Origin of the sequence: Acidihalobacter sp. (assembly GCF_037381185.1) — a bacterium.
Classification (GTDB): Bacteria; Pseudomonadota; Gammaproteobacteria; order DSM-5130; family Acidihalobacteraceae; genus Acidihalobacter_A.
Map to the genome: position 1 here is coordinate 1 of NZ_JARRQY010000034.1, position 57,671 is coordinate 57,671.

Genomic DNA, 57,671 nt, shown 5'->3' on the forward strand with positions numbered 1-57,671 from the left:
TCCGTCGCCATGCGGTTTGTCGTGGTGATGCTGCGATAGGAGGGAATGCCGATCAACGTAAAGACGGCGACCAGCACGAGCACCACCATCAGCTCGATCAGCGTAAAGCCCCGGTTGACTGTTGTTCTTACCATGCGTCCATCTTTAGCGGAGCGGGCGGTGGGGGTAAAGCACTCATATATGGGAAGCAGACAGAAGTCGCGCCGAAACTGACGAACGGCAGTCGCCATGGAGCGCAGGACAATCCCCGCGGGAAGGTCAGCCGACCAGCGTGTTGCGTTCCTGATCCGCTTCATCCGACATCGCGCCGCCTTCGGAACTTGGCCGGCGGCGGCCATCCACACAGGGCAGAGACTGCAGGCGGTTGCTGCGCATGAACCAGGCTACATAATCGTGGATGGCAGGCGCCTTCTCCTTCAGCGCCGGGAAATCGACGAACAGGCAGCGGCCCAGGTCGCTGTGGAACACGGGCCGAAGATATGCGGAATACTCCAGCCTTTTGTCGCGAGGGTGGAATGCACCAAGCACCTCGGCTACGCGTTCGGTCCAATTTGAGGGGCGAAAGCGGTCGCCGTCTTCGGTCCGGGACAGGACCCAAACGGGACAGCCAAACCCTGCTTCAGCACGGTCCATCGTATTTCCCAACCTTCCCTGGGAGAAGCTGATTTCTTTTTAGATGATGAGTACGGTTACATCGAACGCGTCGGAGACGGCCTTGAACCGTTTCAAGACGAAATGACGGGCCCCGTCGGATCCGCGCCGCCAAACAGGTACCCGTGACGCGAATCTGGTGCCGGTGCGCAGACTCGAACTGCGGACCTACTGATTACGAATCAGTTGCTCTACCAACTGAGCTACACCGGCATATACGCTGCTTCAGAACCGATATCACGGGCGTGCTGGCGCACGGCTGCGAAGTCGGCGGCAAAGGATAAGCCAAAACCGCCGCAGTCTCAATGCGGGAGATGCATCAGGTGCCGGTGCGGCTGACGCGGATCACCACATCCACCCCTTCCATGCGCAGCCCTTCAGGCAGGTCAGGCAGGGCGGTCACGTGCACCTGGTCGACCGGCACATCCTCGAGGCGCCCACTGTCGGTGTGGAAAACATGGTGATGTGGGGAAACGTTGGTGTCGTAGAACAGCTTCGACGGATCAACGACCACTTCACGCAACAGCCCTTTTTCGGCAAACAGGCCGAGCGTGTTGTAGACGGTCGCCTTGGACACACCGCGGCGTGAAGTGCTCAGCTTCGCGAGCACCTGATCGGCCGACACATGCTGCGGACCGCAAAACAGGATCCGACCGATCTCGATGCGCGGTTGGGTCGGCGTAATGCCGTGCTCTCGCAGACGGGCGACAACCTCGTCAAGCGGCGCGGCGGAGCTTGGCACGAACGGATTCATGACCAAAATACTAATGTAATACTTAGACGAAGTCTAGTTATCAACTCGAGAGGGATAGCTGTAGTCACCGCACTCGAAGATGGTAGGCGCCGAGGTAACCAGATCGGCGCACAACCTGGCCGAAGCAAGCCCCATCACGACACCATTGCGGAAATGCCCGGCATTGACGTAGAGCCCCTTGATACGAGGATGCTCATCGATCACCGGCACGCCCTGAGGCGAACCGGGCCGCAGCCCCGCCCACTGACGCTCGACCGCCCAGCCCGCCAGCTCCGGCATGAGCCCGCAAGCCGCGGCCAGCAGCTCCTCCCTAGCCTCTTCGGTCGTACTCTTGTCGAAGCCGACGTCCTCCAAGGTACTGCCGACGACAATACGCCCATCGGCGCGCGGGATCAGGTAGCGGTCGTGATGCAATACGATACGGCGCAGCGCACCCGGCTCGCCGCGCAGAACGAGCATCTGCCCGCGAATCGGGCGCAGCTCCAGCCCGTCGAGCTGGTCGCCCAGCAATGCCGCGTTCCACGCGCCGCCGGCCAGCACGACACGTTCCGCCTGCCACTCGCCCCGCTCGGTATCCACGCCTCGAATCCGGCCGTTCGCGTGTCTCAGTCCCAACACGGGATTGTTCGCCTCGACGGTAATTCCACAGCCGCCCAGGCTCTCGCGCAGAGCGCGTACCAGGCGTGGATTGCGCATCTGCGCCACGCCCGGCAACCACGCGGCCCACTTCGTCACGCCGGCCGCCAGCGCCGGCTCGCAGCGCACGGCGCCTTCCGCGTCCAACATCTCCAGCTCGACGCCATGACACAGCGCCCAGTCGGGTGCTTGCGTCGTGTCATCCAGAATCAGCAAGCCGCTGGGCAGCCACTCGGGGTCGACGCCGGTTTCCTCGTGCAGGCGGCGGGCCAAATCCGGGTAATACGCCTGCCCGTACCGAGCCAGACGCGTAACGGGGTCCGGGAAGCGCCAGGGATAGAGAGGGGAGAGTATGCCGCCGCCGGCCCATGAAGCCTCGCGGCCGGGCTCGCCGCGCTCGATCAGGGTCACGTCCAGTCCACGCTCGGCAAGTGCCCGCGCGGTCAGCATGCCGACGAGCCCGCCCCCGACCACCAAACAATCAGACATTCCCGTTCACGCCTCCTCAGCCGTTTTTCCAGGCACGCAAAATCGATTCAGCACTGGCGACTGCGGAAGCGTTCGCGGTAGGCCGCACACGACCACGCGAAGCTGACGACCGAAGGGTGACACTGGTTGCATGCGCTCGGGGAAGTGCCCGGAGCCGCCACACAGAACGTCAGAAAGAAGCTGGAGCGGGTGATGGGAATCGAATCCGACTCCCAGACTGTTGAGTCTAAATCGATTTTCCAAAACCCACACCAGTCCAAGGACTGGTTGATGGACTAGTTTACACCAGCTGGCTGAGGAACGGAAAACGCGCTCGCTCCAAGGCAAGCCACCAACAACCACGGACAGCCACGACGCGGGGTTGCCTGCCTCCCTTCCATCAAATGGGCGTGCCATCCCTGAGCACGATACCGTTTCAGCCTATCGGCATACCGATCAGGTCTGACCCAAGGCGCTTCCGCCCGAATTTCGGCGACTTGTGGCATCGCGCCGCCGATTGTCTCAAGGTCGGAGACATTGGCGAGATCAGCCCATTCCCAGTCTTGCCAGCACGTCGCGCAGTCATAATCCTCGCATGCGCGGCAAAGGTGCAGGACATCCCCATTCAGGCTCCTCTCGATGAAGCTCAATTCTTCGGCAGGGCCGCGTAGCGCCAGCCTTCGATGCGGCGCAGGCAGGTGTCCTTGGTGGGGGCAACAGGGAGGCAACCACATGCAAGGGAGTTCGCTTTCGGAGGTGTACTACCGCCCCATCGACGCGGCCATCCGATGGGCCGGATTGTACCGATTCAGAGATGACATCCTCATGACCGTCAGACCCGGACGTCTGTCTGCAATACAGGATTGCCCGCGCTGCGGCGAGCTTCGTCTGCATACCGACCGCATCTACGATGCCATCTTCCACGGTGAGCTGCCCTACGGACTGAACGGTATCACGATGAACGACAAGTCCCTGTGGGACTCACCCGATCTGACCGTTCGCCACGTCGACCTCAAGCGGTGGATGCTCCGAACCTATCCGGAGCAGCGGCCGGCCTTTCTCTTCTCCCGCCACGAGAGGATCACCCACCCGGTGATCACCCTGGAGACCGGCCATGCACTTCTGGTGGAACGGGAGGCGTTGAAGTCCCAGCTGGAGCAGTGTCGCCACCAGTTGCATCAACTCCAGGAGCAGCAGAAGAAGCAAGGTTCACCGAATCTCACCGGCGTCCTGTGCCCACTGAGCGATCGTGCCGAGACCACCTATCTGAACATCATCGGCGCGATGTTGACATTGATGCTCGGCCGCACTCCGTCCGGGGTCCCCTATTCCAGCTTCAACAGCCAGGACTCGATAATCAGCGCCCTGATCGCCCACCACGACAAGCTCATGGGAATCACCGAGCGCACGCTGCAAGCCAAGTTCGCCCAGGCCCGCCGCAAGGTGCAGGCATCGAGCCCCTGAAGCGCGGCAAACCCGGCGTCAAGCTCCAATCTGCGGTCCCGGAAACCGCATTTGCGGTGTTCATTTCCCGGGAGTTCCTGTCAATTACGGGGTACGCATAACAAGCGCCAGTAAGCGCTAAGGAGTGCCCCTCATGTCGGACAAGCCACTTCCGCCGCCTGTTGGCGAACGCCGCATCCTGCGCCGCGATGAAGTCGAGGCCAAGACCGGCTTCAAGCGCGCCCACATCTACAACCTGATGAAGGCGGGCAAGTTCCCGAAAGCCATGCGCCTTGGAGTTCGGGCGGTCGGCTGGGACTCGCTTGAGGTCGAGCAGTGGATTGCCGAGCGCCGCAGTGAGCGCATCTGATCCTCGTTCCGTTCCCCATCAAACGCGACGAGGAGCCTGACGATGCTGGTCATCTCGATCATCTCGACCAAGGGCGGCGTGGGCAAGACGACGACTGCCGCCAACCTGGGCGGCTTCGCCGCCGACGCGGGGCTGCGCGTGCTGCTGCTCGATCTGGACGTGCAACCCACGCTGTCGAGCTACTTCGCCCTGGATGCGCGTGCGCCCGCCGGCATCTACGAATTGCTGGCATTCAACGAGCGCCACCTCGATCAACTGGTGTCGCACACCACCATCGCCGGGCTGGACCTGGTGCTGTCGAACGACGACCGTGGAGAACTGAACACACTGCTGCTGCATGCGCCGGACGGGCGCCTGCGGCTCCGACACCTGCTGCCGGCGCTGGCACCGTTCTACGACCTGTTGCTGATCGACACCCAGGGCGCTCGCAGCGTACTGCTGGAAATGGCGGTGCTGGCCTCGAACCTGGCGCTGTCGCCGGTGACGCCGGAGATTCTGGCGGCGCGCGAACTGCGACGTGGCACGCTGCAACTGATCGAGGACATCGGTCCGTACCGACATCTGGGCATTGAGCCGCCACCCCTGCACCTGCTCATCAACCGGGTGCATCCGGTATCGGCGAATGCGCGGCTGATTCAGCAGACGCTGCGGCAGATGTTCGAGGGACAGGCTGGCGTGCGAGTGCTGGACACCGACGTGCCGGCCATCGAAGCCCACCCGCGCGCCGCGACCCGAGGCTTGCCGGTGCATCGGGAGGAGTACCGGCAGCCGGCCGGCCGTGTCGCGCCTTCTGCGCTGGTGACGATGCGTACCCTCGCCGGCGAACTGTTTCCACAGTGGCGGGAACGGTTTGAGTGCGTGACTGGTCGGCATGACGCGAGAGGCATATCGGGGAGCGAGAAGCATGGCGGGCACACGTGACCTGGCGCGCGGCCACAAACGGCTGCGCGCGCTGATCGATTTTGCGCTGAGCGAAGGCTGGCGCGTCGTGCGCACGCCGGGCGGTCATCTGAAGTTCACCAAGCCAGGCTGCGCGTCGATCTACACCAGTTCGACGCCGGGCGACCGCCGCGCCGGGCTCAACGCCCGCGCGCAGCTTCGCCGTGCCGACCGACAGGCGGCCATCGACGGACCGGTGCCTCGGGAGAACGGTCATGGCTGAGCTGACCCTGCGGGACATGGCCGCCAAGCTGATGGAAACCGGCTTCGAGCGCTGCGGCCCGACGGCCGCAGCCTTGAGCGACCCCATCGCCGACACACCGATGGTGGTGACGTTGGACCAGTTGCGCCCCTACGACCACGACCCGCGCGTGACACGCAACCCGGCCTACGAGGAAATCAAGGCGTCGATCCGCGAACGTGGGCTGGACGCGCCGCCCGCGATCACGCGACGACCCGGAGAGGCCCACTACATCATCCGCAACGGCGGCAACACGCGCCTGGCGATCCTGCGTGAGCTTTGGAGCGAGACGAAGGAGGAACGCTTCTTCCGCATCGCCTGTCTGTTCCGACCTTGGCCGCAACGCGGCGAGATCGTGGCGCTCACCGGCCATCTGGCCGAGAACGAACTGCGCGGTGGGCTCACCTTCATCGAGCGGGCACTGGGCGTCGAGAAGGCACGCGCGCTGTACGAGCAGGAAAATGGCGGAGAGGTCCTGTCACAGTCCGAACTGGCGCGCCGCCTGACGGCCGACGGCTACCCGGTGCAGCAGTCGCACATCAGCCGCATGCAGGACGCGGTGCGCCACCTATTGCCGGCGATACCGACGGTGCTGTACGGCGGGCTGGGCCGGCATCAGGTGGAACGGCTCGCGGTGCTGCGCAGGGCGTGCGAGCGCATCTGGGAACGGAGAGCACCGGACCGCCGGCTCGCCGCGGACTTCGGCTCGCTGTTCCAGGATGTGCTGTCGCAGTTCGACACGCAGCCGGATGCCTTCTCGCTCCAGCGGGGGCAGGACGAACTGGTGGGCCAGATGGCCGAGTTGCTGGATACAGACTATGACACGCTGAGTCTGGAGATCGACGACAGCGAGAGCCGGCAGCGGGTGTTGACCAGCGAGCCGTCGCCGGTGATCCCGACCGCACCCACGGTGCCTGTGGCGCCACGGCCCGCGCCGCCACCCGCAGCGGCGACTACCGGACAGCGGGCCGGCGCACCGGCAGGACCCGCTGTCGAGATGCCCTCGACACAGACCGTCACGGCTCCCGCGGCTGGCGGCGGGAAGGTCGAGGAAGCAGGCGCTGCGCCGGTCGCGGCCGACAGCGACGCGGAGCGTCTGCAAGGGCACATCGTGTCTCCTGCATCGACCACCGAACGCCTGCAATCCATCCAGCGCCTGGTGGCTGACCAGTTGGGCGACAAGCTACCCGACTTCGAGGCCAATGCCCTGCGCGCGATTCCCGTACAGGTCGGTGGGCTCTACCCGATTTCGGATGTCTGGTACATCGAGCCCGGACTGGACGCGCCGGACCGGCTCCGGGTGCATATCGCGCAGTTCGCCCGTGAGATCGCCGAGGAGGCGGCCGTAGCGGGACACATCGAACCCAGTGAAGGGGGCATCGACTTCATCTGCGTGACCCCTACCTTTGTCCAGGCGAAGGTCTTGCCGGCCTTCGCTCGTGCCGTGCTGACGCTGCTGCATGCGCTGGGCGCGGCGTCGGCATCCGCGATAGCGCTGGATCGCGCGCGATTGGCCGACAACCTGGCGCCGCTGCTGCACGGCGGCTGCGGAGCATCCATCCGCCTTAGCGATGCTGGCCTGGTGAAGTTGTTCCGGTTGCTTCGCCTAGCGCGCCGGCTACTGGACTTGGAAAGCGGTGCGGCGTCAGCCGACCCGGACCACGATTCCTGAGCGCGGGAGAGCACCATGTCGTCACCCCATCCGCTCAACCAGGCCGCCATTGCCCAGGCGCTGCACGATCTGCGCAACGGCCAACTGCGCCGCTGCAAGGCGATGGGATTTGGCGAGGAGGAACTGGATGCACTCAAGCATCCAGCGCTGGTCAACGTGTTGGTCAATGCCACGGTGTCGTGGTGCTCCGTGTCGGTGAATCGCGAGGTGCTGAAGCGGTTGCTGAGTCAGGTGCATGACGTGGAGCGGGAAATCGCCACGGTGGACCACATGCTGCGTCTGGGGGCGAGCACGGAGATGGTGAGCCGTTTCTACGGACTCACCCATCAGGAAGTCGCACTGCGGCGCGACATCCTCGGGCTGCCCAAGCGCAAGGGGCGGCATCCCGTGCTGGACGAGGCCCAGGATGCCGCCCTGTGGGAGCACTGGAAAGCCGGGATCACCGAGCGCCACATCGCGCTGGACGACGAGCTGGCCATGCTGGACCTGACCATGGACCTCGCCGAAACCCTGACGCTGCCGATGTCGGTGGTTTGGGCGGCGATAAGGAACTGGATCGACCAGGGGCTGGTGTAGGCCATGGCGGCGGGCAGCGCACCACGGCGCGATGGTCCCATGGCGCTGTCGACGCTGTTCGACGACGCGCTGCAAGGCCTGAAGCAAGCGCAAGGCACGGCATCGGCCAGCGACGGATTTCTGTACAGCGGCAATCGCCATGAAAGCGTGCCGCGCGCGCTGTTCCTCGACCGGCGCCTGACGCCGCTGGAGCGCAATGCCTGGCAGATCTTCCGCCTGCAGCTCAACGACGATGGCGTGACGGCCTTTCCGACCTATGATCAGCTTCGGCCTTACCTGGCCTCGATGCCGTGCGGGGCGCAGGCATCGCACGAGACCGTCTCGCGTGCCTTGACGCTCCTGCGCCTGACGCGCTGGCTCAGCCTGGTGCGTCGCCGCCGCGACCCCAGGACCGACCGCATCCTGGGCAACCTCTATGTCCTGCATGACGAACCGCTGACGCCCTTCGAGGCGATGCAGCTCGATCCCGACTATCTGGGTCTGGTGAGCCAGGCCCTCACCCATGCCGCCAAGGCGGTGCAGATCGTCGGTATGCACACGCTGAAGGAGATCGCCGAAGATCCACTGCTCAGCGGCCGCACGCTGCCGACGCGCCTGCAGGTGCTGGCTCAGCACATGGCCCGACATGGCTGGACGACGGCGAGTTATCCACAGGAGGATGTCGGCCACGAATCCGAAGTGGGGCAGGAAGCCCCTCTTCGGAACGGCGAACGCCCCTCTTCGGAATCCGAAGGAGGACCGTACAGTACGTAAGGACCGTATTGATGAAGTACGTACAGTACCGCGCGCGAAGGCGCTGCAGAACCTGCGACTGCCCGATCGATTCCTGCGCTTGAAGGAGGAGCAGCAGGCGGGGGCGATGATCGCCTTGCAGCAGGTGGACGAGCCTCTACGGCAGTCAGTGCTTGACGAGTGGGCGGCGCGGTGCCGCGGCAGCACGGTGCGAAACCCGGCCGGCTACCTGTTCGGCATCATCCAGAAGGCGATCCGTGGGGAGTTCAAGGCGTGGGCAGGGCAGGCTGGCCACGAGAATGGCCCCACAACGACGCTATCCCCAGGGGATAGCCCTTCCGTGCCCTCCACCCGTGAAGTTGCCCAGCGGCACATCGCCCAACTAAAGGGAAAGCTGCGATTACGGTGATTCCGGACCTACCGTCCGGCCGGAACCGTACTTTCGCGGTGAACTGGACCTTGACGCCTCACCGACGGAGCAACTACCGCCGGTCATCCTCCGCATCGAAATAGAGAGCCTCCCGCAAACCCCGTTCGCCCCTGACTGAATGGCCCCTTCGTCCATGGACGGCTATCATGGCGTTCCAATGCTTCTCATAGACAAAATCGATCGTCATCAGGCCAGTGCCCGTACATCACCGAGGAGCATGCGCCAATTGGAACAGGTGAGGTCCAGACTTGAGCACCGCGAACGACGAATCTTTGCGCGTCCTGCGCTTCTGGCGCGACCTTGAGATTTTCAACATCCCGACAGCCCCTTCCAAGCGGGATAGCAGCGACCAGACAAAAGTCGACACTTTTCGTCGTGGCAAATCCTTGCCCTGGCAGTCAGGGAAATTCGCCCCCACGGACACGGTTGGCTACGTCCATGTCGTCTATCTGGGCGTGGCTGACACGGAAGACCTGTCTCGGCTGCTGCTCCGAGGCATTTTCCCAGATCGCGACCTGAGCGAACGCGAGCGCCAGCGTGTGACTGGCAATGGTTGGCTGGCGACCTTCGTAGTGGATGAACTGGGACGACCGAAACCCGACAGCTACCTTCCAGCCAGCTTTGCGCACGGTGTGGCGGCACTCCGGGAGACAAAGGCGCTGGACAACATCAACGCCCGCCTGGAACGCGCGAAAGAGGAATTCGCCCAACGTCGCCACCAGTTCCCAGAGAATCAGGAACAGGAAGGCGCCGCCGCCAATGCCGCGAACCGCGCTCCGACCGAGGCCATCCTGGATTGGGAGGATCTCGATGAGGAACTGAGCATCGCGCGCGGCCTGCTCGGCGAAGCGGCGAACGATCCGAATCTGGACTGGCGTGTGGTCGTGCGGACAAGCCGGATCAAGAGGCGCTACCTGGATGACAGCCTGCAGGCCGCGACCGATTTCCTGAACTCGTTCTACCTGGACGACCTGGATCGTCTGATCGCTCAGGCGGAAAAGAAACTGCCGTTCGGCAAAGCCTTGAGTGCCTACCTCGGGCCGGCGCTGCCAGAACGCCAGCGTGTCGACATCCTCACCGACAACACTGCCATGGCCGGGCTGGTCAGTGCGAAGCGCTTGCCCAGCGCGCGATGGCCGGCATCCTCCAAATACCCGCTCGTCCTTGCGCAGCAGGCCGCGGTCTCGCAGGTGATCGGCTCGCTTGGCAAGGCGGAAGGGCTGATCGGCGTCAATGGCCCTCCTGGGACTGGCAAGACTACGCTTCTATGCGATGTCATCGCCGAGATCGTCACCGAACGAGCCCGGCGAATCGCCGCACTGAATCGTCCGGTTGCCTTGTTCGAGGACAAGATGACAGTTGCGGGCAAGGGCTTCTTCCCGCTCAAGGCTGAAGTGGTTGCCGGCACCTCGATCGTGGTGACCAGCACGAACAACAACGCGGTCAAGAACATCACCCAGGAGTTGCCCGCGCGCAAGAAGGTCGCGGACGAGTTCGGTTCGGCGGATTACTTCGCGGATGTCATGCACGAGGTTTTCCGTGCGCAGAAGGTTCTGGACGAGGACAAGCAGCCCATAGAGACATGGGGTGTGATCGCCGCAGCCCTGGGCAATGCCGGCAACCGGCGTTCGTTCGCGCAAGGTTTCTTTCGCGATGAATACCTGCCTCAACGCCAAGCCGAGGAGGCGCAGGGAGACGAACAACTTGCCGGCGCCGACCTGGCAGACGAGGAAACTGAAGAGCCATCCCCTGCAGATGATCGGCCGGCCTCAATGAAGCAGCTTCTCGAGGTGGCCTCCGATGACTACCGGCGGTACCAGGACGAATGGCAGAAGGCCAGGCAGACCTTCCTGGCGCTGCAGGCGGAGTTCGAGCGCTGTCGCAAGGTGTTGGAGCGGGCCGAGAAGGCTGCCCTGCACATCGACGACGAGCGAAGCCGGCTGAACGGCCTTTTGTCCGAAGAGGAAGCACTTGGCCAGGATATTCAGGCCCGCGAGCTCGCCCTTGCACGACATCGTGAAGCCGTGGCCACCCAGCGCGCTGTCGTCGAAGGGAGTCGGATTGTGCTGGAGCAACTGTGTGCCGGAACGCCACCCAACCTGTGGGACCGCTTGATGCAGCTGTTTGGCCGCGAGACCCGCCGGATGGCGGTCTTGCGGCAATCGCTGGAGGCACCGACCCAGGCTTTGGCTGATGCTGCGGCCACCCTCGCGGAAATGTCGAAGGAAGTAGCGGTAGCCGAAGCCCAATTGAGACAGCAACGAGAGCGTCAGAAAGCCGCCTCCTCCGCGCGGGCTGCGCTGGAGCGGGAACTGGAGGCCCATCGGCGAGCGCTGCAAGCCGGCTACGCGATGGGTGCCAAGCACTTCCCCGACGCCCAGTTCTGGGCCTTGCCGGCCGACGCACGTCACCGCGCCAGCGTCGCTGTCGGCCCCAAGCTGGATGAACTGCGCGCCAAGCTGTTCCTTCAGGCGGTGGATCTGCACCGCCTTACCGTGCTAGCCAACGCCGGCAAGTTCATCGCTAACCTGCGGGCGGTGAACGGCATGCTCACCGGCGGCTCGCGCGACAAGCTGTCTCCCGAGCACCGTCCGCTGCTGTGGGACGCCTTCTTCTTCGTTATACCGGTCGTTTCCACGACCCTCGCTTCGTTTGATCGGCTGTTCGTCGGCATGGGTCAGAACAGCCTTGGCTGGCTGCTGATCGACGAGGCGGGTCAGGCCACGCCGCAGTCGGCGGCGGGTGCGATCTGGCGCAGCCGACGGGCGGTCATTGTCGGCGACCCCCTGCAGATCGAGCCGGTTTTCACCGTTCCGCGCAGCCTGACGGAGGAGCTGCGTCGCCGCCACGACGTGGCACCGCACTGGTCGCCCATCGACGAATCGGTGCAGACGTTGGCGGATCGCATCACACCCTTCGGCTCCTGGGTCGAGAAAACCAGCAGTTCGTCCCCGAACGACGCGCCCGAACGTCTGTGGACCGGCATGCCGTTACGCACCCACCGCCGCTGCGACGACCCGATGTTCTCGGTGGCCAACCGCATCGCCTATGCGGGTCAAATGGTACAGGGGCGTGTCGACGAAGCGGGCCAGCCGGCGCCCTGGGAGTTCTCCTGCGGCCTGGGCGAAAGCGCATGGTTCGACGTGCGCTCAAACCGGGTGGACCACCCTGTATCGGAGGACGAAATCGCCTGTCTGCTCGACTGCTTGGCGCGATTGCAGAGCGAAAGAAGTGGGAAAACCCAGGTCTACGTGATCTCGCCCTTCCGCAAGGTCGCCCAGGCGTGCGGCAAACGCATTCGCGCGCACGGTGGCATCGATTACGGCACCGTCCACACGTTTCAGGGCAAGGAAGCGCACATCGTCTTCTTGGTGCTGGGTACGGCCCCAGGCCAAGCCGGTTCGGGCGCCCGCGGCTGGGCGGCGAGCAAGCCGAACCTGCTCAACGTGGCGGTCACCCGGGCTCAATGTCGGTTGTACGTGATCGGCGATGCCAGCCAGTGGGGCGGTCTGGACTATTTCCGTGAGCTGCTGCGTGCATTGCCTGAGAGAAGTGTTCCTGTGGCGCTGGATAGACGCCCTATGCAGGATGCGGCCTTTGCGCTCTTGGACGACCAGGAGGGGATCCCAGAGATATAGCGAATCGCACCGGGTTTGCCGCCAGCCATGCCTCAGGCTGGCATCGCTCAGGCCATCTCCTGCCTTCAGCATTCTGGCGTCGGCCCGCATTTGCCTATCCCCAGGGGATAGGCGGCACACGTGGCCTTCCGCGTTGGGCAAACCGGGCGGCCGTTGAATGCGGTTTGTTGACTGACGGCCTTCCGGTTGATGCCGATGCTGGCGACTCGTTCATTCATCGCGAGTCGTCTCCATGGCCAACGAACCCCTGCAGCTGAATCTCGGATCGCTGCGCAGCGCGATGTCGCTGACGCTGCATACCCACCACGCTTCGCGCATCTGGCATGGCCGCGCACCTGCCGAGGGGCGCCCCGGCATTGTCGGCCTCAACGGCTTCATCAGCGTGATGAACAAGATGAAGCGCGGCGCCGAACAGGACGACCCCTACTCGGACTGGTGGATGCTGCGCATCGAGGACAAGCTGGCCGATACCAAGGCCAGCCTGCAAGCGCTGCGCGAACAGGTGGATGAGGCGCTGGATGACGTGCCACCCGCGCTGTCCCTGGGCGAGAACATGAACGTGCAGCCGGTGAAGCTGCCGCTGTTCGTCAACGCGCAGCTCGGTTTCATGGCGGTGTACCTGCTGGCCGACTACGACGACCTGGCGCGCAAGCTGATCCTGGCGCATCACACGGCGCTGATCGACCGCAGCACGCTGGAGCGCTGGCTCAACGATGGCGCGCATGCGCTGCGCAGCCTGTTCTCCCTGGCGCAGCAGTACCGCTATTCCGGCGCGACGCGCGGCGACTTCGCGGCGAAGAACGCTGTGGCGCGGACGGCGCTGGAGAAGTTCGGCGAGCTGCCGCAGGACGTGCTCGAAGGCACACTCCGTTCGCGCTTTGCGCCACCCATCGCGCGGCGGGGAACCCGGCCTGAAGCATCGGGTGCGGATGCCTCTGAATCAAGCTTGGCCGATGACGCAGGCGGCGCCGTTGGACGGGACGATGAGGGCGCCAACGCATGACGGTACCTTCTTCTTCCGGCCATCCAGCGCGCTTCATCCCGCTGGGACAGGCGGACTTCCAGCGACTGAAACACGCAGGCTACCTAAAGGGCCTTTTACAACCCTTTAAGGGTAAGGGGAGTCTGGAGGCCTGGGCCAGCCAGTGCATGGCGCTGCGCGACGAGCTGATCGTCCTGGCACAACGGCAGGTGCTACCGCAGGCGCGCGCCTACCCCTTCAATCTGCTCGATGTGCAACTGGCCCAGCAGACGACTGGCGCAGGGACGACCTTCCTGCGCTGGCGCAACCTCGACCGCTCGTCCATGGGCGTGGCCTTGTGGGAGTCGCTGCTCAATCGCTCCGCGACACCGGCCTCGCTGATCGACGACCTGTATGCGATGGAGCTGCAGCGCATCGCGCTGAACATGCAGATCAGCCTGACCCACAGCACCGCCCGCCTTGCGCTGGAATGCGCCAGCAGGATGACACAGGCCGAGGCGACCTATCTGCGACGTGTCCACAGGCATGCCGCGTCCATTTCCACCATCCCCAAGGAGTCACCATGAGCACGCACTTCGTCGGCGAAGGCAACATCGGTTCTGCGCCGGAGTACCGCGAATTCCCCAACGGCAACGATGAACCGCGCAGGCTGCTGCGCCTGAACGTCTATTTCGACAACCCCATCCCGAAGAAGGATGGCGAATACGAGGACCGCGGCGGCTTCTGGGCGCCGGTGGAGCTGTGGCATCGCGATGCCGAACACTGGCAATCGCTGTACCAGAAGGGCATGCGCGTTCTGGTCGAAGGCCGTACCGTGCGCGACGAATGGGAGGACGCCGATGAGAACGAGCGCGTCACCGTCAAGATCAAGGCCCGGCGCATCGGCATCCTGCCGTACCGCATCGAGACGGTGACGCTTGGCGCCAAACCCACCGGAGACCAGTGACCAAACATCGCGGGCGGCTGTAGCAACCGTCAGACGCCTGCCTTGCACCAGTGGGCCATCCCCTGGGGATGGTTCCACTGCGGTCCACCGAGTTCCAGGCCGCCCTCCCGACACGAATCTCCCGTCCCTCGTATTGCCGCGACCCGCATCTATCACTGCGGCAACCATTCCTCAGCCGATCACAATTCGGTGTCCATGCCGTCCGGCTTCCTTGCTGCCGGTCTCACCTGCCCCAGCCATGCTGTTGTCCATCCGATGAACCGCACATTCCCGAGGAGGCTTCAACATGCGCGTATTCCTGTGCGAGAAGCCTTCGCAAGGCAAGGACATCGCTCGTGTGCTGGGCGCCGGCCAGCGTGGTTCCGGCTGCTACAGCGGTGCGGGTATCGTCGTGACCTGGTGCATCGGTCATCTGGTCGAAGCAGTTCCGCCCGAGGGTTATGGCGAGCGCTACAAGCGCTGGACTCTTGAGCACCTGCCCATCATCCCCGAGCGCTGGCGTGTCGAGCCCAAGGCTGCGACCGCCGTGCAGTTCAAGATCGTCAGGCAGCTCGTAGGCCGGGCCAGCGAGCTGGTGATTGCCACCGACGCCGATCGCGAAGGCGAAGGCGAAGGCGAAGGCGAAGGCGAAGGCGAAGGCGAGATGATCGCCCGCGAGATCATCGACCTGTGCAGCTATCGCGGGCCGATCCAGCGCCTGTGGCTGTCGGCGCTCAACGATGCGTCGATCCGCAAGGCACTGGGCGCGCTGAAGCCGTCGGCCGAGACGCTGCCGCTGTACTACTCAGCCCTGGCCCGCAGTCGCGCCGACTGGCTGATCGGCATGAACCTGAGCCGGTTGTTCACGCTGCTCGGTCGTCAGGCCGGCTACACCGGCGTGCTGTCGGTGGGCCGGGTGCAGACGCCGACGCTGAAGCTGGTGGTGGATCGTGATCGCGAGATCGCGCGATTTGTCTCGGTGCCATTCTGGGCCGTCGAGGTCGAGCTGTCTCATGCCGGCCAATCCTTTATCGCAAGTTGGACGCCGCCGCAGGGTTGTACGGACGCCGCTGGCCGCTGCCTACAGCAGCCGGTCGCCCAGCAGGCCGCCGATCGCATGCGTGCCGCCGGCAGCGCCCAGGTGGTGTCGGTCGAGACGGAGCGCGTGCGCGAAGGTCCGCCGCTGCCGTTCGATCTGGGCACGCTGCAGGAGGTGTGTTCCAAGCAGTTGGGCCTGGACGTGCAGGAGACACTGGACATCGCGCAGGCGCTATACGAGACGCACAAGGCGACGACCTACCCGCGCTCCGACTCGGGCTACCTGCCCGAGAGCATGCTGGCCGAGGTACCGACCGTTCTCGACAGTCTGGTCAAGACCGATCCCGGACTGCGCCTGTTGATCGACCGCCTGGACCCGACCCAGCGCTCGCGTGCCTGGAACGACGGCAAGGTGACGGCGCACCACGGCATCATCCCGACGTTGGAACCGGCCAACCTATCGGCCATGAACGACAAGGAACTGGCCGTCTACCGACTGATCCGCGCGCATTACCTGGCGCAGTTCCTGCCCCACCACGAGTTCGACCGGACGGTGGCACAGCTCGCGTGCGGTGGGCAGTCGCTGCTGGCCATCGGCAAGCAGATCGCCGTGGCCGGCTGGCGCCAGGTGCTGACGGCGCCGGAGGAAAGCGACGCGGATGGCGACGATGCCCAGCGCAGCCAAGTGCTGCCGGCGCTGCGAGCCGGATTGTCCTGCCAGGTCGGCAATATCGATCTGAAGGCGCTGAAGACCCTGCCGCCCAAGCCCTACACACAGGGCGAACTGGTCAAGGCCATGAAAGGCGTCGCGAAGATGTCGAAGGTCCATATCTCCTCCTTCTCCATCAGGACTGGCGGTCCGCGGTCTCCTCCCTGCGCGCAAGGATCGCCGGGACACGCGACCGGCGCTTCTCAAGCCCCGTTTCATCGGCCATGAGCCGGATTGCCCGTGAGGCACGCAGCACCCGTCACGTCCCCGGCTCGATGACGAAGGCAAGCTTGAGAATCCCCGCGTGCTGCACGGCGGCCATTACCCTGACCACGTTCTCGTACGCCACCTCGCGGTCGCCGCGGATGAATACTTCCGGCTGGGGTTGTCGCCCCGCCGAGGCCAGCAGCCGGGATTCCAATGCCGCAGCGGAGATCGCCTCCTCGTTCCAATGGATCGCTCCATCGGCCGTTATCGACAGGGTCACGCTCTCGGGCCGAACGAGGTCTGGGGCGTTGTCGGCCCGGGGAAGGTCCAGCCTCACAGAGTGCGTGAGTACCGGCACGGTGATGATGAAGATGATGAGCAGGACCAGCATCACGTCCACCAGCGGCGTCATGTTGATCTCGCTGACCATGTCGTCGTCGGCATCGAGTCCGTTTCCAAAGGCCATGACGCCCCCCTCAAGCCTTGGCGGTTGTCCGCGCCGAACGAAGGGAGGCGGTTGCCGTCGCGTCCCGATCCCTGTCACCGGGGCGAGCGACGGGTGAACCCGTCAGGAAATAGGCGTGCAGTTGGCGCGCGAAGCGGTTGAGCTTGCCCAGAATGCCCTTGTTGGCGCGCGTCAGGGCGTTGTATCCCAGCACTGCCGGAATCGCCACGGCCAGTCCAAAGGCCGTCATGATGAGCGCCTCGCCCACCGGTCCGGCCACCTTGTCGATGCTGGCCTGCCCCGTCATGCCGATGCCCACCAGCGCGTGATAGATGCCCCAGACGGTGCCGAACAGGCCGATGAAGGGCGCGGTCGCCCCGACCGACGCCAGCACGGACAGTCCGCTTTGAAGGTGCGCAGCGCTTTCGTCGATCGCGCCGCGTAGGCTCTCGGTCAGCCAATCGGCCAGGCTGATCTGGCCGTGAAGGTCCTCCTTGTTCACGACATGGTGGTCGATCGCCGCCTTGCCTTCTTCCGCCAGATGGCGGAAAGGGTTGAAACCAGTCGGGCTGTCGAACACGCGCAGTCCTTCACCGAAGCTGTGCACATGCCAGAAATCCGCCGCCGTGCGCGCGGCGCGGCGCAGCCTGGCCACGCGCCATGCGCGGGTCACGATCACGTACCACGAGGCGATGGACATCATCAGCAACATGACGGCCACCGCCTTTATGACCGCGTCGCCTCCGTTCCAGAGCGATGCGAGACCATAGGGACTGTCGGGCATGGGAAGGACTCCTTGTAATGGTTGGAAAACGATTCGCGCGACGCTACGAATCCAGGCGGAAATCGACGGGCTGCACGTACCAGAAGGGGATCGGCTCGTCGCCTCGCCGCGCCGGCACATAGCGCCACCGGCGCACCGCATCGAGCGCCACCTCATCCAGACGGGGATGGCCGCTGGAGCGTCTGAGCCTGATCTCGCCCACGCGGCCATCGGCCAGGATGTATACGTCCAGCACCACTCGACCCTCCTCGCGCAGCCGCCTGGACAGTGACGGATACGGTGGTGGGGGATTGTTCAGGTGCGCGGCGTCCGAACGCGGCGGCGTGACGGCTTGTGGCACCTCCCTCGCTTCCGCCTGGGGCGCGGGAGAGGCCGCCGGTGGAGTGGAAGCGGTGGCGGTGGCGGGCTGCGCGGCCGTCTGCTGTACGACGGGCCGCTCCGGTGGCGGTGCCGTCACGGCGCGCGGGGATGGCGGCCCGCTTGGCGTCGGCGGCAACGGCTTGGGGACCTCCCTCGGCGCGGGAGTTGGCTTGGGCGGCGCGGGCCTGGGGGGCGGAGGTTCTGGCTTGACCGGCACCTCCGTGGGTGTCGGGGGCGCGGGCGCCGATACCAGCTTGCCCGCGATGGACGACGGGACGACCGGCTGGACCGGGCGATGCGCCGTCGAGCTCAGCCATGCCAGCGCGGCGAAGTGCGCCAGGCTGACGAGCAGCAGTGGGGCGGCCCATGCCACAACAGTCGTTCGCTCAGGCGCGGACGTCGGCATCGGCCGTTCCCGGGCGCCAAGCCTTGACCGCCAGCTGCGCGTCCCACGAGGCACGATAGCGCCCCGCCCGTGCAAGTAGCTCGTCGTGCCGCCCCTGTTCGACGAGGCGACCGTCCTCGATCACCAGGATGCGATCCGCGCCCGCGATGGTCGACAGGCGGTGAGCGATGACAATGACGGTCTTGTCCCGTACCAGTGCATCGATGGCCCGCTGCACGGCCACCTCGCTCTCGGTGTCCAGCGCGGCCGTGGGCTCGTCGAGAATGACGATGGGCGCATCCTTGAGCAGAGCCCGCGCGATGGAGACACGCTGGCGCTCGCCACCGGACAGACGGCTCCCGATGTCGCCCAGGCGGGTATGCCAGCCCATCGGCAGGCGCCCGATGAAGTCCAGGCAATGGGCGGCTCGGGCCGCGGCTTCCACTTCGGTGTCGGTCGCCTCGGGGCGGGCCATGCGAATGTTCGCCAGTACTGTGTCGTCGAACAGGTACACGTCCTGGAACACCACCGAGATCATGGCGTTGAGTTCGTCGGGGCGGATCGCGCGGACATCCACGCCACCGATGGCGACGTACCCTTCCTGAGGGTCAGCGTGCCGCATCAGCAAACGCGCCAGCGTCGTCTTGCCCGAGCCGGACGGACCGACCAGGGCAGTGAGGCCCCTGGCCGGGAGCGTGGCGCTGAAATCACGAAGCGATGGTGTATCGGCCTGGGCGTAGCGGAAGGTGACGTGCTCGAAGTGCACTTCATGATGATCCGGCCGGGCGCAGGGCTCGATCTGTGGCAGGGGCGGAATGGCAAGCAGCGCCTCGATGCGCTCCAGCGCGGCCTCGATCAACTCCAGCATGCTGGTGTACATCACGAACGTGGAAAGCGGCTCGGAAAAACGCGCCACGATGACGAACACCGCCGCCAATACCGCTACATTGAGCGTGCCCGAGACGACCCAGGCTACGCCGGACGCGAGAATCAGCAGCAGTCCGACTTCCACCACCCCGCTGACTACCCCATTGGGCCCGGCACTCTTGCGGTGGCTGACGGCCTGGATGCGCTCCAGCTCCTCGAAGCCGGTATGTAGGCGCTCGGCTTTCTCGCCCGCCGCACGGGATGCACGCAAGGCAGGTAGCCCCTGGGTGTATTCGAGGATGTCCGCGCTGGTGCCTGCATGAGCTTCGGCCAGCGACCGTTTGTCGCGGCTAAAGGCGGGGCGGCGCCAGCGATAGAGCGGAACGATGATCGGAAAGATCAGCAGCAGTGCCAGACCAAGACGCCAATCCACCGCCAGTAGCGCCAGGGCTGTTGCCAGAGGGGTAAGCACCGCGACCATGATGAGATCGATGATCATCAGGGAGTAATTCAGGTTTTCATCGACGTTGCCGAGCAGGAGCTCGGTCATCTCGCCTGTGCGTTTGTCCTGTAGTCGCTCCAGTGGCATGCGTCGCAATTGCTCGCCGAGCCGCGTACGCAGCGTGTGGTTCACCGCAGCGAGTTCGCCGTTGAACTCGAAATTCTGCGCACGCCAGCGCAGTAACGTGGCCAAGACCATCAGTAGGGTCATGATCACCAGCCAGGTCAGGATGTCCCCTGTATTCGTGGCGGTCTGGATGGAGGAGAACAACGGTACGATGCTTGCGAGCGCCAACCCCTGTACCACGGCTGCAAGAGCGAGGGCGATCAGGCTGGTACGCAAGGATGCTGCGTGCGCACCGGCGGCACGCAACAGTTGCCGGTAGGTCTCGCGCCAGGAAGTGATGCGCGGCGTGGATTCGAGGGCGGCGCTCATCGTGACTCCGGTTGCGGTTGTTCGCAGGTGGGATGGCGGCCACACAGCGCCCAATCCTGGGCCTGTTCGTATTTGCGCCAGAGTCGGGCATAGATGCCCGCGCGGGCGAGCAGCGTCTCGTGGCGGCCGGTTTCCACCAGCCGCCCATGCTCGAAGACCAGAATCTGATCGGCGTCGCGGATGGTGGCGAGGCGATGTGCCACCATGATCACCGTCTTGCTCCGCATCAGTTCGGATAGGGCAGTGACCAGGGCAGCCTCGTTCTCCGGGTCGGCGTAGGCGGTGGCCTCGTCCAGTACCAGGATGGGGCGATCCTGCAGGATGGCGCGGGCGATGGTAATGCGCTGGCGCTGGCCGCCAGAAAGGAACAAACCACGTTCCCCCACCTGGGTGTCGTAGCCCTGCGGCAGACTCATGATGAAGTCGTGGGCCTGGGCCGCGCCAGCCGCCGCAGACACTGCGTCCATACCGGCGTCTGGCAACCCCAGCCGGATGTTGTCGGCGATGCTTCCGGAAAACAGAAAAGTATCCTGGAACACGAAGGCCACCTGGCTCATCAGGGTTTCGGTGGACATCTCGCGCACGTCGACGCCGCCGACCAGGATGCGCCCGGTGCTGACGTCCCAGAAACGCGGGATCAACTTGGCTACCGTGCTCTTGCCGGCACCGGAAGGCCCGACCAGGGCGACGACGCTGCCTGGCGCCACCGCGAAACTGATATCGCTCAGGGCGTCGCCATCCATCTCTCCGTAGCGGAAGCCGACGCTCTCGAAACGGACGCTGGCGTCCGTCGGCATCCGCTCCCGATCGGGTTCCGGCAAAACCGGCGCGGACAGTACCTCCTGAATACGGGCGATGCTCAACTGGGTTTTGTCGACCAGATGCTTGAGCGCTATCAACGGCATCATGGCTTCGGCCATGCCCGTGCCGATCAGCAGCACCGCGAGCCATTGGGCGAACGGCAGGCTGTCACGCCAGGTCAGCCAGGCTCCAAGCCACAGCAACACCGCCAGGGTCGGCATTGGATTTAGCACGGCCATTGAGAAGCGCATCGGGAAGCCAGCCTCCCGATACCAGCGGGTCAACACTTCGAGATACTCCCGCAGGGCATTGCGATAACGTCCGAATGTCGCCGTGCCGCTGTCGAAGGTGCGCACCACCGGCATGGCCTGGACGAAGTCGACCACCGCCGTGCCGACCCGCTCACGGGCTTCGTTGTAGAGCTGGACCATCTCAGCTCGGTTGCGCATTGCCAGGATCATCACGCCAAAGCCGAGCGCCAACACCGCCGCCGCTGCCAGAGCCAGGCGCCAATCCAGAGTAAGGAGAACAAGAAAGGTGATCGCTGGCACGGCGTAGGCACGGGCATGGAGCGGCGTACTGTCGGCGACGAAGACATGCAGGGCCTTGACGTCGTCGTGCATGACCTTGGCCAGAGCCCCCGCGCCCACGGCTTGGATATAGCCCATGGGCACCTGCGCCAGATGCCGGCTGAGATCGGAGCGCAGCAGGGTCTCCAGCCGAAAGGCAGCGAAGTGAGACTCGTTGAAGGCAGCCAGACGAAGCAGGTAGGCGGACACGGTGCAGATCAGCGCACCCAGCATCGCCGACCAAGGCCAGGCGCCGGGTGATTCGAGCAGGTCGCGTACCGTCAGCGCCAGAAAACCCATGGTCGCCAGCCCGAGCACGGCGGAGGATACCGCCAGGGTCATGGCTATGCGGATTCTGCCGCGCACCGGATCCATGATCGTCCACGCATCGGCGTCGGCTGGCGCGGGGGCGATCTTAGCGGTGGATTTCTCGGTGAGGGTGAGATTGGACATTCAAGGCTCCTCAATCCACCTTGCCGGTGGAAAAACTGGGTGACATTTCGGACTCGGGGGCCACATTGGCGACATATAGGCTGTCGGGGACGTGGCGGTAGCTCGGGGCGAGCATCGCCATCAGGACTCCGCTGACAGCCGACGCGACCAATATCGGCAGATAGCCGATCTGGCCCGCCAGGGCCGTGCCCACGGTTATGGATAGGATGCAGAAGAATTGATACAGGCCGTATTGGGCCGCGTAGTCGGTGGCGGGACTTTCTGGCGAAGCGCGATCCATCATCAGAGTGGCCAGTACTACCATCGCCGGGTTGTAGAAGACAAAGAACAGGCTCATGGCGACCGCCACCGACAAATCGTCCACGTAACCCAGGACGGGCAGCGATATGGCGAGAATGGCGGGAACCTGCAAGACGGCAGCGACCGTCGTTGTCACACGCCTGCCCACGCGCCTGATAAACCAGCCGGTGCAGAGCGCGGCGGGCACCCCCAGCAGGGTTCCCACGACGTTGACCACCAGGCCGATATGTTCGAGTGTCCATCCCGCGTCCACCAGAATCGGCGTGATCAGGGCATAGGCCAGACTGACTCCGACCGCATAGAGAGCAACCATCGCCAGCAGGCGACCGCCACCGGGTTCGCGCCAAACCGACCAGACGCGCCGTGAGACCGATATGCCGGATGCGCGGGTGTGGGACGGTTCCCTGAAACCGATCAACTGTACGAGCGAGAGTCCTGTGCCGATGGCGAGGAGCGACGTCGCCCCTTGCCAGCCAATCAGGGGATAGGCCATCAGGACGCCGCCGGCTCCCAGGAGATTGCCAAGCAGGCTGCCGGCGATCTGGAACCCATTGCCCATGCCCCGGCTTTCCCTCGGCAACAGGCGGCACGCCAATCCATCGACCGCGATGTCCTGAGTTGCCGAAAGAAAGGCCAGCAACAGACAGAGCGCGTAGACCATGCTGAAATCCCGCATCGGATCGAAGGTGCCGATCAGCAGCAGGGTCATCACCATCCCGCTCTGTGTGATCAGGAGCCAGCCCTTGAAATGGCCCGTGCGGGCGAAGCCGATTCTGTCCACAAGCGGTGCCCAGAGGAACTTCGCCACCCACACCATGCCCAGCAGATAAAGCATGACAGTGATGGATTTCCACCGCGGGATGATGGATGCCGTCGAGTTTCGCCAGGGCAGCCTTATACATGTCGGGAGAGGCAGGCACTTGGCGCATCATCAAAACCATCGTCGTCTCTGATCTCTGCGTCGGTGGTGCAAAGTGTGACCGGCCTGGCCGTAATTGACATCGCCACAGTACCTTCCATCAGAAGTAACATGCAGCGCCCACGCCGAAGGTGCGACCGCGGGCCGGTGCGCCTGCGGTGACCGTCGGCGTGAAGTAATAGCCGTAAAGGTCGTATTGCTTATTCAGCAGATTGTTGCCATACACGTAGACCTCCGTATTGCCGGAGATTAAGCCGATGCGCATATCGACTTTGCGGTAACTGCCCAAGTCAAAGTGATTCTGTGCGTCGGCTGCTCGTGCCCCCACATGTTGGTAGCTCAATCGGGTATTGAGGACCGGTGTGGACAATCCCATGAATTCGGGTATGGCCTTGCGGTAGGTCACTGCAAGATTCCCGCTCCAATGCGGCACATTGGGGACCTGATTTCCCGATTGGACGTCGCCACCATTGACCCCGGTCGCATCACTGGTGATCGTGGCGTCGGTATAGCTCACGCCGCCGGAGAGCTCGAAACCACGGCCGACCTGCCACGTACCTTCAAGCTCAGCGCCTTTGCTCTCGGTATCCGCGTTGATCGTGCTGGTGGCCATGGTCGTATAGTCGTAACCAAGCAGATGTGCGTCCTTCACCTTGGTCAGGAACAAGGCACCGTTCAAGGCGAGGCGATGATCGGTGGATTCCGTCTTGAATCCGACTTCCAGAGCATTCGAGTGAGCGGGTTTGTAAGGCGTGCTGTCGGCGACCTGAGTGGTAAAGTCGCTGAACCCCCCCGACTGATAGCCGCGTGAGAATGCACCGTAGATATTGACACTAGGCGTGATGGCATAGGACAGCGCTACGCGGCCGGTGGTGTAGTTCTCATCCAGCTTTCGACTATCCAGGACAGTACTGGTGCCGATATAGGTGGCGTCGTAGCGTTTCTTGTCCCAGGAATGACGCAGGCCGCCTGTTACCTTCCATTTTTCGGTGAGTGGGTAGGTCACCTCGCCATAGGCCGCATAACTGTCTGTCTTGAAGTCGCGATTCTGACGGTTGTTGGCACTGTAATAGGAATCGAACGAGCGGTTGGTGCTCGACAGATAAGCACCTGCGACCCAGAAAACCGGCGCAGAGGGCAGGGATGACAAGCGTAGTTCCTGGCTGACCGTTCTTTCATTCGAGCTATCCGTGCCGATGTATTCGATCGGATAACCATACAATGCCTGCATGAGCTGCTTGTCATACCCTTTAACGCCCAGGAAATCCGTTCTGCTGTACGCGGTGATTGAGGTCAAACGGCTATGGCTCAGATCGTGATTGACCTCCAATGAGTAGATGTCTACCGTCTTGTGATTGTTCTCAAACAAACCCGGCGTGAAATCCAGCTTCGCGGGATCGCCATAAGGTCGGAGAATCGTCAGTGAAGGGCTGTGCTTGTTCTTCTCGTGTTCTGCTCTGAACAAAGCCGTGGTACCCGTCCCGTTGTCCCATAGCAGGCTGCCGCGAAATGCCTGATCGGTTGGTCGGGCCAATGGTTTGCCGGTTTCCGCGTTATCGACCCAGAGATCGGACCCGCTGTTGCGCAGGGCAAACCGGCCGCTCAGGTGTTCGGACAAGGGGCCACTGACGACCATCTCCTCCGTATGTTGGTTGTCCTTACCGTATTCACCACGGATATGGCCCTCGAAATAACGTGTCGGCTTGCGCGTCGTAATATTGATCGCCCCCGCCAGACTGTTACCACCGAACAGGGTACCCTGAGGGCCTTTCAGCACTTCGACTTGCTCGACGTCAAGCGTACCCAGGCTCACGTTGCGCATGGACATCGGCACGCCATCGACGTTCAGGGCTACTGAACCATCGTCCTGGCTGACCTGATAGAGCGATCCTACGCCACGGATGAGCACGTTGGCGGAATTGGGATCTCCCCATGAACTGACCTCTACGCCGGGCACGCTTCGCAGTGCTCCCTCGACAGTTTGAAGGTGACGAGACTCCAGTTGGTCGCCATCAATGACGCTGATCCCGAAGGGAACATCCACCGCTCGCTCCTCGCTTTGACGGGCTGTTACGGTCACGGTCTTCAGTTCGACTGCGTCGGCGCCTGCTGTCCCGTTATCGGATGTGGCACTGACAGCCCCCGTCGAGTCGCTGGATGATCCCTTGGCGGACTCCTGCGCGAGGGATGCACCAGGCAGGGCGGCCAGGGCCGTCAACAAGGCGACGGCCAGGGCACTTGGCGCATGAGATGGGATTCGGAGGCCTTGCGGCGTCCTCACGTAAATCGGTTGCGGCATTCATTGCACTCCTGAAGCAGGTTGACGAAACGCCGACAAACGTTGGCCATGGACACGCGTGGTCTGGCTTTCGACCGACCTGGAGCACGACAGACGCCTGGAAACCGCCGGCTGGAGTCCCCGCCACCATCGTTTCCGTCGGCTTATACAAATTGACTCGACGGGCGCGGCAGAAATTGGGAGAATGATTGTGAATGATTCTCAATTGTATTCCTGCCCGATTCGGCTCATCTTTGACCCGAATCGGTTCCAGCGAAGGGAGGTAAGTCACATGACGCCATCAGTACATACGTCATCGGCCCTGTCGTCCGAGGTCGCCGTTTCGAGCCTGCTCGCGGAAAAGCCGGTGCTCCATATGGAGCGGGACGCCAACTGTCGCCTGGTCAAACTGGCCCTGCGTGACGGGGTCGACACGCTGCTGTGGAGCGGGAACCTTGCCCGCCCCATGACCATGAACGTGCGTGACGACTGGGATCGGATCCACTTTTCATGCGCGCTGAAAGGACGCTGCGGCTTCTCCATGGACGGCGATGCCGCGGGAGGAAGCGAGTGCATCCTGCGCCAGGGAATGGGCTGCATCAGCTACACCCCGGGGTGCACGGGGCGATCGTCCTACGCGGACAGCTTCGAGTATGTAACCGTATCCGTGCGTCCCGACATCCTCTCCGACTGGGCACCGGATCTCGACGCATCCCTGGCGCGGATGCTGGATACTGCGCGGTGCTGCGCCATGCACCGTTGCAGCGCGGAAATGCGCGCAGCCGCCGGGGCCTTGAGCGGTGTGTTGCGGATGATACCGGCCGGCCCGGAGAAGGACGCGATACCCGCCCCCTCTGCGGCCTGGTTGCTTGGACAGTCGCTGGTGATGGTGGGTCTGGCGATCGAGGCGCAACGGGACGGGGATGTGCCGTCGCCCAGCGTTTCCCCGGCAGACAGGCGCAACCTGCTTCGCGTACGGGATATTTTGCTGGCCGACCTGACCCAGGCGCGGACCATCGACGCGCTCGCGCGGGAATGCGGCCTCAGCGCGGTAAAACTCAAACGCGGCTTCAGATTGCTGTTCAACGAGAGCGTCTACGGGTTATTCCAGCGGGAACGCATGCACGAAGCGCGTCGTCGCCTGAGCGAGGGTCACACCCCGGTGACCGTGGTGGCCACGGACCTCGGCTACGCGAATGCAAGCCACTTCGCGGCCGCGTTCCAGAAACAGTTCGGCGTTTCCCCCTCGGCCTTCAAACGCCGACGCTGATCACGCTTTCAAGCTTCCCGCCTACCGATCTGTCCCCCGTCCCGAGCAATCCAATCGGGTCCGTCGGCCGCAACTCATACGCACCCTGTCCGTGACGAACGGATACGGATACGGATCCGGGTCGAAACAAACCCGCTCGGGGTGGCGCCACATACGCGAGTCAATACCATTTGTGACTGATTCTCATTCGCGTATGTGTTGAGCATGCGCGTACCACCGACTTGCGCGCTCCCTCGATCGCGCGCCGGTTCGGCGGCCTGTCACAAGGAATGACGCGCATGAAGGAATTCATCGACATGCGGCACTGGCCATTGGTCGGTCTGCACATGCCGGAACAAGTGGCCGACGAACGGGCGGGCGACATGATCGCACAGCTCGAATCGCTGTACGCACGTGCGGAGCCTTTCGTTCTGCTGATGGAAGGAGTCGAGTTCCCTCGCCAGTCGAAGTGCTTCATGACCACCTACGCGCAATGGAGTCGGGATCGATTCGCCGATCAACAACGCCACTGCCTTGGCGCGCTTCGTATCGAGGCGGATGAAACATTGCGGCGTGAGTACCTGCGCAAAGCCGAGGCGTGGAACGATTCCGGCCGCGCTCCGTATCCCTATCGGGTTGTCGCCACACATGCGGAGGCCGAGATGCAGGCGAGCGCCTGGTTGGCTGAACACGGCGTTAGCACGGCGAAACTGGTGCCAGCCGTGACGGGATTGCGGCAATGAAAACGCGATTGGATATTCCTGCAGGACATACTTCCTCGACATCAGATGTCACCGCGCACGCCAATTTGACACGAGATAATCCATACGAGCTGCCATGTCATGTCCGACACTCATCTTGAAACCGGTCGTAAGGAAGTCGATCAACCCGATGCTTCCCATGGGGCTTCTGACATCGACGAGGCGCTGCGCGCCGAGATCGCTGCCGACCTCGGTGTTTCCCCCACGCGGTTGAAAGGGCACACCAGCCTGATCCAACTGGGGATGGATTCGATGCGCCTGATGGCATGGCTGAACCGGCTGCGTAAGCGCGGTCACAGTGTGACACTCAAGGAATTGTATGACGCTCCAAGCCTGGTTGGATGGACCGGGATACTCCAGCGCAAGCAGGCGATCGACCGCGAACGGTCCTTCGAACCCGAGACCTGGCCTGTCATGCGCGACGGAGAAGCGTTCGAGCTGACGCCAGTGCAGCACGCCTATTTCGTTGGCCGGTCACCACAGCAAACACTGGGTGGTGTTGGATGCCATCTCTATCAGGAATTCGATGGCTCAGGGCTTTCCAGCGAAGTGCTGGAAGCCGCCATTCACGCGCTGATCGAGCGTCACCCGATGCTTCGTGTGACCTTTCGCGATGATGGCCTTCAGCAGTACCGAGCGGCATCCCATTGGCCCAGTCTTACTGTTCATGACTTGCGAAACTTGGGTGAACAGGAATGCGTGACCAGATTGCAGACGCTACGCGAGCGGCTCGGGCATCGTATGCTGGCCGTGGACTGCGGAGAAACCTTCGATTTCCAACTCTCGCTGCTGCCCGGAGGGCGGCAGCGCCTGCATGTCAACATCGATCTGCTCGTCCTCGATGCCGCCAGCTTCACCCTGGTGTTCGAGGAGCTTGCCGAGCTGATCCGCGGCGCGACACTGCCAACACCATGCGAGAGGTACGATTTCCGCAGCTACCTCGCGCAACTAGGAAACGAAACACAAACCGCCCGGGAGCGAGCAAGGCGCTATTGGCTGGATAGATTGGAAAGCCTTCCTGCGGCGCCGGCACTGCCACTGGCGCGCGAACCGGAGCAGATAGACGAAGTTCGCATCAGCCGTCGCCGCACAGAATTGAAGGCTGTCGACTGGGAGGCGTTCAAGACTGGAGCCGGCGCGAGCGGCGTGACGCCGACCATGGCACTCGCCACCTGCTTTGGTGCCGTTCTGGCGCGTTGGAGCAACCAGCCGCGCCTTTTGCTCAATCTCACGCTGTTCGACCGACAACCTCTGCATCCAGCGGTCGAGCGCATGATTGCCGACTTCACCAACGTCCTGCTGATTGATCTCGTCGCCGAAGGCGCGCCGTTCGATGAGTTGGCGCGCAGCAATCAGAGCACCTTCGCCGAGGCCCATGAACATCGCCACTGGTCGGGTGTGGAACTGCTGCGTGAACTACGCAAGGGGCAGACGCATCGGCACGGCGCGCCCGTGGTGTTCACCAGTAATCTCGGACGCCCCCTCTATGGCGACGGCACCGGCCCGACACTGGGGGAACCCGGTTGGGGGGTATCGCAGACACCTCAGGTGTGGATCGATCATCTGGCATTTGAGCACGGTTCGTCGGTCTGGCTGCAATGGGACAGCAATGACGAGCTGTTTCCTCCAGCCTTGATCGACGCCATGTTCGATGCCTATGTTTCGGTCGTCCGTTTACTGCTGGCGGATGCCACGGCCTGGCGTATGCCCCTGCCGGACCTGATGTCCGTCGCTCAGCGGGCAGTCCGTTTGCGTGCAAATCAGACGGCGGGGCCGATACCGGAAGGTTTGTTGCACCACGGGTTTTTTCTCGCCGCCGAGCGTAGCCCAGAGGCAGTCGCGCTGATCCATGGCGAGCAGTCACTGACCTACGCGGAACTGGCCGACCAAGCGAAACGCTGTGCCGGTGCACTGGTCGGGCGGGGCGTGCGCCCCGGCGACACAGTCGCGATCAGCATGTCCAAGGGCATGGGACAAGTCATTGCGGTGCTAGGCATACTCCAGGCCGGTGCAGTCTATGTGCCCGTCGCGCTCGACCAGCCCGAGGAGCGGCGCCTGACGATCTATAGGGACGCTGACGTCGCCGCCGTGCTGGTCTGCGCGGATGATGTTGGAGCGGACGGTGCGCCGGATGACGCCGCCCCGCCCCACATCCACTGGCAGATCGCCATCCTCCACAAGGCGCTGGAGGAGTCGGTCTCAGGTGATCCCCTCCAGCCGGCCTACATCATCTACACGTCGGGCTCCACCGGGACGCCGAAAGGTGTCGTCATCTCCCACCGCGGTGCAATGAATACCTGCGTCGATCTGAATCGACGCTACCGGATCTGTAGCAACGACCGGGTTCTGGCGCTATCGGCGCTTCATTTCGACCTGTCCGTCTATGACATCTTCGGTCTGCTGGCGGCCGGGGGCGCCCTGATCCTGGTCAGCGAGGCCCAGCGCCGGGATCCGTCCGTGTGGTGCGACATGATCGAACGCCACAGCATCACGATCTGGAACACGGTGCCTGCCCTGTTCGACATGTTGCTTACCTACAGTGAGGGTCTCGATCTGCGCCCACCGGCTCGTTTGCGAGCGGTCATGCTTTCCGGAGACTGGATCGGGCTAGACTTGCCGCGACGTTATCGTGCCTTCCGTTCCGATGGCGATTTCGTCTCGATGGGTGGCGCTACGGAAGCCTCGATCTGGTCGAATGTATTCGATGTCCGGGAGGTGCCGCCGCACTGGCGCTCGATCCCCTACGGATTCCCGCTCGCCAACCAGCGTTACCGGGTCGTCGACGAACAAGGCCGCGACTGTCCTGACTGGGTGCCGGGCGAATTGTGGATCGGTGGCGAAGGCATCGCCCTGGGCTACTTCAACGATCCAGAGCGTACTGCCCGCCAGTTTGTCGAGACAACGAACGGCCGCTGGTATCGCACCGGCGACACGGGCTGCTACTGGCCCGACGGGACTCTGGAATTTCTCGGACGTCGCGACAAGCAGGTCAAGATCGGCGGCTACCGCATCGAATTGGGCGAGATCGAGGCGGCGTTGCATCGCATCGACGGCGTCAGGTCCGGCGTCGTGTTGGCCATGGGCGGGCGTGAGAAATCGCTGGCGGCCTTTGTCGTGGCGCATGGTGATGAGTTATGCAGCCGCCGACATGCCGATCCGGCGCTGCCCTCCGACTATGGATCACTCTTCGGACTCGCGGTCCCCGAAGCTGAGCGCGAGATGGATATCGAGCGCCTGATCGCAGATTTTCTGAACGACCACTTGCGACGGCATGGTCTGGATTTCGCCGAATCTGTCGACGTCGATGAAGTCGTGCGGCGCTACGGCGCGGAGCCACGCTGGCGTGGGCTCATCGTCCGTTGGCTGAACCTGTTGGTTGGTCAGGGGCGCCTAGCCCTCGACGTGAATGGCGACCGCTACGTTCGCGGACGGCGGTATGGTGAAGCGACGTGGCTGCCAGCGAACGAGGACTCGCTCCACGCGACCGCAGAGGCCCTGCTTGCCCACCATACCGCCCTTGCGCAGATCCTTCGAGGGCAGCGCGCGGCGCAGACATTGCTTGCCCATCCGTTCTGGTCTCCCGAGCATCTCCTGATCCAAAGCCGAGGCATGGTCGCCGCAATCGATGCCTTGGCCGAGGCGCTGGCGAAACTGTCGCATACCTTGAATCGTCCGGTGCGTCTCGTCGAAATAGGCGCTCGCAGTGGTCTTATCGGAGAGACATTGCTGAACCGCCTGGATGCCAGCCACCTGGACTACACGGCGCTGGATTCATCTCAGGAGATGGTTACGCGTGCGTCGGATCGCCTTGCTGTCTTTTCGCATGCGACCGTCCGGCGCTGGGACGACGTTTCCCGGGAAGCACTGGTCCACAAAGGTGATGTGGTGCTGGCCGCAAATGCCCTGCATCGGCTCGATGAGAACTCTATGGATGCCCTCTCGATACTGGCGGGTCCTGCCGCCCTGGTTCACGTGTTGGAGCTGCGTCGCGCCTCCTGCCTGACCATGGTCTGCGCCGATCTTCTCGCACCGGATGAGCACGGCATCTCCGCCCAGTTGCGCGGCGCCGATGAATGGCTTGAGCGGTTCGGGGCGATGGGCCTGCGCTGCCAACTGGGCGACGACGTAGGGGATCACCTGCGCTTCGCGCTACGCGCGCCCAATGAGGTTCGCTATCCTGATCCCCGTAAGCTCGTCGCCGCCCTAGGCGAACATCTGCCGTCATACATGCTGCCGCAGAGACTGCATTTCATCGACGCGCTTCCGCTCACTGCCAACGGCAAGATCGACCACAAGGTGCTGGCCGCCCGCTGTGGGGCAGAGCAGGCCATCGCGGCGGAACAGGAGTCTCCTCGTGGGGACGCCGAGGCTGCCGTTGCCGGGCTGTGGCAGGAACTGCTGCGCGTTCCGGTCGTGCACCGGCACAGTCACTTCTTCCAGCTCGGCGGTGACAGCCTGCTGGCGACACGTTTGATGGGCAGGCTGGATCAGGCGGGTTACACCGCGCACCTTGGGGACCTGTTCAATTACCCGACGCTCGCCGCTTTCGCGGCCACCCTGGCAACCGCAAATCGAATTGCAGACGCCTTGCGGCCCGATCCCGCCACCCGACATGAGCCATTTCCGCTCACCGATGTGCAGCAAGCCTATCTCGTGGGACGCGAGCCGGGATTTTCACTGGGTGGCGTCGGTTCCCATTTCTTCGTCGAATTCGAGGTCGAGGACCTGGACACTCAACGCTTCGAGGCGGCCTGGGATCGGCTGATCGCCCGGCACGACATGTTGAGGGCGGTTGTGCTTGATGGCCGACAACAGGTTCTGGCCGAGGTACCTCGATTCGCTCTGAGGTGTCACCGTGTTGCGAGTTTCGATGGTCCGGACGCCATCGATCTGCGGGAGCGTCTTTCGCATCAGGTGCTCAATCCGGCCCGCTGGCCCGTCTTCGACGTGCAGATGGCCGAGGATGGGAGTGGACGTAGCCACCTGTTCGTCTGCCTCGACAATCTGATGCTCGACGGACTGAGCATGCAGATATTGTTGGCCGAGCTGGAACAGCTATATCTCTCCCCCGATAGCGATCTGCCCGCACTTGATGTTGGCTTCCGCGACTACCTGATCCACCATGCCGGTCGAGAGCCTGTCGAAGCCTCATTGGAGTATTGGCACCGACGCCTGGATGAGCTGCCACCCGCGCCACAACTGCCTTTGCTCCGTGATCCGGCCGAGATCGGTCGCCCACGCTTCGTGCGGCTGTCCGACAGCCTTTCCGTCGAAGAATGGCGCAAGCTCAAGGTGCGTGTCGGAGAGGAGGGGCTGACCCCCTCGGCATTGCTGCTGTCCGCCTACGCAGCCGTGCTCTCGGCCTGGAGCGCGCGGGCCGACCTGTGCCTGAACCTCACCTTGTTCGACCGGCGGCCGGTGCACCCACAGATCGAGCGCGTACTGGGCGACTTCACCTCTCTCCTGCTGCTGGCGTGGCAGCCCGAATCGGACTGGCGCGCGAGCGCCCGACGGCTTCAAGCACGTCTCCGGCAGGATCTCGCGCATCGCGATGTTTCCGCGCTCTGGGTCATGCGCCAGCTCGCGCTGCGACGCGGCCAGCCGTCGGCTGCGATGCCGGTCGTGTTCACCAGCGCCCTCGGCTTCGAACACGACCGCTTCCTGGCCCATGCATCCTGGCTGAAGCCACGCTGGGGGATCTCGCAAACCCCGCAGATCTGGCTTGACCACCAGGTCTATGAATCCGAGGGAGAGCTGCGCTTCAACTGGGACGCGGTGGAAGCACTTTTCGATCCGGAGCAACTTTCCGCCATGTTCGCACAATATACGGAATTGCTGCGTCGGCTCGCCGTCGATCCGGCGGCGTGGAACCTTCAGACCGATACTCTCGTGTCGCGGAGGTGCGGTCACACGGTGTCGTCGGTTCCAGTCGAGTCGATCACGACGGCCATCCCCGAGTCACTCCAAGTGGACAACGCCCTGGTTGACGAGTTGCGCCATCACTTCCGGCAAGTGGTTGGTCAGCCGATTGCCGCGCGGCAGACGTTTTTCGAAGCTGGTGCCACTTCACTGAAGCTCGTGCAGCTTCACAGCCACCTGCGCCAGGCCGGACATGCGAGCCTTGCGGTCACTGACCTATTTGCCCACGCCACACCCTACGCACTGGCGGCGCATTTGGGGACACGTCCAGGCGCAGAGGGCACCCCCAGACACCACCCGGAACCGGAGCGGCTCATCCTTCTGAGTCAACGTAAGGCTCGTGCCGGGCGGCGGGGGAGGGACCAAGCGTGACCCGTTATATTCCCTACTGGTCCTACTACCTCCATCAGGGCATGCTCACGGCGCTGGTCATGCAAGGGGTTGTCGGTTATTTCCGCCATGCCGGGCTGGACCTCGCCCAGCTCAGTTGGTTGTCGCTTGCCATGCTGCCCTGGGTGGGCAAGTTCTTATGGGCTCCGTGGTGCGAACGGCACGCCCTGCCGCTCTTCGGCAACCGCTACCTTGGAAGCCTCGTGATCCTTCAGGTTGGAATGGCCGCGCTACTGGCAGGCATTGCACTGGTGGAACCAACCCGTTCCGAATGGATGATCGTCGCCATCCTCATGCTGCTGACGCTGCTGTCGGCCAGCCACGGCATCTACGCTAACGGTATCCTCATCTGCACCACCGACGAGCGCAGCCGGCCGTTCGCCAATGCCGCCCAGGTCGGCGGCAGCTACCTGGGGATCCCGTTCGGCGTGTTCGCCTTCCTGGCCGTGACGCAATACGCCGGCTGGTCGGCAGGCTTCCTCTCCATGGCGGTACTGTCTCTGATCCTGTTGATTCCCGTGCTTCTGATACGACAACAGGTCCCGGCCAGCGCGGGCCAGGAACAACCGCGCTTCGATCCATCCAGTTTGCGCGCGCTTTGGCCCGCGCTTGCGCTGACGGCAATCTACTACCTGGCGATGCGCGGTCTCATGGCCCTGCAGACGGTACTGCTCGTGGACCAGGGCATGAGTCTGACCGAGTTGGGCCAAGCGCTCACATTCTTCAGCACGGTAGCCAGCGGCCTCGGCGTCCTCATCGGAGGGCTGCTTGCACGGCGGATTGGAGCGTGGCGAAGTCTTCTTCCGGTAATGATATTGCATGCCATGTTGGCCGGCCTGATGGCAGTCGGCTATTCCCGGTTCGATTTACCCGTATGGCTGGTCTTGTTCGGGCTGGTCAACGTCGCGGCTGCCATCGGTTTCGTGACACTCTACAACGTGCTCATGGGGCTGGTGCGACCGCACCAGCCCGCTTCCGACTACGCCCTGTTCCAGTCCGTCGACATGGCCGTCGCCATGCTTGCTTCCATGATCACGCTGCGCATCGCGCATTACACCGGTTACCAGATATCCCTGACCCTGCTCGCGGTCGTTGCGGTCATCAGCCTGTGGCCCGCCAGCCGGTTGCGCCACCGCCTCTCTCGCCCGGCACTCCATGAGCCTGCCGCGGCCAACCCCGAACCTAGCCTGGAGCCACGCCATGGGTGAATGTCCTACACCTGATTTCGATGCCTTGGTGGCAAGACATTATCCCGATTGCGAGCCGATTGCCGTGATTGGTCATGCCTGCCGCTTCCCCGAATCGGACGACTGCGAGGCATTCTGGCGTAACTTGGTGGACGGGCGCGAGCTCAGCCGTCGCTTTTCGAGACAGGAGTTGCTCGACTCCGGACTGCCCGCCGCGACTGTCGATTCCCCGAATTTCGTCAGTGTAGGAACCGTCGTGCAGGATGCCGATGCGTTCGACGCCGATCTGTTCGGTTACTCGCGTCAGGAGGCGGAATCGATCGACCCTCAGCAGAGGCTCTTTCTGCAAATCGTGTGGCACGCCTTGGAGCATGCGGGCTACGCACCTCGGGAGGTGCCCCATAAAACAGGTGTCTTCGGATCCGCCAGGATCAGCACCTATCCTGGCCGTGAGCCGCTGCGCATCGCCGAGGTGGCTCAGGTCAAGGGCTTGCAGTCCCTGATGGGCAACGACAAGGACTACTTGGCCACGCGGGTGGCCTACAAGCTCAACCTGCGTGGTCCAGCGATCACTGTGCAGACCGCGTGTTCGAGCTCTCTCGTTGCGGTTCACATGGCGTGCGAGAGTCTGCGTGCTGGCGAATGCGATATGGCGGTGGCCGGTGGAGTGGCCATTGCCTTCCCACAGCAGGCAGGCTATCTCCATCAGCCAGGCATGATCTTCTCCCCGGACGGCCATTGCCGTCCGTTCGATGCTGAGGCGCTGGGCACTTTTGCCGGCAACGGGGTTGGCACCGTGGTACTCCGCCGACTGGCCGATGCCTTGCGTGACGGAGATCCGGTCATCGCTGTGGTGCATGGCAGCGCGATCAACAATGATGGTGCACAGAAGGTCGGTTTTACTGCACCTTCCGTCTCAGGACAACGCGAAGTGATCCGTGAGGCGATGGCCCTCGCGGGCGTTCTCAGCGGCCAGATCGGACTCATCGAGGCGCATGGCACCGGCACCCCGCTCGGCGACCCCATCGAGGTGGAGGCGTTGCGCGCTGTGTTCCATCAACGGGGGGACGGACCACCCTGCGCACTGGGTTCGGTCAAGGGCAACATAGGGCACTTGGACACCGCCGCCGGGATCGCCAGCCTGCTCAAGGCCATTCTGGCGGTCGAGCGCGGGACGATCCCGCCCAGTCTGCACTTTCGAGCCCAGAACCCGGCGTTGCAGCTGGAAGATAGCCCCTTCCACGTTCCTACCCAGGCCCAGGTCTGGAACGACCCGGTGCGCCTGGGCGGCGTCTCGTCGTTCGGTATCGGCGGTACGAACTGCCATCTGATCGTTGGCTCCCTGCCCGACACGTTGCGCACGCCACGCGTGGATGCAGGAATGCCGTCGACGGGTGCATTGCTGCTCAGCGCGGCGAGCGAGCCCGCACTGCGCCGTCTGGCCGGTGCCTATGCGGAGGCGCTGCGCCACGCTGATCCCGATGACTTGGCCCGCACCGCCCGGCACGGCCGGCAACTGGACCTCACCTTCCGACTTGCGGTGCCGTTGTGCGATGAGACCGCCGCCGCCCTGGCTGCTTGCGCAGCCGGCGACGAGGACGTGCTGGTACACCACGGCCAGGGCGAGCTCGGTGGACAGGCATGGTTGTTCACCGGGCAGGGTTCGCACTGGCCCGGCATGGGCGATGACCTGTACCTGGCTTCGCCGGCCTTCGCTGCCAGCCTGGACCGCTGTCTGGCGGCATATGACGCCGAAATCCCCCTCGATCCGCCTCTGCGGGACGCTTTGCTCGGGACGCGGGGCGATCTGCTCGAACGCATGGAGTACGCCCAGCCGGCCATTGTCGCCTTCGAGCTGGCTATGGCTGCGCATTGGATGTCGCTGGGCCTGAAGCCCGATCGGGTACTCGGACATTCAGTGGGTGAGTTTGCCGCTGCGGTGGTGGCCGGCCATTATGAGCCAGAGCCCGTCATGCGTCTGGTTAGGCGGCGGGGTGCCCTGATGGATCGCTGCGCCAGCGGCGCCATGCTTTCCGCATTCGCGGACGAAGCCACGCTGCTGCCGATCGCGCAGAACATCGGCCTTGATCCGGCGGCCTGGAACGGTGCGCATCACTTGGTGTTCTCGGGTGAGTGCGACGCCATCGAGGTGCTGGCGGCAGCCTTGGACGAGCGGTCCATCCGTTACAGTCGTCTGGCCGTGACCGGGGCCGCGCATTCCCATCTGCTCGATCCGATCCTCGACACGTTTCAGCATGAGGCGGCGACGCTTCGTGCAGTCCCTGGCCGAATTCCCCTCATCTCCACACTGTCGGGCGAATCCATCGATACCGATGCACTCAACGCTCCCGATTATTGGCGACGCCACATGCGCGAGCCGGTGCGTTTCATCCAGGCCATGCGTACGGCGATCGGCCAGGGTACGGACCTCTTTCTTGAGGTGGGGCCTGATGCGCCGCTGACCGGAATCGGACGTCGCGAAGCACCGGACGCTGCGTGGTGGATATCCAGCGCCCGGAGACATCAGCCCGTCATGGCCCAGGTGGAACAGGCCCTGTTACAGTTGTACGCGGCCGGCGCCGAACTGCCCTGGAAAACGCTGCTCCCCGTCAAAGGTCACCGGATCCACGCACCCCTTTACCCATTCGACCGTCAGCGCTACTGGCGTGAAGCAGAGTCCGCGGTTGTCCTCCCGGTACAGCGCACCGTCAACACGGCGCTTGAGGACGGCCGGCGGGTCGCCGCGCAGGCCGCCGAGGAGCTGGAGTTGCCTCGGCTGCAGGCTTTGTACGCCTGCGTCACGAAGCTGCATGCCATCGACGTGGATACGCTGGTGCGCCGCTGCGTCGGCGCGCGCATCGAACAGGGCGTCACCGCCCTGGATGTGCTGCGCGGCGGGCGCCTGTTGCCGCGCCATCGCCAGTTGCTCACGCGTCTGCTCAACGCCTGCGTCGAAGACGGTTACTACCGTCTCGAGGGCGAACGCTACTCGGTCGGCAACGAAGTTTCGCACGCATCGCGCACAGCCCTGTTGGACGAATTGCGCGGCTATTGCGAGGGCCTGGATGTGATAGCCGAAACAGTCGGTCGGGCAGGCGAGAACCTGTACGCCATGATGCGCGGAGAGGTGGAACCGGTGGCGGTCATTTTCCCCGAGGGCGCGTCCAGTGGCGTCGAAGTGCTGTATCAGGACTTCAGCTTCGGTCGATACTTCAATCGGATCGCCGCCGGCGTGGTGGAAGGTCTGATGCGCGAGCGACGGGCACAGGGTAGCCAAGGGCAACCCTATCGTGTTCTTGAAGTGGGCGGCGGCACGGGTGGAACTACCGCCTGGCTGCTGCCGGTGCTGGCGAATGAATCGGCACTCCAGTATGACTTCACCGATATCTCTGTGATCTTCACCCGCCGCGCCGAACAGAAGTTCGCCGCCTATGACTTCCTGACCTACCGCGAACTCGATCTACAGAAGGATACGCTGGCTCAGGGCTTCGAAGCGGGCGGCTATGACCTGATCGTGGCCGCCAATGTGATCCACGCCACCCAGCACGTCGGCCACACCCTGGTGAATCTGTTTCCGCTACTCAAGCCGGGCGGGCGCCTGTTGATGCGCGAGATCACCCGGCCGATGAGGCTGTTCGATTTCGTGTTCGGTCCGCTGGTCCCGCCTCTGCACGACGAGGAGGCGCGCGGCGGCGAACTGTTCCTGACCACCGCCCGTTGGAAAGAACAGTGTCTCGCCGTCGGCTTCGAACACGTCGACTGGCTGCCGGACGACGGAACCACGACGTCGGGGATCAGCGAGCACGTCATACTGGCGAGCGCGCCCGGGCGTCCCATGGCGGCGCCGCTGCCGTGGGAGGCGGAAGTCCGCGACCGCCTGCTCGGTGTGTCGTTGACGGACGACGGCTGTTATCTGGCCGACTGGTCCGATTGCGCCGGCAAGGACGAGTGCTGGCGCGAGCGCGTCCGTGAGGCCTGCATCGAACTCTCAATCCGCCATGGCAGCGGTCGTGAGCCGCTTCAGGTCGACATTCCCACTGTTCCGCAGCGGTTGTCGTTCGTGCGACTGCGCTGGCATGCGGCAGCGTTCGGTGAGGCGCGCCTCGGCATCGAAGTCCGAGACGACAATAACCAATGGCAGCCTGTCCTTAGCCCATCGCCGCCAGCTTTCGATCTGCCCGCTCCCATGCCCGCCCCTGGCACCCACTACGACTGGGAATGGTCGCCCGCCGGAACAGGTTCCGTGGTCGAGGAGGACATCGAACTGCGGGGTGACAGTTCCGGCGCCGCGTCGGCGCTGGGGGCGGCGGGTATCCGAGTGTCCACTGAGGCTAGTTGGGTCATGCTCGTGCTTGGCCTCGTCGATGACGATCCGCTGTCGTTGGTGGACGAGTTGATCTCAGCACTTTCCGGCAGTGAAAGGAAATCCTTGGTGGTCGTCACCCGATCCGCCTGGAGAATCAAGCCCGACGATGAGGTGGATGCCGCACACCACGCGATCTGGGGCCTGTTGCGGGTGGCCGCCACGGAACGAGGCGGGCGCGGGATATCCGTTGTCGATATCGATGCGCATATTGGTTGGGAGGCGCTCGTGCCCGGCTTGGCGGCGGTGAACGCCGGCCATCAGTGGGTTGCCGTGCGCGACGGCCTGGCCATGGTGCCGCGACTGGCCGTAAGAAGGCACAGTGCCCCCGTCTTGCCTGCCCACACCTTTCAGGATGATGGTTGGCATGTGGTGACCGGCGCGTTCGGAGGGCTCGGCCGACTCAGTGTGCAATGGCTGGCCAGCCGAGGTGCCCGACGGATCGCTCTGTTGGCACCCCGCGCGCGTCCGAACTGGCCGGATTTCCAACGCGTAATGGCCGAGCATTATGGATGCGAACTCCATTGGGTGCCATGCGACGTCGGCGATTCGGCGCAGATGACCCAGACGCTGCGGCAACTGGAGGACGATGGTGGTATCTGCGGAGCCATACACGCGGCCGGCGTGCTCCACGATATGCCGCTCTCCAGTCTGGACCGGACGCGACTGGACCAGGCGTTCGCGCCGGAAACTTCCTGGGCGGTCTCATCACTGGCACGTCCGATGCAAAGTCGGCTGGGGGTAGTGGCTCTCGCCTTGCGATGACGGCTGTATCGAAAGGTGCTGCGAAGTAAGGAGTACTCTCTCGCGTTGGCGCGACAGCTACGACTCGTCGGGATCGCCCATGTCGATCCGCCAGTCATCTTTGTCGTACAGGCCGACGCCCGAGTGTCCGTCTCTAAGTTCCGGCTGCTTCTCGTCGTCCTCGTCGGCGTTCCGCGCGAGCCATGCGGCGACCACCGCAAAGGCCAGCAGCAGGACGAGCCAGGATACGGTGTAGAGCAGCATGCCAAGTACGGCCAGCTTGACGATCCAGAGCACCGCCGTCGCCGCGCCCGCGGGCACGCCGCGCGTCACCAGCCAGCCGGCGACACGCTGCTCGCGGCGCAGGTATCCACGCCAGGCACGGCCAGCCCCCCCGGCTCAGCCGGTGGCTCCAGCGCCCGTTGTGCGTGTTGGTGGTCATGCTCATGTGCCTCGGCTTCAGTGGTGCCTCACCTCATGGAGCGGCCGGTTGGGGCTTGCCCTCCAGCATAGACCGCGACCAGGAGGGCGGGTTGCGGCTGGCAGAGCCGAGTCGGCCTGGGTCGCAGGTCGATTAGATTTTGCACTATAAATCAAACCTTGTGCTACTTTCTATGCACGTTCTTGCGATAGCTCTAGGAGTTGATTGGATTTCGCGCTATTTTTATAGCATGGATGGAAATTCTCGGCACCAGGTAATCAAGCAACTGCAGGCGGGACTCCCCCGCGGGGCGCCGTTCGACCTTGCCACCCTGAGCCAGTTCGGGGTGTCGCCCCAGCTCGCCGCCCACTATGCCGACGGCGGGTGGCTCGTGCGCCTGGCCCATGGCGTCTATGCCTTCCCGAACGATGAGTTCGGGGTCTACGGTGCGCTGAAGTTCCTGCAACAGCGCGTGCCCGGCCTGCACGTCGGCGGCAAGAGCGCCCTGGCCCTGCAGGGGGTGCGGCACAACCTGGGCAGCCGGGAGGCGCTGGTGCTGTGGGGCGACGGTCGCTTCGCGTTGCCGGCCTGGTTCACTTTGCGCTTTCCGGCCCGCTACGTCCACGCCCGCCTGTTCGACTGGCCGGACACGGCGCTGGCCGGCAAGACCCTGACCACGCCGCCTAGCCTGCCCGAGGATCTGCGGGTGGCAGCCCCCGAACGTGCCGTGCTGGAGCTGCTGTACGAAGCCGGCGTCAAGCAGAGCATCGAAGAGGCCCGCAACCTCTTCGATGGACTGCGTTCCCCCCGCAAGGACTTGCTCGGGCAACTGCTGTCCTGCTGCGCCAGCGTGAAGGCCGTGCGCCTGTTCCTGACCTGGGCGCGCGAGACCAGCCTCGTGGATGTCGATGCCCTGCTGGAGCAGTACCCGGTTCGCACCGGCAGCAACACGCGCTGGATGAGCCGGCTCGATGACGGCACCTTGCTGAGCCTGAGACCTCATGGATAAGACCTACGCGGACACCGTTCGCCTGCTGCTGGCCGTCGCGCCCGACGTGTTCGCCAACGACATCTTCGCCATGAAGGGCGGCACGGCTATCAACCTCTTCGTACGGGACATGCCGCGCCTTTCGGTGGACATCGACGTGGTGTACCTCCCGTGGCAGACGCCGCGCGACGAAGCGCTGCAAGCCATCAACCAGGAGCTGGCCGCCATCGCCACGCGCGTTGCGCCACTGGGCGTGCAGACACGCCTGGTTCGCGCCAAGGACCTGGGAGACACCAAGCTGATCGTCGAAAACGACGCCGGCCAGGTGAAGATCGAGGTGAACGTCGTGTTCCGCGGCAGCGTGCTGCCCGTCGAGCGGCGGCCGCTGAGCGCCAAGACCAGCGATCTGTTCGGCGTCGAGTTCGAGCTGCCGGTTCTGGCACCGGACGAGCTGTACGCCAGCAAGCTGGTGGCCGCGCTGGATCGGCAGCACCCCCGCGACCTGTTCGACGTGTGGCAGCTCTTTGAGTCGGGCGACATCAGCGACGGCATGGTCGAGTGCTTCGTGGTCTATCTGGCGGGTCACAACCGGCCACCCCACGAAGTGCTGTTCGGCAACGACAAGGACATCGCCGGCGAGTACGAGCGGGCCTTTGTCGGCATGACCGAGGTGAGCTGCTCCCTGGAGACACTGCTCGACGCTCGCGCCAGGCTGCGGCGCGAGCTGCCACAGCGACTGAGCACCGCGCACAAGCAGTTTCTGAGCGGGCTGGCGCGCGCAGAGCCGGACTGGTCGCTGGTGCAGTGCCAGCATGCCGCGCAACTGCCGGCACTGCGCTGGAAGCTCGCCAATCTCGAAACCTTCCGCAAGCGCCGTCCCGACGACTTCGCAGCGCAATCCGCCGCCCTCGACACAGGCTTGGGCCAGAGCTGACGAACATTCCGCAGCGCCCCACTTGCCGGGCTTGCCCCATGCCGCATTCATCGTGGCACCCGCGAAGTAGCGGCCCTATACCCAAAGGCTTCCGACAAAGGCCAAAGGGCTGGGAAGGGGCAAAGGAAGGGCGCCAAGGGGAAAGGCCCTATCCTGAAAAGGCCAAAAGGCGCCCCGAGCAGCCCATCATCCGGGGTTCGCCATGCTCTCGCTGTTCCAGCGCAAACGGGTGCCACCCATCGCCGGCACACCGCCCACCTCCGCCATCGAAACTCCGAAATGGTCGATGCGGCCGGAGTCGGCCGCATCGCTGCTGGCCACGCCGCGCCGGCAGAAACTGCTGGAACACATCTGACAGCGCACATCGCTCTCGCGCCGGCAGTTCGCCACGCTCTACCTCGCCCCACTGGAGCGCTACGCCGAGCTGGTCCAGCAGTTCCCGGCCTCCGAGAACCACCACCACGCCTATCCGGGCGGCATGCTGGACCACGGCCTGGAGATCGTCGCCTATGCGCTGAAGCTGCGGCAGTCATACCTGCTGCCTGCGGGCGTCACGCCGGAGGCACAGGCGGCACAGGCGGCACAGGCGGCACAGGCCGAAGCTTGGACCGCAGGCACGGCCTACGCGGCCCTGCTGCACGACGTCGGCAAGATTGCGGTCGATCTGCACGTCGAGCATGCCGACGGCAGCGTCTGGCATCCCTGGCACGGCCCGCTGCGAAAGCCCTACCGTTTCCGTTACCGAAAGGAGCGCGAGTACCGCCTGCACAGCGCCGCCACCGGGCTGCTCTACGCGCGCCTTCTCGATCGGGACATCTTCGACTGGCTCAGCGGCTATCCCGACCTCTGGGCCGCGCTGCTATACGTGCTGGCCGGCCAGTACGAGCACGCCGGCACGCTCGGCAAACTGGTTGTGCAGGCCGATCAGGCATCGGTCGCCCAGGAACTCGGCGGTGATCCCGGCAAGGCGCTGGCGGCGCCCAGGCACGCGCTGCAGCGCAAGCTGCTGGACGGCCTGCGCTATCTGCTCAAGGAGGAATTCAAGCTGAACCAGCCCCAGGCCTCGGATGGATGGCTGACTCAGGATGCGCTGTGGCTGGTCAGCAAGACGGTTTCGGACAAACTGCGTGCCTATCTGCTGTCCCAGGGTATCGACGGCATCCCCTCCAGCAACACCGCCGTCTTCAACGTGCTACAGGACCATGGCATTGCGCAGCCGACGCCGGAGGGCAAGGCGATCTGGAAGGCCACCGTCACCAGCGACGCGGGCTGGTCGCATACCTTCACGCTCCTGCGCCTCGCGCCCTCCCTGATCTGGGAAGGCGACGAGCGGCCTCCGCCGTTCGCCGGAACGGTGACGGTGGTGCAGGAGGAGGCGGAACCAACCATTCCCGCGTCGCTGCCAGCCATGGAGGATTCGGCCGCATCCAAGTCTTTGCCGGTGCAGCCAGCTGGTGCTGTCGAGGCGCTGCTGGATCTGCTTGGCTCCTCCGACGTGGCGTCGGCCATCCTCTCGCCGACCACCGAGTCCCTTCCTCCAACCATGGAAGCGTCGTCTCTCGAATCCATTGAATCGGTGGCACCGATCGACACGCCATTACCGGCACCTGAGTGGCCGTCAGGACTGGAGGAAGCACTGTCGGGCGAACACTTTGTCGCCTGGCTGCGCCGGCGCATCGAGGCGCGCACGCTCATCATCAATGACGCCAAGGCATTGGTGCATACGGCCGCCGATACCGTCTATCTGGTCAGTCCCGGCGTGTTCCAGCGCTACGCTCGGGAACACCCCAAGACTGCTTTCCTTGCAAAACAGGAACAGTTGGCCGATTGGCAATGGGTGCAGAAACGATTCGAGAAGCTGCAACTGCACCGCAAGCAACGGAGCGGTCTGAACATCTGGACCTGCACGGTCACGGGGCCGCGGAAATCGCGGCGCCTCCACGGCTACTTGCTGGAAGACCCGCAGGCCCTGTTCATCAACGCGCCACCGAACAATCCGTACCTGTCGCTGATAACCGATCCCGATCCCGTGTAGAACCCTCATGTCGGCGACCTGCCGTTGGGGCACTTCAGGCTCACATGCCAAGACCCTCACGCTGCATCACCTTCTCGCCCACCGCCCTGCATACCAGATGCACGGCGACGTGCGGGTTCTCCGGCGTCACCGCATCGATCGGGGACTGCCCCTGGAACAGTCCACTCGGCCGCATGAGCGCGTGGTAGATGTGCCACGTATCCACTCCCGGGGGCATCTGCCTGAGGATGGTCTGGACCAGCCGGCGCTTGAGAGGATCGAGTTGCCAATCCGGTACGCGCTGTCCCCGGTTGCCCAGGCTGATCGACAGGAGGTTGCCCACCCGGATTTCGTAAGTGATCCAGCGGCGGGACTTGCCGGCGAGCTTGGCGTATTCGACGACAGAGAGGTTGTGGGGCGCCTCCAGGATATCGAGCAGCAGCATCCGTTCGCGCTGGATGTTCGACAGCGCGGGCTCCTCGGACCGGGGCGCCCGAACGGCCGACAGTCGCTGTACCGGGATCGTTGACAGGTTCATGCCATCCCGCGGCTTTGCCACCAGCAGAATCGGGGCCGCCGCTTCCCCTGGAGGCGTTCCGGCGTTCCGATCCTCCGCGGCGCCGGTCACGCCTTCCAGGTGGACGGTCAGGTGGGCGCTTGCGGCTTCGACCTGGCCTTGTTCGAACAGGTCGAGCCGATCGGCCCAGTCCTGCATCATCCGGCGCCGCTGTTCCACGTACTCGGCGTGGTTGTAGGCCGCGCTCACCTTGTCCCGGTCGGCGTGGGACAGTTGCGCCCCGATCCAAACCTTCGGGTAGCCGATCTCATTGAGCGCCGTCGAAATCGTTCCGCGGATGCCGTGGCCGGTCAGTTGCGACTCGTAACCCAGACGCTTGAGCGCCCCATTGATGGTGTTCTCGCTGATGCGCTCGTTGAGGTCGCTGGCGTGGGCGAACAGATAGCGTTGGGCCGGCTTGAAGCGGTCCAGCATGAACCTGATGACCTCGATGGCCTGAACGGACAGCGGCACGATGTAGGGAGGGATGTCCGCAGGGTTCTTCCCCGCCTTGATCATCTGGGTCTTCAACTGCTTCACGTTCTCCGGCTCGATGATCCACAGGCCGTCGTCCAGAAGGAACTGCCCCGGCTCCGCACGGCGGAGTTCTCCCGTCCGCACGCCCGTCAGTAACAGGAGTCGAATCCCGAGTTGGGTTTGCTGTCTGCCGGGGTACTTGCGCAAGGTTCGCAGGAAAGCGGGCAGCTCCTCCATGCGCAGGAACGGGTCGTGGCGCACGGGCGGCTGGGGCAATGCGACGACATCAAGGTCGGAGGCCGGGTTCCGCTCCAGTCCCGGCACGATCACCAAGGCGTAGCGGAAGAACTGGTTGAACCAGGGTCTTACCTTCTCGGCCACCGACAGTGCCTTGCGCCGCTCGATGCGGCCGACGACCTCAAGCAGGTCGGCGCGGTTGATCTCGTAGATCGACCGCTTGCGCAACGCGGGCAGGACGTCCTTGTCGAAGGCGCGCCGAATCTGGACCAGCGTGCTCTGCCGGCCTTCCTTGAGCTTGAGCGAGCGGTGCGCGAGCCACTTTTCGTAGACCGCCTGGAAAGTGTGCTCGGCGGCCAGGGAGACCGCTTGGCGTTCCTTCTCGCGATGGAGCTGGGGGTTGATGCCTTTGGCCAGTAGCGCGCGGGCCTCGTCGCGTCGAGTGCGGCCATCTCGCAGGCTGATTTCCGGGTAGGTTCCCAGGGACATCCGCTTCTGCTTGCCAAGCCACGTGTAGCGGAAGTGCTAGGATTTCCTTCCCTGCGCGCTCACGCCGAGGGAAAGCCCGTCGAGATCGCCGAGGGTATAGTCCTTGCCGGTAGCCTTGGCCTGCCGGACCGTCATGTCGGTAAGTGCCATGTCTGCTCCTGAACAGAGTCAGGAGTCAGATGCTCATCCCATCGCCCGCTCGCCCCCAGGAACAATCCGGACTCGAACCCGACCGCTTTGATGGACTAAATCAGTCCAGCAGCGGGTGGATTTCGGTGGATCTCACTGGATCGCTGTCTGGCGAAATACTCTTTGCTGACAACGGCTTATGGAACTCAGTGGATTTCCATGGAAGCTGAATTGGAGCGGGTGATGGGAATCGAACCCACGTTAGAAGCTTGGGAAGCTCCTGTTCTACCATTGAACTACACCCGCACGGGTTGGGATTCTACGGAGCCCATGTCCGATCGGCAAGCCGCACCAGTGCAGCTAAGCTACATTCCTGATGTCCGTACGAGCATACGGCTTCCGCCTGAACATCGAATCGATGAACCGCATCCCGGCGACGGCCCTCGCGCGAACGCACCCGAAACGACTCAAGAGGAGGAAACGTCATGGCGGGCAAGCGCCTACTCATGCTGGTCGGGGATTTCGGAGAGGACTACGAGATCATGGTTCCTTTCCAGGCACTGACCATGGTCGGGCACGAAGTCCACGCCGTCTGTCCCGACAAGAAAAAGGACCAGACGATCAAGACCGCCATCCACGACTTCGAGGGAGATCAGACCTACACCGAGAAGCCGGGCCATCGCTTCACCCTGAACGCGGATTTCGACAGCGTTGACGAAAGCAGCTACGACGGCCTGGTCATCGCCGGCGGCCGCGGGCCTGAGTACATACGCCTCAACCAGCGCGTATTGGAAATCACCCGCCACTTCGCCGACGCCGACAAGCCGATCGCGGCAATCTGCCACGGCGCGCAGGTATTGGCGGCAGCGGACGTGATCCGGGGCAAACGCCTGTCGGCCTATCCGGCCTGCGCGCCGGAGGTGCGTCTGGCCGGCGGTGAGTATGCCGACATCGGGATGGATGAGGCCGTAACCGACGGCAAACTGGTCAGCGCCCCCGCCTGACCCGCACATCCGGCGTGGATCGCCGCCTTCCTGCAGGTCTTAGGCACACGCATCGAGCCCTGAGAGAACGAACGATCCATGCGGAAAACGGGGTAATGCTCGGACCCCGCCAATGGGCCAAGGCAGGACGAGAGGGAAAGCAGGCGACGGCTAACCCTTTTCAAGCGACTCAGTGTCGCCGCCTCCATTGGCGGGGTCCACATGGACCACCGCAACGCGTACGCCACGGCGGACAATCAATGCAAACCCCACCCATGGGCCCGACGTCGATACGCCGCTAACGCCAACCTCAGGAAGAAGTCTCCTCCATCTCCTCGTCCTCGCTGTCCTCCGCGACCATGCCCAGCTCCTTGATCTTGCGCGTCAGCGTGTTGCGCCCCCACCCCAACAGCTTGGATGCCTCTTGGCGGCGCCCACCGGTCCGATGCAGCGCGGCTTCGATCAGAATGCGCTCCAAGCGTGGCAGTGCCACATCGAGCAACGGCTCATCCGCCATGGCCACGTGGCGCTGCGCCCAGCGCGCCAGCGGCGCCTCCCAATCCAGGCCTTCGCTCGAGGCCTGACGCTGACGCAACTCCGGCGGCAGATCCTCCAGATGCAACTCGTTGCCGGTAGCCATCACCGTCAGCCAGCGGCAGGTGTTTTCCAACTCGCGCACGTTGCCGGGCCAGGGATAGTGGACGAGGTGCTCTATCACCTCCGGCAGCGGCAGCTTGGGCGTGGTGTCCAGCTCCTGCGCAGCCTGCTGGAGGAAATGCTCGAGCAGAATAGGAATGTCCTCGGGGCGCTCACGCAGCGGCGGGAGGCGCAACCGGATTACGTTCAGACGATGCAGCAGATCCTCGCGGAACTGCCCTTCGGCGACTCTGCGTTCGAGATTCTGGTGTGTCGCCGCGATGATGCGCACGTCGACACGAATCGGCGTGTGTCCGCCAACACGGTAGAACTCGCCATCGGCCAACACGCGCAGCAGGCGCGTCTGCAGCTCCGGCGGCATATCGCCGATTTCGTCCAGAAACAACGTGCCGCCATCGGCCTGCTCGAAACGGCCGCGGCGCTGCGTCTGCGCGCCCGTGAAGGCCCCTTTCTCGTGGCCGAACAATTCCGACTCCAGCAGATCGCGCGGAATCGCCGCGGTATTCAGCGCGATATACGGCCCTCCGGCCCGCGGGCTGTGTTGATGCAATGCACGCGCGATAAGCTCCTTGCCGGTGCCGGATTCGCCCGTGATCAGCACCGTGATGTTGGAGCGTGCCAAACGGCCGATCGCCCGGAACACCTCCTGCATTGCGGGCGCTTCGCCAATGATGCCGGCGCCATCCTCAAGCGACTCGCTGACGCGCGGCACTGGGCGCTCGCGCGCACGCTGCACGGCACGGCGGGCAAGTTCGACCGCTTCGTCCACGTCGAACGGCTTGGGCAGATATTCGAACGCCCCGCCCTGATAGGCGGCGACAGCGGCATCCAGGTCAGAATGCGCCGTAATGATGATGACGGGCAGCTCCGGATGTCCTATATGGATCCGCTCGAGCAGTTCGAGCCCGTCCATGCCCGGCATGCGGATATCGCTGATGACGGCGTCCGGGCGCTCATGCTCAAGCTGTTGCAGCACCGATTCGGCGTCGCTGAAGCTGTGTACGTCGAACCCCGAACCGCTCAGGGCACGCTCCAGCACCCACCGAATGGAGCGATCGTCATCGACAACCCAGAGACTACCGTTGTGGCTGACATTCATGCATTTGCCTCCAAAGGCAAAAGGAGGGTGAAAACGGTATGGCCGGGACGCGACTGGCACTCGATCAGACCGCCATGCTGCGTGACCAGCGATTGAGAAATGGCCAGACCCAGACCGGTTCCGCCAGCCTGACCCGAAACCATGGGATAAAACATGCGTTCGATGAGATTGTCGGGAATGCCTGGGCCGTTGTCGTGCACCTCGATCACCGCGATAAGCCGGTGACGCGTACCGCCGATGGTGTAGTTGCGCGCGATGCGCGTGCGCATGAGGATCTCGCCACGCCCCTCGAGCGCATGCACCGCGTTCTGTACGATGTTGAGCACCGCCTGGATGATCATGTCGCGGTCTATGTACAGATCGGGAATGCTCGGATCGTAGTCCGTGTTGAGCGCAATGCCTCCCGGCGACTCGACGCCGACCAGCTGTCTGACGCGCTCGAGAATCTCGTGCACGTTGACCGACTCCATGCGCGGACGGCTGTTGGGGCCCAGCATCCGGTCCACCAGCGCCCGCAGGCGGTCCGCCTCGCTGATGATGATGCCGGTGTATTCGCGCAGGCCCTCGGAATCCAACTCGCGTTCGAGCAGTTGCGCGGCGCCGCGCAGGCCGCTCAAAGGATTCTTTATTTCGTGCGCCAGACCGCGCAACAGACGACGCGCCGTCGCCTGCTGGGTCAGCAGGCGTTTTTCCCGCGTAATCCGCAGCTGACGATCGATCTGGCTGAGTTCGAGCAGCAAACCCTCGACCGCCTCACCGGTAATCCAAGGTGAAAGCGTGCAATCCACTGTGACGTCGCGTGCGCCGGGCAAAGTGAGCGTTTTCTCACGTTCGGTCTGCGGATGGATGCTCGCCATGACTTCTCGCATCGCTTCCACAAATCCGTTGCCATCCGAAAACATCGCTTCAGCCGGCTGACCCAACATGTTTTGCGCACTGTGTTCCAGTAGCATCTCGCCGGCGGGATTGAGGTATACGAGACGCAGATCCCGGTCGAACATGAACACCGAAGTGGTCAGTCCGTCCAGAATCGCGTGCGCGTCGATCGTGCCAGTTTGAAGTGCAATCTGATTCATCAAGGCATCATAAAGCCGCCCTACCGGGGCATATCGAACGCTCAAGCAATATCCGCGCCCACCCATAGCCCCGCCAAGCCGCTCCCCTACGGACTAGAACGCACCATTGTCGGGCGAAACGCCCCAAATAGGGGCTGTATATCGGAGGACAGAAAAGGCACAGAACCCGCCGCAGCAGAACGCACGGCTCCAATCCGGGAGCCGGCCAAGCGCTGGCCGCCGCACCCACGAGGAGTCCAGCGCGTCGCGCAATAGCGTGAGCAGGCCCTAAGGAGCCGATCCGGCCGGCTTCTTGAACAGAATCGAATGGCGCAACACGTAAAAAGTGATCGCCTTGGAACGACGCAACACCTGGCCCTGCACATCCGTCAGCACGACATAGGCGTGATGAGCCCCACGATCTAGATTCTGTTGCCGAACATCGAGCGAACGGCCGACGTAGACGACTTTTTCATCGAGATACAACTGCAGCGCCTGCCCCTTGGCAAGTTCCGGGCTGACCTGCAGCTTGATGGTGATATCGCCATTGTTCGCACGCAGGGCCTGCTCGTTCTTGGGGCTGACGATGCGCAGCTGCGGCTTGGCCTGCTCGGTGACGGCCGGAGCGCTCTGCGGCGCCGCCTGCGCGGCCGAATTGGGAGCAGGGGCGGCCGGCACGGTATTCAGAGGCTTGAGTTCAACCGAGTGCGACGCCACGCCCGACGGAGGCTTCTGGTCGGAAAAGACGGTATTGCCCTGGGCATCGGTCCAACTGTAGATCTGCGCCCCCACCGCGACAGGCAGGGCCAGGCAAACGACCAGGAAAAGCAATAAACGCTGCATGCCTTGAGCATAGGCGCTGCACGGCGCTCGCCGCAAGCCGCATTCGTCGGCCTGGAGTGACCATCGAAACGGCGCACGCATAAAGACCAGCACAAAAAAGAAACGCCCCGTGCGGGGCGTCTCCGTGACAAACCGCTGCGCCTGAACGGCTCAGAGGCTGTAATACATATCGAATTCCGCCGGATGCGTGGTCATGCGCAGGCGCGTGACCTCCTCCATCTTGAGTTCGATGTAGGCATCGATGGCGTCGTCGGTGAACACGTCGCCGGCCTTCAGGAAGTCGCGGTCGGCGTCGAGCGCGGCCAGGGCCTGCTCCAGCGAGCTGCACACCTGAGGAATCTTCTTTTCTTCCTCCGGCGGCAGGTCGTACAGGTTCTTGTCCATGGCTTCGCCGGGATGGATCTTGTTCTGGATGCCATCCAGGCCGGCCATCAGCATGGCCGTGAAGGAGAAGTAGGGATTGCCGGTCGAATCCGGGAAACGAACCTCGATACGGCGCGCCTTCGGGCTGGACACCCACGGCACACGGATCGAAGCGGAACGGTTGCGCGCGGAATACGCGAGCATCACCGGCGCCTCGAAACCCGGAACCAGACGCTTGTAGCTGTTGGTCGATGCATTCGCGAAGGCGTTGATCGCCTGAGCATGCTTGATGATGCCGCCAATGTAGAACAGCGCCGTTTCGGACAGGCCGCCGTACAGATCGCCGGCGAACAAGTTGACGCCGCCCTTGGACAGCGACTGGTGCACGTGCATGCCGTTGCCGTTGTCGCCGACCAGCGGCTTGGGCATGAAGGTGGCGGTCTTACCGTAGTTATGGGCGACGTTCTGGATGGTGTATTTCATAATCTGGTTCCAGTCCGCTCGCTTGACCAGCGTGCTGAACTGCGTGCCGATCTCGCACTGTCCCGCAGTCGCCACCTCGTGATGGTGCACTTCGACGGGCACACCCATTTCCTCGAGCACTTCGCACATCGCCGAGCGCAGATCCTGCAGCGAATCGACCGGCGGCACCGGGAAGTAACCGCCCTTTACGCCGGGACGGTGACCGATGTTGCCTTCCTCGAACACTTTCTCGGAGTTCCAGCCAGCCTCGTCGGAGTCGATGCTGTAGAAGGCGCCGCCCATCTCGGTGCCCCAGCGCACATCATCGAACACGAAGAACTCGGGCTCGGGGCCGAAGAATGCGGTGTCGGCGATACCGGTGGACTTCAGGTAGGCCTCGGCGCGCTTGGCGATGGAACGCGGGTCGCGCTCGTAGCCCTGCATGTTGGAAGGCTCGATGATGTCGCAGCGCAGGTTCAGGGTGGTCTCGTTGAAAAACGGATCGATGACCGCGCTACCTGCGTCGGGCATCAGAATCATGTCGGAAGCCTCGATGCCCTTCCAACCCGCGATGGAGGAGCCGTCGAACATCTTGCCGTCCTCGAAAAGGCCCTCGTCGACGGTGCTGGACGGCACGCTCACGTGCTGCTCTTTGCCGCGGGTATCGGTGAAGCGGAAGTCGACGTATTTGACGTCGTATTCCTTGATCATGTTCAGAACGTCTGTCGGGGACATGCTAATGGACTCCTCACGCGTGGAACGTTTCTCGAAATGGACAGGCATCGCTCCAGCAATGCTCCTGCTCGACGGTCATAAGCAGAAATAATGCCAAGCCCGGCAAGCTCCCGCCACCAGGATTTGCCGGAACGACCCAAATGCTTGCCGCACCAATCTAGTGCAACAAAATCGTTTTCGCACCAAATTAGGTGCTTGCACAGCGGAAATAGACCATCACCTCTCCAACCTCCGGCAAGGTCTTGGACGCTTCGGTCAATTCGTGTGCAATCTGCTTCGCCTCCTTCGTCCCGGACATTTCGCGCAGGGACAGAAACAACTCCAGATGAACATGGCCGTCTAGGTAATGCAGGCCGACATTCTCCAGCAGGGAGGCCGCGGGAATCTGCCCCCACTGCGCCCGCAGGCGACTCATCAATTCGCCGCGCAGCGGCAATCTCGCACAAGCCGCCTCACGCTCGTCATCCTCGGGATCGATGTGGACGGTAACGTCCGACATCTCCTCGAATTCTTCGATCAAGCGGTGCTCGACGGCTTCGCTGATCCGATGCCCCTCGGACACGCTGATACGGGAATTGACCAGAATGTGCACGTCCGCCAGCGCTTCGCCGCCCATGCGGCGCGTGCGCAACATGTGCAGACCGCTGACACCATCGGTATCGAGAATGGTACGCCTGATCGCCTCGACCTCCTCGGGCTCCAGCCCGGTATCGATAAGCTCGCGCACACCGCTGGAGGCCAGCTGCCAACCGATGCGCGCAATCATGACCGCGACCACGATGGCCGCTATCGCATCCAGGTAGGGCAAGCCGAGCAACGTGCCGCCGATGCCGGCGAACACCACCAGCGAGGAAAACACGTCGGAGCGATGATGCCAGGCGTTGGCCCGCAACAGACTGGAGCGCACGCGCTTGGCGACATGCACGGTGTAGTGGTAGAGCGCTTCCTTGGACACGATGGCGAGCGCGGCGAAAGCCAGAGCCAGAGGCTCCGGATCGAACAGACGTCCCGGATGGAACAAACGCTCTCCGGCATTGAAACCGATCGCCACAGCCACGCCGACCAGGGCCAGGCCGACGAACACCGACCCCAAGGTCTCGATGCGGCGATGGCCGTAGGGGTGTTCCTCGTCGGCATCCTGGCTTCCTTGCTTGGCCGCGAACAACACGACCGCATCGCTGATCAGATCGGAGAGCGTATGCAAGCCATCCGCGATCAAAGCCTGGGAATGTGCGAAGACGCCGCCAGTGATCTGTGCGGCGGACACCACGACATTGACCAACGCGCCGACCAGAGTGACACGCCGCATCGCGGCGAAGCGGACATCGGGGGTGGAAAGGTCGGAGTCGGGCATCAGGCGATGGGTCAAGATGGCGGAACGGCGATTATGCCATAGCCGTGCGCTCAGCCGAGCTCGATCAGAATCTCCACTTCGCCATCGATCTCCTGCGTCTCGATCACACGGTGGCCGTGTACACGGCACCACGCCGGGACATCGGCCAGAGCGCCCGGATCGGTGCAGAAAACCCGCAGCCGGTCACCTGTCGCCAGCCCCTTAACCCGATCCTGCACGCGGATCACCGGCATCGGGCAGAGCAGCCGGCGCGCGTCGAGTTGGTACTCGGAGGACTCAGACATACCAGCTCTGCGCGACGTCACCAATCGGAAGCGGCGCAATGTTCAAGCGCCGCGGCTCGTCACCGGGCTGCGTGACGGCGACTTCGACGCTTGCAGCGTCGCGGCCCTGACTGAAGCGCGCCACGATCCGCGCAGCCAGGGTCAGGTCCTCGGCGCTGAGATACTCGCCTTCGACCAGGGTCAGCGGCCCACCATGACTGATCGGGTGCAGATGCGTAAATTGCTTGCGATAACCCTCAAGGAAGCGCGACTCGCCTTCCTCGCGGGCGACGATGAGCTTGAAATGTGGACGGGGGCGCAAGTGGCGCCCCACCTTGAGCAGCATGATGTCGTCGAGTTCGTAGCGCTTTTCACCGCGGTGCTGCCACAGATCGGCGAGCTTGCGCGAATAGCTCTCGTCCGTGAGAAAGCAGCAGCCTCCAGCGGGCTGCGCATAGTCCTCCAAACCGAAACGCTCGGCCAGCGCCATCTGCGGCTTGCGCGAGCGACCCGAGAAGTTGAATAGCTGCTCCCGGCCCACCCAGCCCTCTCGCTCTGGCAGAGTAGGCGCCAGATTCTTCGCGCACAGAGGGCGCAGCAGCAGATCGTCCGCCCCCGATTCGCGCGCAACGATCGGCATGGTTTGCTTGCGCTGTGACTTGGGCCTCTGGCCGATCACCTCGCCCGTGATAATGAAATCGAAGCCATTGGCCTGCATCCATTCGCGCGCCTTGCCGACCATGAAGACCTTGCAGTCCAGACAGGGATTGAGATTGGCCCCGTAGCCGTGCTTCGGGTTGAGCACCACATCCTTGTATTCCTCAACGATGTCGACGATGTGCAGGCGGATGCCGAGCTGCTCGGCAACCCACAGTGCGTTATTGCGCTTCGGTTTGGCTCGGTCCTGCTTGCGGATGGCGTGTGTGTGTCCCTCCACGCAGAACCCGGTGAAGAAGTTGATGCCTTCGACGTGCACGCCCTGTTCCATTACGGCACGGGTAGCGAGCATGGAATCCAGGCCGCCGGAGATCAGAGCTACTGCCTTGCGTTGAGTCATACGAGCGATTCTGGCGAAACTGCGCTAACTTGAGCAATTGGGTGCGAGATTTTAGCAAAGGGGAAGTTGATCCGCCTGGGTGTATCTCGCTAGAGGGCCGCGATGACTTGTTTCGGGCCTGATTCGAGGTGTGGGGTTTCTGTTGGTTTTACGGTGAGACCTATTTCCATTGTTGGCGCTGAGACTCGTTTCGGGCGCGAATCGGCGTTTCCAGTATTGCCCCTCCTTGGGTGACGCGCCCGCCCCCCTTTCTTTGCATGCCCAAAGTAAAGAGGCGAAAGATAAGGCACCCGAGAGGCCTTGTCCCTGACGGGCAAACCTCGAGCGCACACCCCGTCGCGGGGCACCGCAGGCACTTGCCATCCTGGCAAAGCCTGCTCGGGCGGCGTCCTGCCGCCCGAGCCCGCGCCGGGGCGCACGCTCGAGGCAAGGCCACACGGGAACCGGGGAGGCAAAACAGGGCGCAACCCAAATGTTTGATCTGCTACCAAGCTGATTTAGAACGATTCAGTTTCGGACTCGCCCGGTTTTGACGTTCGGCCCCCTGATCGCTTGCCTCGCGAGCGCGCACCTGGGCGGGGATGGCCGGCAGGACGCCGGCCAAGCAGCCCTTCGCCCGGATGGCGAATGGCTGCGGGCCGCGCTCAGGAGTACGTTCGCGAGGTCGCCCGACAGGGACAAGCGATCCTGGGGGTGCGTTTCTTTCGCCGGTTTCTTTGCGCATTTCAAAGAAAAAATCGTCGGGAACGATTTTTCGCGCAAGCCCCGAAGGGGTGAGGCGCAGGGATGCGTCGAACAAATCGGCTCGGGCGCGTCACCTCGATCATGCGACCCCCCAGAACAAATCGGCTCGGGCGCGTCACCTCGATCATGCGACCCCCCACACCTCAAATCGCGCCCGAAACCGATCACCCAAGCCAACAAGTACACCGCGTTTACTGACACAAGACCAAAACCACAACCACTCATCCATCCCCGACACGAACCCCAAAAAGCTGGCGATAGGAGTAGAATCGCACCCTCAATACCCGGACAGTAGAGCCATGGAGATAACCCTCAACGGCCAGGCCCGCGAAGTACCCGAGGCGATCACAGCGCGCCAGCTCATCGCCATGCTCGACCTCGAAGGCCGCCGTCTGGCGATGGAGGTCAACCAGGAGGTCGTCCCCCGCAGCCATTTCGACGACCATCGCCTGCAACAGGGCGACCGCATCGAAATCGTGCACGCCATCGGAGGCGGGTGAACGGACTCCGCAACCGTCACACGGCCACCCTGAACACTCCGTGGCACACCCCGCAAACAGCTCAACGGATACACAACGCCATGTCCACGAATCCCGCAAGCATCGCTGACGCCAATACCGACGACCTCCTCGCGATCGGAACCCGCCGCTATCGTTCGCGCCTACTGGTCGGCACGGGGAAATACAAAGACCTGGACGAGACCGCGAACGCCGTCGCCGCCAGCGGCGCGGAGATCGTCACCTTCGCCGTGCGCCGCACCAACATCGGCCAGGAACCCGGCGAAGCGAACCTGCTCGACGCCGTATCTCCCGAACGCTACACCCTGCTGCCCAACACCGCCGGCTGCTACACGGCGGCGGACGCCGTGCGTACCTGCCGCCTGGCGCGCGAGCTGCTCGATGGCCACACTTTGGTGAAACTGGAAGTGCTGGGCGATCAGAAGACGCTGTTTCCCAACGTGATCGAAACGCTCGATGCGGCCGAAACGCTGGTCGGCGAGGGCTTCGAGGTCATGGTGTACACCAACGACGATCCGATCATCGCCCGCCGGCTGGAAGAAATAGGCTGCGTGGCGGTCATGCCGCTCGCCGCGCCGATCGGTTCCGGGCTCGGCATCCGCAATCCCTACAGCATTCTCGAGATCATCGAGAATGCGCAGGTTCCAATCATCGTCGACGCCGGCGTAGGTACCGCCTCCGACGCCGCAGTGGCTATGGAACTGGGTTGCGACGGTGTGCTCATGAACACGGCCATCGCCGCTGCGCAAAAACCGGTGTTGATGGCCTCGGCCATGCGCAAGGGCATCGAAGCCGGCCGCGAAGCCTTTCTTGCCGGGCGCATGCCGCGCAAGCGCTATGCCTCCGCATCCTCCCCCGCGGAAGGCTTGGTCGATTAAGCTCCGCCGAGCGCAACCGAAACCCGACTCAACGCAGACTGAAGCCGTCCCAGAACCGGAGCGGCCCGTACCGGACCATGACCAAACAGCATGCACATCGACGCATCCGCAGTTTCGTGCGCCGCGAAGGGCGCCTGACCAGCGGACAGGAACGCGCCCTCGTCGAGTTGGGGCCCCGACTGCTGCTCGATCTGCAGGGCGGCTTTCTCGACCTGACGGACATCTTCGGGCGTACCGCTCCGGTTACCCTGGAGATCGGCTTCGGCAACGGCGAGTCCCTGGCCACACAGGCA

37 protein-coding genes, 2 tRNA genes and 6 pseudogenes (1 of these 45 running past the window's edge) are annotated in these 57,671 nt (G+C 63.6%); 24 read left to right on the forward strand and 21 right to left on the reverse strand.

Features of this window, described 5'->3' with window-relative positions:
* Positions 1-258 precede the first annotated feature (258 nt).
* The 4 genes from P8014_RS12435 to thiO all read right to left on the reverse strand — a co-directional run bounded on the left by P8014_RS12435 (position 259) and on the right by thiO (position 2,530).
* Positions 259-633, reverse strand: a complete 375-nt coding sequence (locus tag P8014_RS12435; RefSeq protein ID WP_337817649.1) for a DUF3579 domain-containing protein — start codon at positions 631-633, stop codon at positions 259-261.
* A 155-nt stretch (positions 634-788) separates the two neighbouring features.
* Positions 789-864: transfer RNA gene (locus P8014_RS12440), tRNA-Thr, on the reverse strand.
* Between the two features lie 106 nt (positions 865-970).
* Positions 971-1,405, reverse strand: a complete 435-nt coding sequence (locus P8014_RS12445; protein WP_337817650.1) for a Fur family transcriptional regulator — start codon at positions 1,403-1,405, stop codon at positions 971-973.
* A gap of 33 nt (positions 1,406-1,438) precedes the next feature.
* The gene (thiO, locus tag P8014_RS12450) at positions 1,439-2,530 is read right to left on the reverse strand and encodes a glycine oxidase ThiO (RefSeq protein ID WP_337817651.1); all 1,092 of its coding nucleotides are present in this window, start codon (positions 2,528-2,530) and stop codon (positions 1,439-1,441) included.
* 711 nt (positions 2,531-3,241) lie between these two features.
* Between thiO and P8014_RS12455 the strand changes: the two genes are divergently transcribed.
* The 12 genes and pseudogenes from P8014_RS12455 to P8014_RS12510 all read left to right on the forward strand — a co-directional run.
* On the forward strand, positions 3,242-3,973 hold the full coding sequence (locus tag P8014_RS12455; protein WP_337817652.1) for a hypothetical protein: 732 nt from the start codon (positions 3,242-3,244) through the stop codon (positions 3,971-3,973).
* A 133-nt stretch (positions 3,974-4,106) separates the two neighbouring features.
* On the forward strand, positions 4,107-4,322 hold the full coding sequence (locus P8014_RS12460) for an AlpA family transcriptional regulator (RefSeq protein ID WP_200157764.1): 216 nt from the start codon (positions 4,107-4,109) through the stop codon (positions 4,320-4,322).
* A gap of 42 nt (positions 4,323-4,364) precedes the next feature.
* Positions 4,365-5,243 (forward strand): ParA family protein, encoded by an 879-nt coding sequence (locus P8014_RS12465; RefSeq protein ID WP_337817653.1) that lies wholly within the window; start codon positions 4,365-4,367, stop codon positions 5,241-5,243.
* On the forward strand, positions 5,227-5,484 hold the full coding sequence (locus P8014_RS12470) for a hypothetical protein (protein WP_337817654.1): 258 nt from the start codon (positions 5,227-5,229) through the stop codon (positions 5,482-5,484). The genes P8014_RS12465 and P8014_RS12470 overlap by 17 nt, the downstream gene beginning before the upstream one ends.
* Positions 5,477-7,174: a ParB family protein gene (locus P8014_RS12475; protein WP_337817655.1), complete on the forward strand. Its 1,698-nt coding sequence runs from the start codon at positions 5,477-5,479 to the stop codon at positions 7,172-7,174. The genes P8014_RS12470 and P8014_RS12475 overlap by 8 nt, the downstream gene beginning before the upstream one ends.
* 15 nt (positions 7,175-7,189) lie before the next feature.
* Positions 7,190-7,750 (forward strand): DUF2857 domain-containing protein, encoded by a 561-nt coding sequence (locus tag P8014_RS12480; protein WP_337817656.1) that lies wholly within the window; start codon positions 7,190-7,192, stop codon positions 7,748-7,750.
* Between the two features lie 3 nt (positions 7,751-7,753).
* Positions 7,754-8,891 (forward strand): annotated as a pseudogene (locus tag P8014_RS12485) (STY4528 family pathogenicity island replication protein).
* A 269-nt stretch (positions 8,892-9,160) separates the two neighbouring features.
* A complete protein-coding gene (locus P8014_RS12490; RefSeq protein ID WP_337817657.1) occupies positions 9,161-12,550 on the forward strand; it encodes an AAA domain-containing protein in 3,390 nt (1,129 codons plus the stop codon).
* Between the two features lie 232 nt (positions 12,551-12,782).
* On the forward strand, positions 12,783-13,553 hold the full coding sequence (locus P8014_RS12495; RefSeq protein WP_337817658.1) for a TIGR03761 family integrating conjugative element protein: 771 nt from the start codon (positions 12,783-12,785) through the stop codon (positions 13,551-13,553).
* Positions 13,550-14,098 (forward strand): DUF3158 family protein, encoded by a 549-nt coding sequence (locus tag P8014_RS12500; RefSeq protein WP_337817659.1) that lies wholly within the window; start codon positions 13,550-13,552, stop codon positions 14,096-14,098. Before P8014_RS12495 ends, P8014_RS12500 begins: the two co-directional genes overlap by 4 nt.
* Positions 14,095-14,478, forward strand: a complete 384-nt coding sequence (locus P8014_RS12505; RefSeq protein WP_337817660.1) for a single-stranded DNA-binding protein — start codon at positions 14,095-14,097, stop codon at positions 14,476-14,478. The genes P8014_RS12500 and P8014_RS12505 overlap by 4 nt, the downstream gene beginning before the upstream one ends.
* 286 nt (positions 14,479-14,764) lie before the next feature.
* Positions 14,765-16,312 (forward strand): annotated as a pseudogene (locus P8014_RS12510) (DNA topoisomerase III); the annotation flags it as partial.
* A gap of 151 nt (positions 16,313-16,463) precedes the next feature.
* Here the strand turns inward: P8014_RS12510 and P8014_RS12515 are convergent.
* The 7 genes from P8014_RS12515 to P8014_RS12545 all read right to left on the reverse strand — a co-directional run bounded on the left by P8014_RS12515 (position 16,464) and on the right by P8014_RS12545 (position 25,530).
* Entirely contained in the window at positions 16,464-16,877 is a 414-nt protein-coding gene (locus P8014_RS12515; RefSeq protein WP_337817661.1) for a biopolymer transporter ExbD, read from the reverse strand.
* Between the two features lie 10 nt (positions 16,878-16,887).
* Positions 16,888-17,640 carry a MotA/TolQ/ExbB proton channel family protein gene (locus tag P8014_RS12520; protein ID WP_337817662.1) on the reverse strand — a complete coding sequence of 251 codons (753 nt, stop codon included), beginning with the start codon at positions 17,638-17,640 and terminating at the stop codon, positions 16,888-16,890.
* Positions 17,641-17,683: 43 nt separating this feature from the next.
* Positions 17,684-17,980 carry an energy transducer TonB gene (locus tag P8014_RS12525; protein ID WP_337817663.1) on the reverse strand — a complete coding sequence of 99 codons (297 nt, stop codon included), beginning with the start codon at positions 17,978-17,980 and terminating at the stop codon, positions 17,684-17,686.
* Positions 17,981-18,386: 406 nt separating this feature from the next.
* Positions 18,387-20,189: an ABC transporter ATP-binding protein gene (locus tag P8014_RS12530; protein ID WP_337817664.1), complete on the reverse strand. Its 1,803-nt coding sequence runs from the start codon at positions 20,187-20,189 to the stop codon at positions 18,387-18,389.
* Positions 20,186-22,012, reverse strand: a complete 1,827-nt coding sequence (locus tag P8014_RS12535; protein ID WP_337817665.1) for an ABC transporter ATP-binding protein — start codon at positions 22,010-22,012, stop codon at positions 20,186-20,188. The genes P8014_RS12530 and P8014_RS12535 overlap by 4 nt, the downstream gene beginning before the upstream one ends.
* Positions 22,013-22,022: 10 nt before the next feature.
* On the reverse strand, positions 22,023-23,147 hold the full coding sequence (locus P8014_RS12540) for an MFS transporter (RefSeq protein WP_337817666.1): 1,125 nt from the start codon (positions 23,145-23,147) through the stop codon (positions 22,023-22,025).
* Positions 23,148-23,331: 184 nt separating this feature from the next.
* Positions 23,332-25,530 carry a TonB-dependent receptor gene (locus P8014_RS12545; protein WP_337817667.1) on the reverse strand — a complete coding sequence of 733 codons (2,199 nt, stop codon included), beginning with the start codon at positions 25,528-25,530 and terminating at the stop codon, positions 23,332-23,334.
* 271 nt (positions 25,531-25,801) lie between these two features.
* Between P8014_RS12545 and P8014_RS12550 the strand changes: the two genes are divergently transcribed.
* The 5 genes and pseudogenes from P8014_RS12550 to P8014_RS12570 all read left to right on the forward strand — a co-directional run.
* The gene (locus tag P8014_RS12550; RefSeq protein WP_337817668.1) at positions 25,802-26,779 is read left to right on the forward strand and encodes an AraC family transcriptional regulator; all 978 of its coding nucleotides are present in this window, start codon (positions 25,802-25,804) and stop codon (positions 26,777-26,779) included.
* A gap of 278 nt (positions 26,780-27,057) precedes the next feature.
* Positions 27,058-27,501: a hypothetical protein gene (locus P8014_RS12555; protein ID WP_337817669.1), complete on the forward strand. Its 444-nt coding sequence runs from the start codon at positions 27,058-27,060 to the stop codon at positions 27,499-27,501.
* Positions 27,502-27,600: 99 nt separating this feature from the next.
* Entirely contained in the window at positions 27,601-33,810 is a 6,210-nt protein-coding gene (locus tag P8014_RS12560) for an amino acid adenylation domain-containing protein (RefSeq protein ID WP_337817670.1), read from the forward strand.
* Complete coding sequence (locus P8014_RS12565; protein WP_337817671.1) at positions 33,807-35,036, forward strand: MFS transporter; 1,230 nt, start codon at positions 33,807-33,809, stop codon at positions 35,034-35,036. The genes P8014_RS12560 and P8014_RS12565 overlap by 4 nt, the downstream gene beginning before the upstream one ends.
* Positions 35,029-40,008, forward strand: a pseudogene (locus P8014_RS12570) (type I polyketide synthase); the annotation flags it as partial. The gene P8014_RS12565 and the pseudogene P8014_RS12570, both read left to right, overlap by 8 nt.
* Before the next feature lie 192 nt (positions 40,009-40,200).
* Here the strand turns inward: P8014_RS12570 and P8014_RS12575 are convergent.
* Positions 40,201-40,570, reverse strand: a pseudogene (locus P8014_RS12575) (DUF3742 family protein).
* A 223-nt stretch (positions 40,571-40,793) separates the two neighbouring features.
* Here P8014_RS12575 and P8014_RS12580 point away from each other — a divergent pair.
* From P8014_RS12580 to mobH, 3 genes and pseudogenes are all read left to right on the forward strand, one after another.
* Positions 40,794-41,552 (forward strand): type IV toxin-antitoxin system AbiEi family antitoxin domain-containing protein, encoded by a 759-nt coding sequence (locus tag P8014_RS12580; protein ID WP_337817672.1) that lies wholly within the window; start codon positions 40,794-40,796, stop codon positions 41,550-41,552.
* Positions 41,545-42,465, forward strand: a complete 921-nt coding sequence (locus P8014_RS12585; protein WP_337817673.1) for a nucleotidyl transferase AbiEii/AbiGii toxin family protein — start codon at positions 41,545-41,547, stop codon at positions 42,463-42,465. Before P8014_RS12580 ends, P8014_RS12585 begins: the two co-directional genes overlap by 8 nt.
* 202 nt (positions 42,466-42,667) lie before the next feature.
* A pseudogene (gene mobH, locus P8014_RS12590) lies at positions 42,668-44,500 on the forward strand (MobH family relaxase).
* 40 nt (positions 44,501-44,540) lie between these two features.
* Here the strand turns inward: mobH and P8014_RS12595 are convergent.
* Positions 44,541-46,388, reverse strand: a pseudogene (locus P8014_RS12595) (integrase arm-type DNA-binding domain-containing protein).
* Between the two features lie 211 nt (positions 46,389-46,599).
* Positions 46,600-46,673: transfer RNA gene (locus P8014_RS12600), tRNA-Gly, on the reverse strand.
* 179 nt (positions 46,674-46,852) lie between these two features.
* Here P8014_RS12600 and P8014_RS12605 point away from each other — a divergent pair.
* Positions 46,853-47,371: a DJ-1/PfpI family protein gene (locus tag P8014_RS12605; RefSeq protein WP_337817674.1), complete on the forward strand. Its 519-nt coding sequence runs from the start codon at positions 46,853-46,855 to the stop codon at positions 47,369-47,371.
* A 289-nt stretch (positions 47,372-47,660) separates the two neighbouring features.
* Here P8014_RS12605 and ntrC read toward each other — a convergent pair whose 3' ends face one another.
* From ntrC to P8014_RS12640, 7 genes are all read right to left on the reverse strand, one after another.
* The gene (ntrC, locus tag P8014_RS12610) at positions 47,661-49,106 is read right to left on the reverse strand and encodes a nitrogen regulation protein NR(I) (RefSeq protein WP_337817675.1); all 1,446 of its coding nucleotides are present in this window, start codon (positions 49,104-49,106) and stop codon (positions 47,661-47,663) included.
* Positions 49,103-50,182 (reverse strand): nitrogen regulation protein NR(II), encoded by a 1,080-nt coding sequence (gene glnL, locus P8014_RS12615; protein ID WP_337817676.1) that lies wholly within the window; start codon positions 50,180-50,182, stop codon positions 49,103-49,105. Before glnL ends, ntrC begins: the two co-directional genes overlap by 4 nt.
* A gap of 267 nt (positions 50,183-50,449) precedes the next feature.
* Positions 50,450-51,004 carry a DUF4124 domain-containing protein gene (locus P8014_RS12620; protein ID WP_337817677.1) on the reverse strand — a complete coding sequence of 185 codons (555 nt, stop codon included), beginning with the start codon at positions 51,002-51,004 and terminating at the stop codon, positions 50,450-50,452.
* 150 nt (positions 51,005-51,154) lie between these two features.
* The gene (glnA, locus tag P8014_RS12625; protein ID WP_337817678.1) at positions 51,155-52,564 is read right to left on the reverse strand and encodes a glutamate--ammonia ligase; all 1,410 of its coding nucleotides are present in this window, start codon (positions 52,562-52,564) and stop codon (positions 51,155-51,157) included.
* A 187-nt stretch (positions 52,565-52,751) separates the two neighbouring features.
* Complete coding sequence (locus tag P8014_RS12630) at positions 52,752-53,918, reverse strand: cation diffusion facilitator family transporter (RefSeq protein WP_337817679.1); 1,167 nt, start codon at positions 53,916-53,918, stop codon at positions 52,752-52,754.
* 50 nt (positions 53,919-53,968) lie between these two features.
* Positions 53,969-54,202 carry a sulfurtransferase TusA family protein gene (locus tag P8014_RS12635; RefSeq protein WP_337817680.1) on the reverse strand — a complete coding sequence of 78 codons (234 nt, stop codon included), beginning with the start codon at positions 54,200-54,202 and terminating at the stop codon, positions 53,969-53,971.
* The gene (locus tag P8014_RS12640) at positions 54,195-55,238 is read right to left on the reverse strand and encodes a tRNA (5-methylaminomethyl-2-thiouridylate)-methyltransferase (RefSeq protein WP_337817681.1); all 1,044 of its coding nucleotides are present in this window, start codon (positions 55,236-55,238) and stop codon (positions 54,195-54,197) included. The genes P8014_RS12635 and P8014_RS12640 overlap by 8 nt, the downstream gene beginning before the upstream one ends.
* A gap of 1,043 nt (positions 55,239-56,281) precedes the next feature.
* On the opposite strand from P8014_RS12640, the gene thiS reads away from it, so the two are divergent.
* From thiS to trmB, 3 genes are all read left to right on the forward strand, one after another.
* On the forward strand, positions 56,282-56,482 hold the full coding sequence (gene thiS, locus P8014_RS12645; RefSeq protein WP_337817682.1) for a sulfur carrier protein ThiS: 201 nt from the start codon (positions 56,282-56,284) through the stop codon (positions 56,480-56,482).
* A 101-nt stretch (positions 56,483-56,583) separates the two neighbouring features.
* A complete protein-coding gene (locus P8014_RS12650) occupies positions 56,584-57,378 on the forward strand; it encodes a thiazole synthase (RefSeq protein ID WP_337817708.1) in 795 nt (264 codons plus the stop codon).
* Positions 57,379-57,455: 77 nt separating this feature from the next.
* A protein-coding gene (gene trmB / locus P8014_RS12655) for a tRNA (guanosine(46)-N7)-methyltransferase TrmB (protein ID WP_337817683.1) crosses the window boundary here: on the forward strand, positions 57,456-57,671 show its 5' portion. Its footprint extends 477 nt past the window's final position; only the first 216 of its 693 coding nucleotides appear in the window; the start codon lies at positions 57,456-57,458; its stop codon lies off the right edge, out of view.

What these genes read in the sequence shown, in the direction of transcription:
- P8014_RS12580 (WP_337817672.1), top strand. Translation starts at nt 40,794, where the DNA reads ATGGATGGAAATTCTCGGCACCAGGTAATCAAGCAACTGCAGGCGGGA.
- P8014_RS12455 (WP_337817652.1), top strand. Translation starts at nt 3,242, where the DNA reads ATGCAAGGGAGTTCGCTTTCGGAGGTGTACTACCGCCCCATCGACGCG.
- P8014_RS12640 (WP_337817681.1), bottom strand. Translation starts at nt 55,238, where the DNA reads ATGACTCAACGCAAGGCAGTAGCTCTGATCTCCGGCGGCCTGGATTCC.
- glnL (WP_337817676.1), bottom strand. Translation starts at nt 50,182, where the DNA reads ATGAATCAGATTGCACTTCAAACTGGCACGATCGACGCGCACGCGATT.
- P8014_RS12555 (WP_337817669.1), top strand. Translation starts at nt 27,058, where the DNA reads ATGAAGGAATTCATCGACATGCGGCACTGGCCATTGGTCGGTCTGCAC.
- P8014_RS12435 (WP_337817649.1), bottom strand. Translation starts at nt 633, where the DNA reads ATGGACCGTGCTGAAGCAGGGTTTGGCTGTCCCGTTTGGGTCCTGTCC.
- P8014_RS12515 (WP_337817661.1), bottom strand. Translation starts at nt 16,877, where the DNA reads ATGGCCTTTGGAAACGGACTCGATGCCGACGACGACATGGTCAGCGAG.
- P8014_RS12465 (WP_337817653.1), top strand. Translation starts at nt 4,365, where the DNA reads ATGCTGGTCATCTCGATCATCTCGACCAAGGGCGGCGTGGGCAAGACG.
- P8014_RS12635 (WP_337817680.1), bottom strand. Translation starts at nt 54,202, where the DNA reads ATGTCTGAGTCCTCCGAGTACCAACTCGACGCGCGCCGGCTGCTCTGC.
- P8014_RS12520 (WP_337817662.1), bottom strand. Translation starts at nt 17,640, where the DNA reads ATGCCCGACAGTCCCTATGGTCTCGCATCGCTCTGGAACGGAGGCGAC.
- P8014_RS12550 (WP_337817668.1), top strand. Translation starts at nt 25,802, where the DNA reads ATGACGCCATCAGTACATACGTCATCGGCCCTGTCGTCCGAGGTCGCC.
- P8014_RS12505 (WP_337817660.1), top strand. Translation starts at nt 14,095, where the DNA reads ATGAGCACGCACTTCGTCGGCGAAGGCAACATCGGTTCTGCGCCGGAG.
- P8014_RS12495 (WP_337817658.1), top strand. Translation starts at nt 12,783, where the DNA reads ATGGCCAACGAACCCCTGCAGCTGAATCTCGGATCGCTGCGCAGCGCG.
- P8014_RS12620 (WP_337817677.1), bottom strand. Translation starts at nt 51,004, where the DNA reads ATGCAGCGTTTATTGCTTTTCCTGGTCGTTTGCCTGGCCCTGCCTGTC.
- P8014_RS12605 (WP_337817674.1), top strand. Translation starts at nt 46,853, where the DNA reads ATGGCGGGCAAGCGCCTACTCATGCTGGTCGGGGATTTCGGAGAGGAC.
- P8014_RS12535 (WP_337817665.1), bottom strand. Translation starts at nt 22,012, where the DNA reads ATGTCCAATCTCACCCTCACCGAGAAATCCACCGCTAAGATCGCCCCC.
- P8014_RS12500 (WP_337817659.1), top strand. Translation starts at nt 13,550, where the DNA reads ATGACGGTACCTTCTTCTTCCGGCCATCCAGCGCGCTTCATCCCGCTG.
- glnA (WP_337817678.1), bottom strand. Translation starts at nt 52,564, where the DNA reads ATGTCCCCGACAGACGTTCTGAACATGATCAAGGAATACGACGTCAAA.
- ntrC (WP_337817675.1), bottom strand. Translation starts at nt 49,106, where the DNA reads ATGAATGTCAGCCACAACGGTAGTCTCTGGGTTGTCGATGACGATCGC.
- P8014_RS12560 (WP_337817670.1), top strand. Translation starts at nt 27,601, where the DNA reads ATGTCCGACACTCATCTTGAAACCGGTCGTAAGGAAGTCGATCAACCC.
- P8014_RS12585 (WP_337817673.1), top strand. Translation starts at nt 41,545, where the DNA reads ATGGATAAGACCTACGCGGACACCGTTCGCCTGCTGCTGGCCGTCGCG.
- P8014_RS12540 (WP_337817666.1), bottom strand. Translation starts at nt 23,147, where the DNA reads ATGCTTTATCTGCTGGGCATGGTGTGGGTGGCGAAGTTCCTCTGGGCA.
- P8014_RS12630 (WP_337817679.1), bottom strand. Translation starts at nt 53,918, where the DNA reads ATGCCCGACTCCGACCTTTCCACCCCCGATGTCCGCTTCGCCGCGATG.
- P8014_RS12470 (WP_337817654.1), top strand. Translation starts at nt 5,227, where the DNA reads ATGGCGGGCACACGTGACCTGGCGCGCGGCCACAAACGGCTGCGCGCG.
- P8014_RS12475 (WP_337817655.1), top strand. Translation starts at nt 5,477, where the DNA reads ATGGCTGAGCTGACCCTGCGGGACATGGCCGCCAAGCTGATGGAAACC.
- P8014_RS12460 (WP_200157764.1), top strand. Translation starts at nt 4,107, where the DNA reads ATGTCGGACAAGCCACTTCCGCCGCCTGTTGGCGAACGCCGCATCCTG.
- thiS (WP_337817682.1), top strand. Translation starts at nt 56,282, where the DNA reads ATGGAGATAACCCTCAACGGCCAGGCCCGCGAAGTACCCGAGGCGATC.
- P8014_RS12445 (WP_337817650.1), bottom strand. Translation starts at nt 1,405, where the DNA reads ATGAATCCGTTCGTGCCAAGCTCCGCCGCGCCGCTTGACGAGGTTGTC.
- P8014_RS12545 (WP_337817667.1), bottom strand. Translation starts at nt 25,530, where the DNA reads ATGCCGCAACCGATTTACGTGAGGACGCCGCAAGGCCTCCGAATCCCA.
- P8014_RS12530 (WP_337817664.1), bottom strand. Translation starts at nt 20,189, where the DNA reads ATGAGCGCCGCCCTCGAATCCACGCCGCGCATCACTTCCTGGCGCGAG.
- P8014_RS12480 (WP_337817656.1), top strand. Translation starts at nt 7,190, where the DNA reads ATGTCGTCACCCCATCCGCTCAACCAGGCCGCCATTGCCCAGGCGCTG.
- thiO (WP_337817651.1), bottom strand. Translation starts at nt 2,530, where the DNA reads ATGTCTGATTGTTTGGTGGTCGGGGGCGGGCTCGTCGGCATGCTGACC.